At 67.1% G+C, this 42,814-nt stretch carries 41 protein-coding genes and 1 pseudogene; 12 read left to right on the forward strand and 30 right to left on the reverse strand.

Annotated features, from left to right (window positions below; translation table 11 throughout):
- Nucleotides 1–106 precede the first annotated feature (106 nt).
- From RMP06_RS08060 to RMP06_RS08110, 11 genes are all read right to left on the reverse strand, one after another.
- A complete protein-coding gene (locus RMP06_RS08060) occupies nucleotides 107–478 on the reverse strand; it encodes a type II toxin-antitoxin system VapC family toxin (RefSeq protein ID WP_310461254.1) in 372 nt (123 codons plus the stop codon).
- On the reverse strand, nucleotides 475–747 hold the full coding sequence (locus RMP06_RS08065; RefSeq protein ID WP_310461255.1) for a hypothetical protein: 273 nt from the start codon (nucleotides 745–747) through the stop codon (nucleotides 475–477). Before RMP06_RS08065 ends, RMP06_RS08060 begins: the two co-directional genes overlap by 4 nt.
- 31 nt (nucleotides 748–778) lie before the next feature.
- Nucleotides 779–2,047, reverse strand: coding sequence for a type III-B CRISPR module RAMP protein Cmr6 (gene cmr6, locus RMP06_RS08070; RefSeq protein WP_310461256.1), 1,269 nt, complete (start codon nucleotides 2,045–2,047; stop codon nucleotides 779–781).
- Between the two features lies 1 nt (nucleotide 2,048).
- Nucleotides 2,049–2,438, reverse strand: a complete 390-nt coding sequence (cmr5, locus tag RMP06_RS08075; protein WP_310461257.1) for a type III-B CRISPR module-associated protein Cmr5 — start codon at nucleotides 2,436–2,438, stop codon at nucleotides 2,049–2,051.
- Between the two features lie 4 nt (nucleotides 2,439–2,442).
- Nucleotides 2,443–3,339 carry a type III-B CRISPR module RAMP protein Cmr4 gene (gene cmr4, locus RMP06_RS08080; RefSeq protein ID WP_310461258.1) on the reverse strand — a complete coding sequence of 299 codons (897 nt, stop codon included), beginning with the start codon at nucleotides 3,337–3,339 and terminating at the stop codon, nucleotides 2,443–2,445.
- 28 nt (nucleotides 3,340–3,367) lie between these two features.
- Complete coding sequence (locus tag RMP06_RS08085; protein ID WP_310461259.1) at nucleotides 3,368–4,522, reverse strand: type III-B CRISPR module-associated protein Cmr3; 1,155 nt, start codon at nucleotides 4,520–4,522, stop codon at nucleotides 3,368–3,370.
- Nucleotides 4,523–4,527: 5 nt separating this feature from the next.
- Nucleotides 4,528–7,602 (reverse strand): type III-B CRISPR-associated protein Cas10/Cmr2, encoded by a 3,075-nt coding sequence (gene cas10, locus RMP06_RS08090; protein ID WP_310461260.1) that lies wholly within the window; start codon nucleotides 7,600–7,602, stop codon nucleotides 4,528–4,530.
- A gap of 21 nt (nucleotides 7,603–7,623) precedes the next feature.
- Entirely contained in the window at nucleotides 7,624–8,691 is a 1,068-nt protein-coding gene (locus RMP06_RS08095) for an RAMP superfamily CRISPR-associated protein (protein WP_310461261.1), read from the reverse strand.
- A gap of 30 nt (nucleotides 8,692–8,721) precedes the next feature.
- A complete protein-coding gene (gene csm6 / locus RMP06_RS08100) occupies nucleotides 8,722–9,933 on the reverse strand; it encodes a CRISPR-associated ring nuclease Csm6 (protein WP_310461262.1) in 1,212 nt (403 codons plus the stop codon).
- Nucleotides 9,934–10,080: 147 nt separating this feature from the next.
- Nucleotides 10,081–10,530 carry a class I SAM-dependent methyltransferase gene (locus tag RMP06_RS08105; protein WP_310461263.1) on the reverse strand — a complete coding sequence of 150 codons (450 nt, stop codon included), beginning with the start codon at nucleotides 10,528–10,530 and terminating at the stop codon, nucleotides 10,081–10,083.
- Nucleotides 10,531–10,541: 11 nt separating this feature from the next.
- Entirely contained in the window at nucleotides 10,542–10,853 is a 312-nt protein-coding gene (locus RMP06_RS08110; RefSeq protein ID WP_310461264.1) for an antibiotic biosynthesis monooxygenase family protein, read from the reverse strand.
- A 139-nt stretch (nucleotides 10,854–10,992) separates the two neighbouring features.
- Between RMP06_RS08110 and RMP06_RS08115 the strand changes: the two genes are divergently transcribed.
- The 3 genes from RMP06_RS08115 to RMP06_RS08125 are packed head-to-tail and all read left to right on the forward strand — an operon-like array spanning nucleotide 10,993 to nucleotide 12,437.
- A complete protein-coding gene (locus tag RMP06_RS08115) occupies nucleotides 10,993–11,277 on the forward strand; it encodes a hypothetical protein (protein ID WP_310461265.1) in 285 nt (94 codons plus the stop codon).
- Nucleotides 11,189–11,857 carry a hypothetical protein gene (locus RMP06_RS08120; RefSeq protein WP_310461266.1) on the forward strand — a complete coding sequence of 223 codons (669 nt, stop codon included), beginning with the start codon at nucleotides 11,189–11,191 and terminating at the stop codon, nucleotides 11,855–11,857. The genes RMP06_RS08115 and RMP06_RS08120 overlap by 89 nt, the downstream gene beginning before the upstream one ends.
- A gap of 28 nt (nucleotides 11,858–11,885) precedes the next feature.
- Nucleotides 11,886–12,437: a YaeQ family protein gene (locus RMP06_RS08125; RefSeq protein WP_310461267.1), complete on the forward strand. Its 552-nt coding sequence runs from the start codon at nucleotides 11,886–11,888 to the stop codon at nucleotides 12,435–12,437.
- A gap of 41 nt (nucleotides 12,438–12,478) precedes the next feature.
- On the opposite strand, the gene RMP06_RS08130 is transcribed toward RMP06_RS08125, so the two are convergent.
- Nucleotides 12,479–13,336 (reverse strand): tetratricopeptide repeat protein, encoded by an 858-nt coding sequence (locus RMP06_RS08130; RefSeq protein WP_310461268.1) that lies wholly within the window; start codon nucleotides 13,334–13,336, stop codon nucleotides 12,479–12,481.
- Nucleotides 13,333–15,948 carry an Ig-like domain-containing protein gene (locus tag RMP06_RS08135; RefSeq protein WP_310461269.1) on the reverse strand — a complete coding sequence of 872 codons (2,616 nt, stop codon included), beginning with the start codon at nucleotides 15,946–15,948 and terminating at the stop codon, nucleotides 13,333–13,335. The genes RMP06_RS08130 and RMP06_RS08135 overlap by 4 nt, the downstream gene beginning before the upstream one ends.
- A 235-nt stretch (nucleotides 15,949–16,183) precedes the next feature.
- On the opposite strand from RMP06_RS08135, the gene RMP06_RS08140 reads away from it, so the two are divergent.
- Together RMP06_RS08140 and RMP06_RS08145 are read left to right on the forward strand one after the other, a co-directional pair.
- Complete coding sequence (locus RMP06_RS08140) at nucleotides 16,184–17,797, forward strand: peptide chain release factor 3 (RefSeq protein WP_310461270.1); 1,614 nt, start codon at nucleotides 16,184–16,186, stop codon at nucleotides 17,795–17,797.
- A complete protein-coding gene (locus RMP06_RS08145) occupies nucleotides 17,794–21,288 on the forward strand; it encodes a DEAD/DEAH box helicase family protein (protein WP_310461271.1) in 3,495 nt (1,164 codons plus the stop codon). The genes RMP06_RS08140 and RMP06_RS08145 overlap by 4 nt, the downstream gene beginning before the upstream one ends.
- A 20-nt stretch (nucleotides 21,289–21,308) precedes the next feature.
- Here RMP06_RS08145 and RMP06_RS08150 read toward each other — a convergent pair whose 3' ends face one another.
- Together RMP06_RS08150 and RMP06_RS08155 are read right to left on the reverse strand one after the other, a co-directional pair.
- Nucleotides 21,309–21,734, reverse strand: coding sequence for a type II toxin-antitoxin system VapC family toxin (locus tag RMP06_RS08150; RefSeq protein WP_310461294.1), 426 nt, complete (start codon nucleotides 21,732–21,734; stop codon nucleotides 21,309–21,311).
- Nucleotides 21,731–22,000, reverse strand: a pseudogene (locus tag RMP06_RS08155) (type II toxin-antitoxin system prevent-host-death family antitoxin). Before RMP06_RS08155 ends, RMP06_RS08150 begins: the two are co-directional and overlap by 4 nt.
- A 138-nt stretch (nucleotides 22,001–22,138) precedes the next feature.
- On the opposite strand from RMP06_RS08155, the gene RMP06_RS08160 reads away from it, so the two are divergent.
- The 3 genes from RMP06_RS08160 (at nucleotide 22,139) to RMP06_RS08170 (ending at nucleotide 24,883) form a co-directional block, all read left to right on the forward strand.
- On the forward strand, nucleotides 22,139–22,426 hold the full coding sequence (locus tag RMP06_RS08160) for a type II toxin-antitoxin system TacA family antitoxin (RefSeq protein ID WP_310461272.1): 288 nt from the start codon (nucleotides 22,139–22,141) through the stop codon (nucleotides 22,424–22,426).
- Nucleotides 22,427–22,435: 9 nt separating this feature from the next.
- On the forward strand, nucleotides 22,436–22,960 hold the full coding sequence (locus RMP06_RS08165; protein ID WP_310461273.1) for a GNAT family N-acetyltransferase: 525 nt from the start codon (nucleotides 22,436–22,438) through the stop codon (nucleotides 22,958–22,960).
- 78 nt (nucleotides 22,961–23,038) lie between these two features.
- Nucleotides 23,039–24,883, forward strand: coding sequence for a type II toxin-antitoxin system HipA family toxin (locus RMP06_RS08170; RefSeq protein ID WP_310461274.1), 1,845 nt, complete (start codon nucleotides 23,039–23,041; stop codon nucleotides 24,881–24,883).
- Here RMP06_RS08170 and RMP06_RS08175 read toward each other — a convergent pair.
- Genes RMP06_RS08175 through RMP06_RS08195 form a run of 5 tightly spaced genes read right to left on the reverse strand, consistent with a single transcriptional unit; the run spans nucleotide 24,872 to nucleotide 28,382 of the window.
- On the reverse strand, nucleotides 24,872–25,576 hold the full coding sequence (locus RMP06_RS08175; protein WP_310461275.1) for a hypothetical protein: 705 nt from the start codon (nucleotides 25,574–25,576) through the stop codon (nucleotides 24,872–24,874). The genes RMP06_RS08170 and RMP06_RS08175 overlap by 12 nt on opposite strands.
- Nucleotides 25,576–26,457 (reverse strand): aldo/keto reductase, encoded by an 882-nt coding sequence (locus tag RMP06_RS08180; RefSeq protein ID WP_310461276.1) that lies wholly within the window; start codon nucleotides 26,455–26,457, stop codon nucleotides 25,576–25,578. The genes RMP06_RS08175 and RMP06_RS08180 overlap by 1 nt, the downstream gene beginning before the upstream one ends.
- A 22-nt stretch (nucleotides 26,458–26,479) precedes the next feature.
- Complete coding sequence (locus RMP06_RS08185) at nucleotides 26,480–27,220, reverse strand: anti-sigma factor (protein ID WP_310461277.1); 741 nt, start codon at nucleotides 27,218–27,220, stop codon at nucleotides 26,480–26,482.
- Entirely contained in the window at nucleotides 27,217–27,774 is a 558-nt protein-coding gene (locus RMP06_RS08190) for a sigma-70 family RNA polymerase sigma factor (protein ID WP_310461278.1), read from the reverse strand. The genes RMP06_RS08185 and RMP06_RS08190 overlap by 4 nt, the downstream gene beginning before the upstream one ends.
- 35 nt (nucleotides 27,775–27,809) lie before the next feature.
- Nucleotides 27,810–28,382: a DUF3455 domain-containing protein gene (locus tag RMP06_RS08195; protein WP_310461279.1), complete on the reverse strand. Its 573-nt coding sequence runs from the start codon at nucleotides 28,380–28,382 to the stop codon at nucleotides 27,810–27,812.
- A gap of 980 nt (nucleotides 28,383–29,362) precedes the next feature.
- Between RMP06_RS08195 and RMP06_RS08200 the strand changes: the two genes are divergently transcribed.
- The gene (locus RMP06_RS08200) at nucleotides 29,363–30,952 is read left to right on the forward strand and encodes a hypothetical protein (protein ID WP_310461280.1); all 1,590 of its coding nucleotides are present in this window, start codon (nucleotides 29,363–29,365) and stop codon (nucleotides 30,950–30,952) included.
- A gap of 49 nt (nucleotides 30,953–31,001) precedes the next feature.
- Here RMP06_RS08200 and ychF read toward each other — a convergent pair whose 3' ends face one another.
- Together ychF and RMP06_RS08210 are read right to left on the reverse strand one after the other, a co-directional pair.
- Nucleotides 31,002–32,093: a redox-regulated ATPase YchF gene (ychF, locus tag RMP06_RS08205; RefSeq protein WP_310461281.1), complete on the reverse strand. Its 1,092-nt coding sequence runs from the start codon at nucleotides 32,091–32,093 to the stop codon at nucleotides 31,002–31,004.
- Nucleotides 32,094–32,156: 63 nt separating this feature from the next.
- Nucleotides 32,157–33,053: an MOSC domain-containing protein gene (locus tag RMP06_RS08210; RefSeq protein ID WP_310461282.1), complete on the reverse strand. Its 897-nt coding sequence runs from the start codon at nucleotides 33,051–33,053 to the stop codon at nucleotides 32,157–32,159.
- A 142-nt stretch (nucleotides 33,054–33,195) separates the two neighbouring features.
- Here RMP06_RS08210 and RMP06_RS08215 point away from each other — a divergent pair, with 142 nt between their 5' ends.
- The 3 genes from RMP06_RS08215 (at nucleotide 33,196) to RMP06_RS08225 (ending at nucleotide 35,456) form a co-directional block, all read left to right on the forward strand.
- Entirely contained in the window at nucleotides 33,196–33,432 is a 237-nt protein-coding gene (locus RMP06_RS08215) for a phage tail protein (RefSeq protein WP_310461283.1), read from the forward strand.
- Nucleotides 33,433–33,539: 107 nt separating this feature from the next.
- On the forward strand, nucleotides 33,540–34,694 hold the full coding sequence (locus RMP06_RS08220) for an FAD-dependent monooxygenase (RefSeq protein ID WP_310461284.1): 1,155 nt from the start codon (nucleotides 33,540–33,542) through the stop codon (nucleotides 34,692–34,694).
- Nucleotides 34,695–34,730: 36 nt separating this feature from the next.
- A complete protein-coding gene (locus RMP06_RS08225; RefSeq protein WP_310461285.1) occupies nucleotides 34,731–35,456 on the forward strand; it encodes a DsbC family protein in 726 nt (241 codons plus the stop codon).
- Nucleotides 35,457–35,488: 32 nt separating this feature from the next.
- Here the strand turns inward: RMP06_RS08225 and RMP06_RS08230 are convergent, their stop codons facing one another.
- The 8 genes from RMP06_RS08230 to lysS form a co-directional block, all read right to left on the reverse strand.
- A complete protein-coding gene (locus tag RMP06_RS08230; protein ID WP_310461286.1) occupies nucleotides 35,489–36,031 on the reverse strand; it encodes a CAP domain-containing protein in 543 nt (180 codons plus the stop codon).
- 10 nt (nucleotides 36,032–36,041) lie between these two features.
- Nucleotides 36,042–36,839, reverse strand: a complete 798-nt coding sequence (locus RMP06_RS08235) for an enoyl-CoA hydratase (RefSeq protein WP_310461287.1) — start codon at nucleotides 36,837–36,839, stop codon at nucleotides 36,042–36,044.
- Between the two features lie 70 nt (nucleotides 36,840–36,909).
- Entirely contained in the window at nucleotides 36,910–38,085 is a 1,176-nt protein-coding gene (locus tag RMP06_RS08240; RefSeq protein ID WP_310461288.1) for a DUF3108 domain-containing protein, read from the reverse strand.
- Nucleotides 38,061–39,785, reverse strand: a complete 1,725-nt coding sequence (locus RMP06_RS08245; protein ID WP_310461289.1) for a M61 family metallopeptidase — start codon at nucleotides 39,783–39,785, stop codon at nucleotides 38,061–38,063. Before RMP06_RS08245 ends, RMP06_RS08240 begins: the two co-directional genes overlap by 25 nt.
- 25 nt (nucleotides 39,786–39,810) lie before the next feature.
- Nucleotides 39,811–40,269: a DUF3429 domain-containing protein gene (locus RMP06_RS08250; RefSeq protein ID WP_310461290.1), complete on the reverse strand. Its 459-nt coding sequence runs from the start codon at nucleotides 40,267–40,269 to the stop codon at nucleotides 39,811–39,813.
- An 85-nt stretch (nucleotides 40,270–40,354) separates the two neighbouring features.
- Nucleotides 40,355–40,933, reverse strand: coding sequence for a pyridoxamine 5'-phosphate oxidase family protein (locus tag RMP06_RS08255; protein ID WP_310461291.1), 579 nt, complete (start codon nucleotides 40,931–40,933; stop codon nucleotides 40,355–40,357).
- Nucleotides 40,930–41,802 carry an NAD(P)-dependent oxidoreductase gene (locus tag RMP06_RS08260; protein WP_310461292.1) on the reverse strand — a complete coding sequence of 291 codons (873 nt, stop codon included), beginning with the start codon at nucleotides 41,800–41,802 and terminating at the stop codon, nucleotides 40,930–40,932. Before RMP06_RS08260 ends, RMP06_RS08255 begins: the two co-directional genes overlap by 4 nt.
- A 7-nt stretch (nucleotides 41,803–41,809) precedes the next feature.
- Nucleotides 41,810–42,814, reverse strand: a 1,005-nt coding sequence (lysS, locus tag RMP06_RS08265; protein WP_310461293.1) for a lysine--tRNA ligase, incomplete at its 5' end; no start/stop codon positions are given.

Below are 42,814 nucleotides of genomic sequence, written 5' to 3' on the forward strand. Positions count from 1 at the left end.
ACGAACTGATCAATCAGCTCCTTCGGTATCGCCGGCATCGCCGCCACTGCGGCCAGCGCCGCCTTCGTCGTCTTCCTGCTTGGCATACATGCTCCTTCTTCTCATGCTATGCCTCGCACACAAAATCCCGGATAGGCTCCAGGGCGGCGGCCAGATGCAAGGCATCGGGGGTTTTCAGACCATGTTCGGCACGCAGATGGGTCGCCACATCAAAAACCGCCCGGTCCAACGCAGCCCACTGCAGGTCGGCGATCGCAAAAAAGCGCTCAAAGCGGTCAAGCAAGGGCGCATCGCGCTCACGCAGAGGCTTGATCCGGCATTCCAGACGGCACAGCTCCGACACCACCATCACAGGGGCCACGGCGGGCGCCGCCACCGCCATGCGCCGCAGCAAAACAGGGAAATACATCGGATGCTGCTCGACGAAGTAGATCGCCACACAGGCATCCAGATAGACCTTGGGGGCGGGATGACTCATGCCCCTGGCTCCCAAGCGTCGCGCTCGGCTTCGATCTGCCGGACGATGTCCTCCCGGCTGCGCTCGCTGGCCGGCTGTGTCTGCAACCAGGCCGCGAAATCGGCGACGGTGGCGAATCCCGACGACGACGCCTCGGTTGAAGGCGTCGCCAGGGTCGGCTCAGGATAGAGCACGATGACCTGCGCCGGCCCAGCCGGCACTTCGGGCGGCAGGTGCATCGTCAGGGTGTGCGACTCGGGAATGATCTGCTGGATCTGATAGGCACGCATGGTCATGGTCTCCGGACATTCAACTTCTCGATCATGCCGCCACCGTCCGCAGTGCGGCGATGGCAGCCTGCAATTCCTGCCAGCGATCCTTGTTGGAGGGACGACCCCAAGCTTTGGTCGCAGACTGCTCGATCAGGTCAGCAGTGGCCAACCGGCTGCGGGATTCGGTCCAGGCCAAGGCCAGCCGCAGGAAGGCCAGCCGCTCCTGGGCAAACGGACCACCAGGGTTGAACGCCACAGTACGCGCCTTGTCGAACGTCGTCTGGAACGCCGCCAACACCGGCTGCGCCTGTGCCCAAGCGCGGTCGTCCGGGTTCATGCGCTTTTCTGCCTCGCGCTGCGCCTCGATCTCCCGCTCGGCAGCGGCGCGGCGCCGGGCCGCTTCGCGTTGCGCACGGGCGGCGGGATCATCCGCCATCGCGCCATAGCCCACCGCCGTCTTGGCACCGAAGCCCAGCCACGCGAAGGCGTGCGCGAGCGCAGCGTTCAGCAGGACTTGCCAGCGCCGGTCCTGCGCCAGATCGGGAGCAATGCGCTGCAGAAACGGCACATCGCACTGCAGATGGAACACGAACCCCGACCGCGGCGGCACCGTCAGGAAGTTGATCGGGATGGGCGAGCCGGACTCGTGCGGGTTCTGGCCCTGCTGGTGGTAATGCGACTGGTGCGCCGTCATCACCTCGACCTGCAAGGCATCGCCGGCCAACTGCGGGATCACGTCCCAGCAGGTGAGCGCGCCGCGCTGCAGCCCATCCTCATCGTCGCAGACATGGCCAAACAGCGCATCAATGGCCGCGTCATCCCAGCCCTGCGCGTCGCCCCATGCGCCCGAGGCCAGCTCCCGCGCCGACTGCCGCAGCACGCCCTTGACGCCACTGCCCGCCAGATACGGCAGGCCATACGGGTTGAGGAACGCGAAGCCGTTTTCAAGCGGGTGCTCGTTGCCGAGGCCGGTCGTGAATGGCGCCACTGCCAGCGCCTCGGCGACCAGCAGGTTGCCTGCATCGATCAGCGGCAGCGCCAACGCGGACTGGCGTGTCTGCAGGGCGCGCATGGTGGCGACATCGGAGGGAGTGAGCTTGAGCGCCTGCCGAATCGCATCCACCTTGTTCTCGTGTGGCAGACGACGCTCGATTCGGTCCTGCCCACGGATCTCGTATTTGTAATCCTTGGTTTCCCAGACCAGTTCACCAGTGCGACGGTCCTCGCCCCACAGCGGCAGGTACATCCCGAAGCGCAGCCCCGGCGAGGCGGTCGAGAAATCACGGCCCAAGTAGTTCGGTACGGCAGCAATGGCCATCTCATGCCCCCTTCTGCGGGTTTTGCGTGGCGTGCGCCGCCGCGGCCATCTGCCGCGACCAGCGCAGCCAGGCGAAGGCTTCGGTGGTGATGTCCTGGAACACCTGCGGCTTGGCCTGCATCAGCTTTTCCATGAACGGCTTGAATTCGGCGCTCGAAAATTCCTTCGGAAACCGCTTCACCAGCCACTGGCGCAGGTGCAAGCCAAGGTCACGGCAATGGCGCTGCTTCTCCTTGGAACCCTTTTCCTCCAGGAAGGCCAGCACCTGCATCAACCCGCTGTTCATGATCAGCGCCGGCAGCCCCTTGGCGAGCTTCTGGTATTCGTCCCCGCAGTTCTGCGCACACTTCCATGCGTCGGCAGCGCGCAGTTGTTCGAGTGTCTGTGCCATGGTTTCAGCCCTCCACCACTTTGGCCATCACCAGCCCGCGACCCGTGGTGGCGTCCCCGCCGATCTGGATCAGGCGACCGTCGATCAGCGTCTTGAGCTTGAACATCACGTCCGCCGCCTCCAGCCGCTCGGCCTGCCCGCTGCGCGTGGCGCTGGCCATCAGCGGGGCCAGCAGCAGCGACTCGGGCGGCAGGTTCTCGGTGTAGAACAGCCCGCCGGACGAAGCTGTGCCCGTCTTCTCGTCGATGCGCACATGCGGCTCGACCAGCATCGCGTGCTCGCTGAAGTAGGCGAAATCGGTGTCGGACAGCACGACCAGGTCGTGCTTGAGCTTGTCGCGGAAGAAGGTGTAGGCGTCACCGGCCGGGATCGCCCTGGTCGCGATGTCAACCGACAGCTCAGGCAGCGACTTCGACATCTGGGCGGTGTACTCGAAGGCTTCGAGGTGGAGCTTGTCGCCGCCCGACAGCAGGTCCGGATTGGTCATCAGGCAATGCCCTTCAGCGACCACAGGAATCGTCCAGCGGGTCGGCACGCCGACCAGCGTCAGCAGCCGCTGCGCCCGTGCCAGCGCCTGCGGGCAGGTGGCGTACACGTAGCCACCACGCAGGCTACGCACCGGCAATGCAACGAGTTGCGCATCGCCGAAGCTCAGTGCCCCGGCGTGCAGATCACCGCTCTGCGACGGCGGGCCGAACAGGCGGTTGATCAGCGTCGGATCACCGCCGATCGCCTCGAAGCCATGACGCAACGCGCCCTTGATGCCCGAGCCGGCGAAGCTCGGGTGGCGGGTGTGGCGCTCGCGCTGGATCGGGTTGTCGATGACCCCGACCGCTGAGCCGGCGCCGACGTGGACGGGGCTGACGGCGTACAGAAAAACAGCAGCTTGTTGTTGAAACATGGTGGGTTGCTCTCTGAAAACGCGGCGCTCAATAGACCGCGCAGGTGAATCGGTTGAAGCCTTCGGCGCGACGTGCGGCATTGTCAAAGCCGCCGTGCCAAAGGCCGCGTTCGGCAAGCTTGCGAAGCGCCTCGGGTGTGGTGTCGAGTTCGTCGAGCCAGTAGACGCTGCCTGCCGGGGCGGCACGCTGGGCTGGCTTGGGTTGACGCCGCGCCAGATCCCAGCCGCTGATGGTCTCGGCACGCAGTACGGCAGCACAGACCAGCCTCGCCGTCAAACCGGGCAGTTCGACACGCTGCGTCACTTCGTCGAAACCAGGCAGCGCCCAGCCCTGCGCGAATAGCCCTGGCGTCGTCAGCACCAGCCGGCAGCGCCGCACCCGTGCCAGCGCCGCCCAGTCGGGCTGGCACGGCTGGTAGCCCTTGGCCGCGTCCAGCACCGCACCGCGCCCGTCGCCACCCAGCCGCAGCAACCCGGCCTCCGGCGGCTGTGCGCCGTGCACGCTAGCCAGGAAACCGACACCCGGCCGAAACGCCACTGCCTGCACGGTGAAGAGCTGCCCGTCAGCCGCCCGCCGAGTCTCGGCATCCAGCCCGACGCCGACACGCGGGTCGAGCCTCCACAGCGCATCGGTCTTGACGAACTGGTCCGCGCCCGGCGTCTTGCCCGAGAGATACGCCGCCCAGCCGGCTTGCGTCAGCCAGCGCCCGCCCACCGGCTTTGCGCGGTCGTCTTGCGGCAGCACCGGCCACTGCGCCAGCGGTGCGGAACTGAGCAACCCGGCCACAGGTGCCACAGGCTGGACTCGGCGCACGGTGAGGGTGTCCTGCGTGTTGCCCTCACCCAGCACGAGGTCGGCGGGCACCGGATGCAGCGTCTGCACCTTGCCTTCGGGCAGACGCTGTGCCACGTCGAACGCCGTCACCGCAAAATCGCCCGGCACCTGCGGGGTGCCCAACGTGGGATGCACGATCCGCCCTTCGGCAAACGCGGCCAGGTCGATCCCGGCATCGGCCAGCATCCGGGAGCGCAGCGCCCCGGCCGCCGTCGATGGCCAGGGCGGCACCAGGCTTTCGCCGTAGCTGCCCGGATCACCGAACAGCTTGTTGCCCCGCAGGAAGAGCACGTCCAGCGGCTCGATGAAACGGTGCGTCTCAGTCATCGTCATGTTCATGGCAGTCATCGGGTTCACGCTCCGCTGCGGGTGTCACGGGCCAGAAATTCGGCCACACCCATGAAGTTCGCCAGCCAGTCGAGGCGACTGCGCGAGACGGACTGCTTGTTGGCGTCCGGCTTGGATTTCGGTTTCGTCTCCGGGTGGGCTGCGTCATCGAAGGCCAGCGCGGCGAGCCGTCGGGCCAGACCAGGTACGTCGTGGGCTTCCTGGGCGGCCCGGTCGGACTGCCGATCAAGCTGGTAGGCCAGCAGCGAGGCCAGCATCTCGGGCCGGTCGTGCGGCAGATCCTTCAGCCAGTCCAGGCTGTTGTAGACCGCCCGGCGCGACACCCCCTCATGGCGCAGGAAGCCGCGCAGGTCGTGCAGCAGCGTCGCCGGTTCGCCCCATTTCGCCGTCACCGACAACGTGCCGCCGGAACGCTTGACCAGCGTCAGGCTGAAGGCGTCGCGCTCGCCCACTCCCTTGGCCCGCTGCTCGGCCGCCCGCAGCTCGCGCATCACGGCACCGAGCGGCGCCTGGTGGTGTGCGACCACGGCACCGCAACTGGCCGTGGCCTTGTCGCCCATCATGCGCAGCAGGCGCGGCCCCTGCCTGGTTTGCAGCAGCGCAAAGCCTTCGTGCAGCGTCAGCGCCTGCGAGCGATCACCCTGCTCGTGCTGCGGATCGTGTCCCGCGTAGGCCACGCGCAACCGCTGCATCGCCGGCAGCAGATCCGCCACCGGTAGCATCGCCAGCACGTCATCCCCGCCCGCGTAGATCAGCCGCCCCGGAAACTCCGTTTCGACCACATGCGGCACGACGTGCAGCGAGAAGTCGTTGAGTGCGCCGGAGATGGCGAGGTGGCGGTTCGGCGAGACGGCGCGTTTCTGCTCGACATACGCCTTGAGCAGCTTCTGGCTCTGTCGGCTCGCCTGCTGTTCGACGACCTTGCGCACCTGCGGGTGGAAGCTCTCGCCGTAGGTGATGGCGTACTCGTCGCCACCGGCCAGCCACGCGCCCATGCGGTCCCCGTCCATCAGCACGAGGCTGTAGTAGGTTTCCACGCGGTCATCGGCGCCGCTGCCCAGAGCGCCTTGCACCGCCTGGCGCAACGCCTTCGCCTGGGCCTCGTCATCGAGTTCAGCAGCCGCGTCGAGCAGTCCGGGCAGACGGCGCGCACGCTCCAGCGCCTGCGGCTGGCGGGCGTACTTGCGCATGATCTGACGCGGTAGCGCTACTGGACTGTCGCCGTGTTCGGCCAAGGCGCGGGTCAGTTCCGGCGTGGTCTTCGCGCCGTCGGCCAGCCAGCGGTCGATCTGGTGCGCCAGCGCCATCGTGTGCGTGGAGATGACGAAGCGGCGGGCGCTGTCGCAGTCACCCAGCACCTGCCCGACTTCCTCCGCGAAGATCGTAGGCCACAGGCGCTTGAGGGCGGGCAGCGCACCGAGGTGCTCGCCCTTGCGCGCCCAGGCGGGGCGACGGCGGGCGATCTCGGTCCAGAGGGTGCGCTGGGTCTTGCGCTGCGTGGCGGTCAGGTTGAGGTGCGCCGGGTCGGTGGTCAGCCACTCGGTTTCGCCGGTCAGCGAGCAGCGCCAGCCCGTCTGCTCGGTCTGCGCGAAGGGCCGCACCGACTTGGCCGCCGCCAGCACCCGCTCGGCCAGATCCTGCACCGCCGGGTAGAGCGCGCCGGGGTTCGGGGCAAAGAAGGTGGTGCGGTCGTCCCACTTCGTCTCCGCCTGCAGCACCTTCCAGACGGGGCTGTTCAGGAAACCCGCCGGCTGGCCGGGCTGCACGCCGAAGAACGGCGCCATCGCCTGCGAGAGTTGCGTAGTGTCGAGATCAGTCTGGCGCTCGGCATTGCGCGGCCGGATCAGCGAGAACGGCACCGCTGCCCAATGCACTTCGGGGAAGCCAGCCAGTTGCCCGCGCATCTGCTGGTGGCAGTGCTGGCGTTCGGCCTTATTCATGCCGGCCTCGACCAGCAGGCGGTCCACCACGGTGTCACCCAACTGCTTGAGCCAGCCGCGCACGGTGTCCTCGACCTGCCTGGCCAGCGCCGCAGCCTGGGCACGCGGCACCAGCGCGACGAAGCGGTTCGGCAGCGCGGCGGCGAACAGCGGGTTCGCGTCGGTGTTGTCCTCGGTCCAGGGCGCATCGGCGAACAGCTTGCCCGGCAGGCCGCACTCCTCGCGCAACCACACGTCCACCTGCGGCACACCACGCAGGCGCGGGAACAGGATCGCGTCCGGCCCGAGCGCCTCGCACACCGGCTTCATCGCCTCCCAGGCCAGCCGTGACAGCAGATGCGAGCCGGCCCACAGGTCCGAGGTCGTGCGCGCCGCCGCGATGAAGCTCTGCACCGGGCCAAGCGCCATCGTCAGCAGCGCCACCTCGCCGTCCGGATCACCCGCGAACGCGCCGGCAAACGCCGAGGTCAGATCAAGGTGGTCCCAGATGCTGTGGTCGGGCACGCGGGTGTCGGCGGGCAGCAGCGGCCAGAGCATGCCGAGCTTGCCGTTGTCCTCTTCCTCGCGCAGCTCCGGGCCGAAGCGCCAGTACGCCAGCAGCGTGCGTTGCCAGTCGGGCGTGCCGTCGCCCTGTCGCTGCACGAGGTCCGCAAAATGCTCGAAGCTGCGCGACTTCAGGTCGGTGAGGTCCGTATCGCCCAGGCCGCCGCTGCGCCCAAGGTCGAATTCCTTGGCCGTCAGCGGATGGATCAGCACCGGCTTGTTCGTCCAGCGCACCTGCGCGTGGTCGGCCACCTTGAGCGTGCGCTGCTCACCCTTGCGGGTGGTGATGGTGATCTCCTGCATCGGCCACTGCGGGCGGTCGGCGGCGGCGGCCCACCAGTCGGCGCGGCGCACGGTCTCGTAGATCGGCGCAGGGATGCCGTGGTGGAACAGCGCGGTGTGCAGCACATCGGCGTTGTCCGGGTCGAGGTTCGCCACGTCCAGCCGCTGGTAGCCCAGCAGGCGGTGCAGCGCACGGGAGGAGCCGCCTTCGTGGCCGGCAGGATCGCGCAGCAGCACCAGCGCCTTCTCGGCCGGGTCGTGGAGACGGGCGTGGAGCTTGGTCTGCCAGAAAGAGGTGTTGTCTTGGTCGGTCATGGGGCTCGATCAGGGTCGGAATCAGGCAGGGAGGCGCTTCAGGCGGGCCACGTCGTCGAGGTGGCTATGGACTTGTTCCCAGACGCGGGTGATGGCGACTGGCTGCGGCTGGAACTGCGCTGGCGGCAGGCAAGGCACATGAAAGACCACGCCCATCAATTTGCCATCCGGCGTGGCGCGGACCTTGAAGCGCAAGCTGTTGGGCAGGCGGGCGTTGTTGCCCCAGTCCCGCACGGCGTGGTTGGTGACGGGGTAGCTCAGCCAATGGCGGTCGTGGATGCGTCCGTCCGGTCGATCCTGCGGGAATTTGAATTGCGTGCGCAGGCCGATCTTGATTTCAGCCAGGCGGCGCATCACCGCCTTCCAGTCGGCCAGGACTTCGGTCTGCCAGATCAGCGGGCCTTTCGCATCAGCACCGATGGCGTGCGGCCAGTCCGTCTGCAGAGCATCGCGCCAGGGTAGCGTCAGGGCTTTGTCGAGACCCCCCTCGAAGGCCGGCGCACCGTCGCACGGCGTCAGGCCGAACGAACCCCAGCCGTTGCGGCTGCGGCCACCCAGGGTGCCGTAGTGCTGCAGGAGCCAGAAGGCGCGGTACAGGCGGTCCTTCTCTTCGGATGGGAAGGCGATGGACAGATCCGCTTTTTCGGCTGCCGCAATGGCGGCATTCACCTTCTCGCCAAACCGAGTCCCACCACGTCCGTCCAGTGGTCCGAAGCCAAGATAGGCGTGTGGTCCGACCTTGTACCCGGTTCTTTCGACCTCGCAGTGATGCACGGGAGGCTGTTCCAGGTTGTCCCACGACTTCAGCGTTCCAGCGGCCCAGGCACTCAGTCTGATCCGAACCAGGCTGCGGGTGGATTCCCCCTTGCCGTCAGCCGCTACGCCAAACAGTTGCCCTTCCGCCCGGCGCATGTCGGTCACATTGACGCCACGCGGCTGGTCAGCGGCATAAGCCACCCGCCACCACTGCCGGATCAACGCCTTGATCGGCGGCGTGCGCCACTGCCCCTGCTGCTCGGCGTTGCCGAGAAACGCAGGCGTGTTGAAGCTCAGCCGGTAGGCGAGCGTGGTGTGTCTGGTCGTCGTCATCGGACGATGTCTCCCGTGCAAAAAAGGTGGTCAGGCAGTGTCTGGGCGGCGCTGGCGCTGCCGAGGGTTTGGCAAGCTTGCCGGCGCGGCCCTGCGAATCTCGATGGCGCCAGGGCCGAGCGGGATGCGGTAACGCTTGTCGCGGTGGCGCCCGCCATCATCGAAGTACAGCCCGACCCGGCCGGCACCCAATGCCTGCGTCAATGCCTTGACCAACCGGGAGCGGTGCTGCGAGAAGTTGTCACCCGTACAGTCTTTGGACAACTGGGTCTCGACCGAATCCGGGACACCCGCCTGCCCGACCACGGCCGACAGGTCGCAGAGGAATTCCGCCGCCCACTCGGCGTCGTGCGATCCCTTGGTGGGCGCGGTCAGGGCGGCCTGCTGCGCGCGTGCGCGTTGACCCAGCACCGCCATCAGGGCGAATGACCACGGCGCCAGTTTCACGGTGACACCATCCGCCTCGATGCACCGCCGCTCCACATCCACCACCAGCCGCGCAGGCCCCAGCCGCGCATCGGCCGCCTGCACCACCGCCTGGAAGCCAGCCCGCTCCGCCAGCATCGCCGCCGGCAGCACCCCGCGCAGCCGCACGAACGGGATCTGCGCCAGACTGACCACCGCAGTGGCCGCATCCGCCAGCGAGCGCCCTCCCTCCACTTGAATCACCTTGGGGTATGGCGTCGGGTAATAGAACTCGAACGAGGACTCGAACGGCGCGCTCACCAGCACATGCGAGAGCCGGTCCTGGGCTCGGCCGAACAGCGACAGCGCATAGCCGGCGTAGTAGCCCATCGTCTTGCGTCCACCGGCGATCGAGACATGCAATGCACAGTCCGGATCGGCTGTGAGGTCACGCACCAGCGAGGTGATGGCATCGGCCATGCAGGCGTTGTCGTGGTCGCTTCGGATATCAGCCAGCGGTGTGCCTTGGGCATCGCATACCGCGTGAATCTGCGCTTCACCGAACAGCACGGGTGGCAAGGCGTAATCCCGGATCAGCTGGTGCAGCCCACCCGGCGATTCGGACAGGAGTGCCAGCTGGATGCGCCGCGCGCCTTCGCTGGTGGTCAGCGCGACGATTTCGGTCGGCAGGAATCTCTGCTCTGCCAGTTCGCCCACCGCCAGCGCGTACAGCGTCTCGGTGATGATCTGCGGGCTAAGCCCGGAGACCGTCAGCAGGACACGGCGCGGGTAGCAGGCCGGCCCAATGGCGCCGGCTACTTCACTGGTATCAGACATGTCTCCTCCCTGATGCAGCGCCGCGATTCACACAAGAATCGGGTCGCTTTAGGAGCGACAGCCTAGGGGAGACGCGGCCGTTGATCAGCTTCGGCAAGCTTGCGAAGCCGCCCTGCGGCGTGAACTATTCACGAGGACATTGCACGCTCACCGCCGCACCAGCCCGATCGCCAGCTCCCGCCATCCCCGTGGATGCGGCACCGCGGCATACGGCGGCGCCGGCCACTCGATGCACCCGACTGCCGCGCCGGGCCGCACCACCTGCATGGCCATCAGACACAGCCGCCCGCCCGGCCGCAGCCAGCGGTGCAACTGCGCGGCGTAGTCGGCCCAGTGGTCCGGGTGGATCGCGCACCAGCAGGTCTGCTCGAACACGGCGTCCAGCGGCTCGGACGGCTGCCATTGCAGGACATCCGCCTGCACCAGCGCCAGCACCTCGTGCCCGCTGCCACAGCCGGGCACCGCCGCGCGCTGGCCCACCGCGAGCGTGCCATCGGCCAGCCATGGCGCGATCTGCGGGCTGACGGCGCCGCGGTCCCAGGGAATGTCGTTCGCCTCGAACCGCTGCTGCCAGAAATCGACGCTCGGGCCGACCATGGTGGACGCCCTCAGCGCGGCTCGGCCGACTTGGCCAGCAGCGTGAAATGCTCGACCTGCGGCGGCTGCGCGAAGAACGGCCCGACGATGGCGCGCCACTCGGCGAAGGCCGGCGACTCGCGGAAGTCGATGGTGTGGTTCTCCAGCGTCTCCCACCAGATCATCAGCAGGTAGCGCTCGGGCGACTCCATGCCCTTGTTGACCTTGTAGCCAAAGAAGCCCTTGGCCTGGCTGATGACGGTCTCCACGCCGCGCTGGATGGCGGCGTCGAAATCGGCCTGGCGGCCGGGGTGGATGCGGATGTCGGCGAGTTCGAGGATCACGGTGCTGTCTCCGGAAAAGCGGTGCCTGCATCGTAGCCGGAGCCGGGGGGCCATGGCCTGCACGCCGGGGATGGGCACCGCGGCGGCAGCCTTCCACACTCGGGAGGAGACCACCCCGCCCACCGCCCGGAGCTGCCCGATGAACACCCTGCCCGACCTGTATGCCTACCTGTTGCTGGCCGCCCTGCCGATCGCGGCGATGGCAATGGCCTACGGGCTGTCGCGCCGCCTCGGTCGCCAGGCCCGCAGACCTGCGCCCTTCCACCCGATCCGGGGCCCGCTGACCGGCAGCCCCGGGATGGTGGCGCGGCGCGGCGGATTTCACACTGGCCGGCATGCACACGCCCCGCTTGCTCGCCGTCTGGTCCCTGCTGTGCCTGCTGGTCGGCGGGTCGGGCGTGGCCCGGGCTGCGTCGGCCGCTGACCAGCCGGACTGGACAACGGTCGCCGCCGAGCTGGTCCGGCGCCCTGAATTCGCGGCCCTGCCCCTGCAGATCGCAGCCGGCCCCGGCCGCACGCCCGCGGCGATGCAAGTCAGTGCCGGCCGCTGCGTGCTGCGCCTGCACACACACGGCAACCCGGTCGCCACGGTGCTGCAACGCCAGGCGGCACCCGAGGACGGCCAGCTGTGGATGCAGGCCATCCTCGTCCACGAGATCGCGCACTGCTGGCGCTGGCAGGGCCAGGACGCGGCGCTGCAGCAATTCGCCGCACTGATCGACACCGCCGGCCGCGACGCCCGCCGGCTTGGCGAGGTCCACCAACGCCTGCGCGACGAGGAAACCTTCGCCGACGTCGCCGCGCTGGCCTGGGTGGCGCAAATCGCGCCAGACCGGCTGGACGCCATGGTCGGCGCCTTCCAGCGCCTGCGTGGCAACGCCACGCTGTCGGCCGGCGCACACGACACCCGCCCCGCGCTGGACCGGGTGCAGCGCGAAGGGTTCGCGGCCGGCTTGTCGCCCTTCGACACCGCACGCGTGCTGCTGGCCGACACGGGCCGGTGACGCAGAGGGGCTCGCCTAGAATCCTTCGATGGCCATCCGCTCCACCGTCCACAAAGCCGAGCTGTCGATCGCCGACATCGACCGCTACTACTACGCCGACCACGCCCTCACGCTGGCCCGGCACCCTTCCGAAACCGAAGAACGTCTGATGGTGCGCATCGTCGCTTTCGCGATGCACGCGCACGAGCGGCTGTTGCCGGCGAGAGGACTCTCCACCGATGACGAACCGGATTTCTGGCGCTGCGACGACACCGGCTCCATCCAGCAGTGGATCGAGGTCGGCCTGCCCGACGAGCGGATGCTGCGCAAGGCCAGCGGGCGCTCGGACGAGGTGGTCCTGTTCACCTACGGCGGACGCAAGGCCGAGGTCTGGCGCACCGAGAATGCCGCGGCGCTGACCAAGCTGCGCAAGCTCACCATGTGGTTCATCACCGAGGCCGATTCCGAAGCGCTGCAGACGCTGGTCGAGCGGACGATGCGGCTGGGCGTGACGATCCAGGATGGGCACCTGCTGTTTGCCGGAGAGAAGGGCAGCGTCGAGGTGACGCCGGTGCTCTGGCAAGGCGACAAGGCGGCCTGATCGGGCGCGATCGGCGGCCCTGCCGCGCGACCGTCAGCTGCTCAGTTCGGTGAGGAAAACAGCTGCCGCTCTGCCTCGATCTGGGCGCGCAAGGTTGTCATGGCCGATGCCGTGCGCGGGGCTGGCGGCAGCAGGTCCAGCGCGGCGGAGGCTTCGGCCAGGGACGCCAGGGCCTGTGCAGGCAGGTCCGCCTGGCGCTCGATCTGGGCACGCCACAGCAGCAGGCCTTCCTTGCGCGGGCTGGATTGCAGCAGGGTGGCCAGACGGGCCAAGGCTTCGGGCCAGTGGCGCTGACCCTGTTCGATTTCCACCGCCCGCCGCTGCAGCACCACCAGCGGCCCCAGGCGCTGCATGCCTGCGTCCAGGGCACGCAGGCCCATGGCAACATCCCCCGCACGGGTGGCATCACCCGCCCAGTCGAGGTAATCGCCCACCTCCGCTGCGTCCAGGACCGCCAGCCGCGCGGCCTGCAGGGCAGCAGCCTCCGCGTATCGCCCCAGCGCGCTGAGCGCCTGTGCGCGCAGGCGCAGACCCACCGCATCGGATGCATCGGGCTGCGATGCGGCGTCCGATGCCGGGTCCAGCACGGCCAGCGCATCGGCGGGCCGCCCTTGGTCCAGCCGCAGGCGGGCCAGCGGCAGGCGCCAGGTCTTCGCATCGGGCGTCAGTTCGCGCACACGGGCCAAGTCACTTTCGGCTTCGGCCCACTGGTGGTGACTGCGGAACAGATCGGCGCGCCGCAGCCACCACGCGACCTTGTCCGGCTCGGCCGCGATGCGCTGGTTCAGCATGGCGATGCGCGCATGTGTGTCGCCATGCGCGTGCGCCCCGCTGGCGTGCAGCGCAACGGCGACCAGCCATGCACCAGACAGTCCGATCCCTGCTCCTGCACGTCTCATGGCTGGCCCAGCAGTTCGAGATCGAACCGGACATCGCTGGAGGTCGGGTTCGCCTGGTGCACTTCCACTGCGATCACGTTCGTGCCATTGAGCAGCAGGGTCGTCGGCAGGGTGTAGCTGTAATAGGTCGTCTCCGCTGCACCACTGAGCGCAAGGGACGCCCGGACGCTGGGGGTCACGGCACCTGTCGGCATGTTGCTGCGCGCGAGTTCCACCCCATTGAGGTACACCACGGCACCGTCATCGCGCAGCAGGTTCAGCAGCAGCTTCGTGAACCGGGTGCGGTCCGCCACCTGGAAGCTGCGGCGGAAGTAGCTGGTGATGTACTTGTTGGTGGCGCTGGGGCCATAGGGAATCACCGTGGCGATGTCGGCGGCTCCGTAGCCCAGCAGCGCGTTGCCCGCCGGCCAGGTGCTGTCGTTGACCGTCGGCAACGCCCAGCCGCTGGCCAGCCCCGTGCTGCCGGTGTAGTACTTCCAGCTGCTGCCCTTGGTCACCAGCGGCGTGGCGGACGTACCCGCCAGGACGCTGATGCCCACCGTGGCGCTGCTGGTGGCAGCACCCAGGTTGTCCACGGCGCGTGCGCCCAGCGTGTAGCTGCCCGCCGGGACGTTGCTCCAGGTCAGGGTGTAGGGCGAGGCCGTGCTGCTCCCCAGCAGGGTCGATCCGTTGTAGTACTCGACCCGGACCACGCTGCCATCGGCGTCTGCTGCACTGGCGCCGAGCGTGAGGGTGGCCGGCGCCGTGAACGTCGCGCCCGCTGTCGGCGAGGCCATGGTGACCGTGGGCGGCTGGTTGGTGGGAGTGGGGGTGCCGCTGCCCTTGATCATGGTGAAGCTGTCGCGCACGGCCCCGGTGTCCGACAGGAACGTGGCGTTCATCTGCGCGCCGTCGATGTCCAGCACCATCGAGCCAGCGACGGACAACGAGATGAACATCGCCGGGTGGTTGAGCGGACCGGTGTCCGCACCGCCCGAGCTGCCCACCACCGAGTACACCGCCCCCTGGTGCGGCACCGAGCCCAGCGGCTTGCGGTAGGCGCCGGTCTCGGCGGGGCGGCCACTGCCACCGTTCTTCTTCATCGCCGTGGTCAGCGTGGACGACAAGCCGTAGTGCGAATCGATCAGGTAGCTGCGCTCGTAGACATGGCTGTGGCCGGACAGCACGAGGTCGACGCCATAGGCCTCCAGGATCGGCAGCACATTGGTGCGCATCTCGATGAGGGGTGTGTCGATGTCCGAATCGGCCGGGCCCTTGCTGTAGGGCGGGTGGTGCCAGTAGGCGATGGTCCAGGCCTTGGTGTTGGCGGCCAGATCGGACTGCAGCCAGGTCAGCATCGCGCTGCCCGGCGCACGCGACGAGGTCATCGAGTCCAGGCAGATGAAATGGATGTTGCCGAAATCGAAGGCGTAGTAGCTCTTGGTCCCCGAAGCCACGCCGCCCGCCTGCCCCTGGGTGGGGAAGCTGAAGACGTTGAAGTACGGCAGGCTGGACGAGACCGTGGTCGCACCGGCGGTATCGTGGTTGCCGATGGTCGGCCAGGTCACGCTCTTGCGCAGCATCCCCTGGTAGACATCGAACATGCGGCTCTGGTATTCGGCGTCCGTTCCGGTTTCGTAGACGTTGTCACCCAGTTGCAGCCACAGGTCGGTGTGGCGCGTGCCGGTGTAGGCCTCGTAGGCATTGCGAACGGCGGTCTGGGCCGTGTTGCCGGTGCCCGCGTCGCCGATGACCCAGACGCGGGTGGAGCGGCCGGTGCCCGAGGGGGGCGATGTCATGAAGTACTGGGTATCACTGGCCGCGGCCAGCGTGGCGGCGCTCGTGCCCACGCTGTAGTAGTAGCGCGTGTTGGCGGCCAGCCCGCTGAGGTTGACCGCGTGTTCCATGGTGCCGGTCGTGGCTTCGACGGCCACGCTGGTGAGCGCCGTCAAGGCGGTGCCGTAGCGCACCACGCCGTCCGAGGCCGCATTGGTGCGCCAGCGGAGCTGCACGCCGCCGGGAGTGCCGATTTGCAGGTACGGCCCGCGCGTGATCGCCACCGAACCGGCGGCGGTGCCCTGCAGCTCCAGGTCGAAGCTCAAGTCGCTGCTGTCGCCGCCCACCTGGTGCACCTCGGCGGCCAGCACATTGGTGCCGGTGACCAGCGCGGCCGTGCTCAGCGTGGCGGTCTGCCAGGTGGCGCCATCGTCGTCGGCCGCACCGGACGCCAGCGTGCTGTAGAGCGGCGTGCCAGCAGGCATGTTGCTGCGCCACACCTCCACCCCGTTCAGGTACAGCACGATGCCGTCGTCCCGCTTGACACGCAGGGGCAAGGCACTGATTGCACCGGCGTTGGTCACCTGGAAGCTGCGCCGGAAATAGCTGGTGATGTACTTCGCCGTGCTGCTGGGGCCGTAGCCGATCACGGTGGTTTCGTCGCCGTCGCCGTAGCCGAGCTGGGCTGCGCCCGACTTCCACGCGCTGTCGTCGTAGGACGGCGCACGCCAGACCGTACCCTGGTCCGTGCCGTTGTCGAGGTATTTCCAGGACGACCCGGCAGGCACCAGCATCGTCTGTGCGTGGAGCGGCGCGACGAGCAGCCACAAGACAAGGAACAGCAATCGACCAAACATCAAGCGACTCCCCGCACAACAAGTGCAGAAAGTCTATCTTTTCGTGTGTATGTTGCGGTAAACCAAACCGAAATTTCGCCCCCCATGCACCGGGGGGATCAATTGCCGGAATTTCGTCTGCGAGATCCACGGGCCGTGGGCCCCAGCGTGGACCACCCACCCCACAGCCCCACAGGCGACAATGCCAGCTTCGCGCGTCACCCCCTGACGCCGCCGCTCTTGCCCACCGCCCACCATGTCCGACCTCTCCACCGAGATCCGCCGCCGCCGCACCTTCGCGATCATTTCCCACCCTGACGCCGGCAAGACCACGCTGACGGAAAAGCTGCTGCTGTTCTCCGGCGCGATCCAGATCGCCGGCTCCGTCAAGGCGCGCAAGGCCAGCCGCCACGCCACGTCCGACTGGATGGAGATCGAGAAGCAGCGCGGCATCTCGGTCGCCTCCTCCGTCATGCAGATGGAGTACCGCGACTGCGTCATCAACCTGCTCGACACCCCCGGCCACCAGGACTTCTCGGAAGACACCTACCGCGTGCTGACCGCCGTGGACGCCGCGCTGATGGTGATCGACGCGGCCAATGGCGTGGAGCCGCAGACGCGGCGCCTGCTGCAGGTCTGCCGCGCCCGCAACACGCCGATCCTGACGTTCATCAACAAGATGGACCGCGAGGTGAAAGACCCGCTCGCGCTGATGGACGAGATCGAGCAGGAGCTGGGCATGACCGTCGTGCCCTTCACCTGGCCGGTCGGCATGGCCAAGTTCTTCCACGGCGTGATGGACCTGCGCGAGGACCAGATGCGCCTGTTCGCGCCCGGCGAGGACCGGGCCGGCGGCGACGAGGAAGTGCTGCATGGGCTGGAGAACCCGGCGTACACCGAGCGTTTCGGCACCCCCTACGAGCAGGCGCTGGGCGAGGTCGAGCTGGTGCGCGAAGCGGCTCCGGCCTTCGACCACGCCGAATTCCTGGCCGGCCGGCAGACGCCGATGTTCTTCGGCTCTGCCATCAACAACTTCGGCGTGCGCGAGGTGCTGGATGCGCTGGTGGCCCTGGCACCACCCCCCGGCAACCGGCAGGCGATCGAGCGCACCGTCGAGCCGAACGAGCCGAAGTTCACCGGCGTCGTCTTCAAGGTGCAGGCCAACATGGACCCGGCGCACCGCGACCGCATCGCCTTCGTGCGCGTCTCGTCCGGCAAGTTCCTCCGCGGGATGCGGCTGAAGGTCGTGCGCAACGGCAAGGAAATGCGCCCGCAGACGGTGGTGAGTTTCCTGTCGCAGCGGCGCGAGCTGGTGGACGAGGCGGTGGCCGGCGACATCATCGGCATCCCGAACCACGGCGTGCTGCAGCTCGGCGACACGCTGACCGAGGGCGAGATGCTGCACTACACGGGGCTGCCCTTCTTCGCGCCGGAAAGCTTCCGCACGGTGGAAATCAAGGATCCGCTGCGGGGCAAGCAGTTGCGCCAGGGCCTGCAGCAGTTGGGCGAGGAAGGCGCGATCCAGGTGTTCAACCCGGTCGCGGGCGGCTCGCTGATGCTCGGCGCGATCGGGCAACTGCAGTTCGAGGTCGTGCTGCACCGCCTGAAGGGCGAGTACGGCGTGGATGCGCGGCTGGATCCGTGCCGCTTCTCGATCGCCCGCTGGATCACCAGTGCGGACGAGAACAAGCTGAAGCGCTTCATCGACTCGGAGCCGCTGCGCATCGCCCACGACGTGGTGGGGGCGCCGGCCTTCCTGGTGCAGTACAGCTCGGACCTCAGGGTCGCGCAGGAGCGGGCGCCGGACATCCAGTTCCACGCGATGCGGGAGCACTCGGGGCGGGTGTTCGGGGCGGCGCCGACGTTGTGAGCGATCGGGCCGGCGAGGGCGAGACCCAGCAGTATTACGACCGGCACGCAGCCGAGTTCTTCTCCGGTACGGTCGGGGTGGACATGGCGCCCTTGGTCAAGCGGTTCCTGGATCGATTGCCCGCAGGGGCCGCGATCCTGGATGCTGGCTGCGGATCGGGGCGCGATGCCCGGACCTTTGCTGAGCGGGGTTACCAGGTCAGCGCGTTCGATGCCTCGCCGACGTTGGCGACACTGGCTTCGCAGCACTGCGGTTTCGCGGTCGCCGTGCGCCGTTTCGAAGAACTGGACGATGTGGCCCGCCATGACGGCATCTGGTGCTGCGCCAGCCTGCTGCATGTGGCCGAGGCGGACATGGCCGACGTGCTGGCGCGGCTGTGGCGGGCGCTGCGGCCGGGTGGCACGCTCTATGTCAGTTTCAAGCACGGCCGCGGCGAGCGGCTGCACCACGGCCGCCGCTTCACCGACGCCGACGAGCCAACGCTGCGGGCCTGGCTGACCGCCTTGCCGCAATCGCTCGCGCCCGAAATCTGGCTGACGGAAGACCGCCGTCCGGATCGCACCGAGCACTGGACCAATGCACTGATCCAGCGTGCTCCGCAACACCGGCTGGTGACTGGCGGCGACCATGACCACCTGCTGATACAGCTCTCGGCCGCATGTGCCCGCGCCTCACAGGTGGATCTGGCGGTGGCCTTCGTGAAGACCAGCGGCCTGCGTTTGCTGTGGGCCGACCTGCAGGCGGTCGCCAATGACCCCGCACGCCGCCTGCGTCTGCTGACCAGCGACTACCTCGGCATCACCGACCCGGAGGCGCTCCGCTTGCTGCTCCTGCTGCAGGAACAGGGTGCCGAGGTCCGCGTGCATGCCACCCAGGGCGGCAGCTTTCACCTGAAGGCCTACCTCTTCGCCCGGCTGGCCCATGGCGAACTGCTAGATGGAACAGCCTTCGTCGGCTCCAGCAACATCAGCGGGCAGGCGCTGCGAGGTGGACTGGAATGGAACTACCGCATCGTTCATCCCGGAGACGCAGGCTTCCTGGAAGTGCGCCGACGCTTTGACGAGCTGTTCGTCCATCCCCGCAACGCACCGCTGACCGATGCCTGGATCGAGGACTACGAACAGCGCCGGACACCCCCTGCACCACGACTGACGCACCCCGGTCCCACCCCGGACGCAGAGGCCCCCGAAGCGCCACCCGAACCGACACCGGTGCAGCGTGAAGCCTTGGCGGCATTGGCGGCCACGCGCCAGCAAGGCTACCGGCGCGGCTTGGTGGTGCTGGCCACGGGTCTGGGCAAAACTTGGCTGGCGGCCTTCGACACCGTGCAACTGAACGCGCAGCGGATCTTGTTTGTCGCCCACCGCGAGGAAATCCTGACCCAGGCGGCGGCCACGTTTCTGCGCATCCGACCCCAGACGCGCATCGGTCACTACACCGGCCGCAGCCGGGACACCGACGTGGACGTGCTGTGTGCGTCGGTGCAGACCCTGGGCCGCCCTGAGCACCTGCACCGTTTTGCGCCGCAGCACTTCGATTACATCGTGGTCGATGAGTTTCACCATGCCGCGGCCAGCACCTACCGACGCCTGCTGACCCACTTTGCACCGACGTTTCTGCTCGGCCTGACCGCGACACCAGACCGCACCGACCAGTCCGACATCCTTTCACTGTGCGACGACAACCTCGTCCACACCTGTCCGCTGTTCGATGGCATTCGCGCTGGTCTGCTGGCACCGTTTCACTATTTCGGCATCTTTGACGAGTCGGTTGATTACCGCGAAATCCCGTGGCGCAACGGCCGCTTTGACCCGACACAACTCGACCACCAACTGGCCACGCTGGCCCGCGCCCGCCACGCCATGAAGGAGTGGCGGCAGCGCAGCCAGAAGCGCACGTTGGCGTTCTGCATCTCGCGCCGCCATGCCGAGTTCATGGCCGAGCAGTTTCGCCGCGAAGGTGTGGCCGCAGCCGCGGTGTACGCAGGCTCCGACCTCGGCCGCGCCGAGGCACTCGAACACCTGGGAGACAGCACGCTGCAGGTGCTGTTCAGCGTTGATCTGTTCAATGAAGGCGTGGATCTGCCGGGCATCGACACCGTGATGCTCCTGCGCCCGACCGAATCCAAGATCCTGTTTCTGCAGCAACTCGGCCGGGGGTTGCGCCGCCACGCGGACAAGACCCATCTGGTCGTGCTGGACTTCATCGGCAATCACCGCGCCTTTCTGCGCCAACCGCAAGCGTTGTGTGAAATCGGGGCGAGCCACCAGGCGCTGGCCTCTTTCGCTGTCCAGGTCGAGCAACAGACGCTCGACTTGCCACCCGGTTGTTTCATCCACTACGACCTGCGCATCATCGACTTCCTCAAGGCGCTCGACAGCCAGGGGCCACGCCACGAATACGAGGCATTGCGCGACCGTTTGGGGCACCGCCCTTCGCTGACCGAGTACCACCACTCGGGCGCCAGCGTGCAGGCCATGCGCAGGCAGGCGGGGCACTGGTTTGCGCTGGTGCGCAGCCAAGGAGATCTGAACGACGAGGAAGCCACAGCCGCCGACCGCTTCGGGGCGCTGCTGCGAGAGGTCGAAACCGCGCCGATGACCCGCAGTTTCAAGATGGTGCTGCTGGAAGCCTTTCTGGAGCTGGACGGCCTGCGTACACCCGTGCCACTGGCGGAACTGAATCGGCGCTCTCGCGAGGTGCTGGAGCGTCGGCGGCCACTGCTGGCGGACCTGACACCGGAAGCCCGAGCGGCAGCGGTCGATTCGCCTGCGTGGGCGGCTTACTGGCGAAAGAACCCAATCCAAGCCTGGACTGGCGGCAACAGACCCGCCGGCACTGCACGGTACTTCGGACTGGAAGGCGATCGGTTCAGCCTCCTGCAAGGGGTACCGGCATTGCTCGCCGAGCCACTGACCGGGCTCCTGCAGGAGCTGGTCGATTACTGCCTGGCGAGCTATGCGGTGCGGCGAACATCGACTGAAGACAGTGCGGAGAGCGGCCAAGTCATCCCGTTTCCGAACCAGCTTCGTGCCACAGGGGCAGGGATTGCATTGCCGTTTTTCCCCGATCTGAAGATGGCCTGCGGTCATTTCAAGACCGGCCGCACCGATGCAGAAACACTGCGGTGGCTACCCGCTCGCTATGGTCCGCTCGACCCAGCCCGCCATTTCATCGCACGGGCGGCGGGTCATTCGATGGACGGCGGCAAGCACCCGATCCGCGACGGCGACTACCTGCTGCTCGAACGCGTCAGTCCAAGCCGAGCGGGATCGATCACCGGCAGCGTCATGGCCATCAAGCGTCAGGACGAGAGTGGCGACAGCCAATACCTGCTGCGTGTGGTGACGAAGAAGGCCAGCGGGCAGTACGTCCTCCAGGCTCAGAACCCGGCCTTCGCCGATCTGCCCACCACCGATGACATGCGCACGCTTGCCCGCCTGCGGGCCGTGATCGATCCGCTGGACCTCACGGTTGATCAATCCTCCTGACGCTCTGAAATCGCAGTGACTCAGGTCGCCGACCAGGGGTTGAGCAACGCCACCCCGGTCGGCGCGAAGTCGGCGGTGTTGCGGGTCACCACCGTCATGCCATGCACCAGGGCCGTAGCGGCGATCAAGGCATCAGCCTCCGACCGAGGGTCTGGCACATGCAACCGGGCACAGCGCAGCGCCACAGCGGCATCGATGACCAGCACGCGGCCCGCGAAGGCCGGGATGACCTGATCATCCAGCCAGGTCCGGAGCACGCGCCCTTGCGCCGAGTCCCGGCGTTCGACCTGAAGAACCCCCAGTGCAAGCGCCTGCAGCGTGACAACCGACAGGAACAGGCTGGCGGGCGGCACCGACTGCGCCCAGGCCACCACGTTCGGGTCCGCACGTCCGGTGCGCGCCTTGCGCAACTCGGACACGACGTTGGTGTCGAGCAGCCACATCAGCCGAGGTCCGTCGGGCGGAGCTTGAGGTTCAGGCGCGGCGGATCGAAGTCAATGCTAGCCGTCTCGTCCGTCACCGGCATGGCCAGCATGTCCACGATGCTGCGCCCCCCAGCCTCACCACCGGTCAACCGGCGGTACTCCTCGATGCTCAGCAGCACATGCGCAGGCCGGCCGCGGTCGGTGATGAAGACCGGTCCCTTCAGGGCGGCTTTCTTGGCGCCGCTGGCGTCCTAGTTGAACGCGCGGCTGGAGAGAGTGGTGATCATGGGGATCTCCGGTCAGGAGGATTTATTGTAGACACGTTACTACATTGAATCCGGTGCGGCAAGCTGCATCCCCATGGCAAAAAATGGCAATCCAATTACCCGGCCAGTTGCCGTACAGTCGCACGAGGAGAATCGCCCATGCCCGCCTCTTCATCCCCAGCAACCGCCCGTCTCGAAGCCCGCATCAGCACCGACCTGCACGCGATGCTCAAGCGCGCCGCCGAACTCCAGGGACGCACCATGACGGACTTCGTGATCGCCGCGGTGCAGGACGCTGCCCAGCAGGCGATCGCCGAAGCCGAAGTGGTGCGGCTGTCGCTGGAGGACCAGCGGTGTTTTGCACAGGCGCTGCTGTCTCCACCCGAACCCACACCCGCCCTGGTGCGCGCCTTCGCCCGCCGCCGCCAGTTGCTGGGTGCGGACTGACGGCTGGCGATGACCACACCGCCACCGTTCCAGGTCCGCCCCCTCACCGCCGACCTCGACCGCACCACGTTCTGCAGCGGCTCTGCCCCACTGGACCGCTACCTGCGCGAGCAGATCACCCAGGATGTCCGGCGCCGGGTCGCTGCCTGCTTCGTGGCGCTGACCACCGAGGCCACGCCCCGTCTGGCCGGTTACTACACCCTCGCCTCGGCCAGTCTGCTGCTGGCCGACCTGCCCGCCGCCACGGCCCGCAAGCTGCCGCGCTATCCGAGTGTGCCGGCCGTGCGCATGGGGCGGCTGGCAGTCGATCAGGCGTTCAAGGGGCAGGGGCTGGGCGGCACGCTGGTCGCCGATGCGCTGGACCGGGCCATCCGCGCCGAGATTGCCGCCCATGCGCTGATGGTCGATGCCAAGGACGAGACCGCCGCCGCGTTCTACCGGCACCAGGGCTTCATCGCCTTGCCACAGTCGCCGCTGGTGCTGTTCCTGCCGCTGGGCACGGTGGCGGCGGCGCGGGGGCCGGCGGCGCACTGAGCCCGTCTAGGCATTCCTTGTGCTGCCTCGCCTGAGGTGCTAACTTTCCCGTATCTGAAATACGGACAAGTTCAAGAAATGCCCTTGCATCTGGTGGGTGAGACGCTCGACAAGACCCGCAGCCACGCCCTGGCGCAGGCCGGCAAGCTGGTGCAATTGATGCGGGGCATCTATGTCGATGCCGACGACGATGTGGACCAGACGGTGCTGGCACATGCCGTGCGCATCGGTCGCTACCTCTACCCGAAGGCGTACCTGTCCGCCGCCAGCGCGGTGGTGCTGGGGCCGACACGCGAGGGCCGCCTTTACCTGGCGGGGCCACGTGTGCAGCGCACCCGCCTCAGGGCGCTCGAAATCGTCCAGAACAAGGCCCCTGCGCAACCGGCACTGGCAACGGCGGTCGTGGCGGACAGCCTGGGCGAGTTTTCGGTGCAGGTGTCCTCGATCCGCCAGCGTTTTCTGGAAGCCTTTCGCCTGCGCAGCGAACATGCGGCATCCCTGGACGCCGCCACCCGCGAGGCCCTGGCCGCCCGGCTGATCGAAGAACATGGAAGCCCCCGCGCCGCCAGCGATGCCGTCTGGGCACTCGCCCGGGAGAATGACTGGTACCGCGAGGGCGAAGGCGCCGAGAAATTCCTGCTGCGCCCCCTCGGCCTCGTCCCTGCTCGCAATGTCGCCGCCTTCGATCTGACAGTGGCATGGCATGGCCGAGCGATGGGTCACCTCGCCCACGACGGTTTCGAATGGCAGTGGTCGCCGATCGACACCGGCGTGCCCATGCCGCCGCTCATCCGCCAGACGGTGCCGGGAACACTGCCACCGCTCATCGTTTCGTTGCTGCCCGAGGGCTGGCTGGGGGCGGTGCTCCGCGACCGCGACGAGCGGGCCACGCTGCGCACGGGTCGGCGCTACCTGTCCAACATCACGGTGGCACAGGATGCCGCCGAGCTGGCCGCACTGCCACTCGATGTGCTCACCACACGCCTGGCCGACCATGCCGTGGCGGGCGTGTTCACGGGCACATACGCCGGGCCTGGGCGCAGCACCATCGAGCAGGACTTCGAACACAACCTCGCCCTGGTCTGCGCCCACACCCACACACCGCGGCTGTCCGGCGTGCAGATCAAGGCGCCCATGACGCTGGGGCACGGGGGCACGCTGTCGCCCAGCATCGGCACACCGTTCACGCACATCCTGAAACCGGCGGGCACCAGCGGCTTCGAAGCCCTGCCTCTGGTCGAGTGGATCGGTCTGGCACTGGCGAAAAACGCCGGGTTCGACGTGCCGGCGACCGCCTTGGTCCCGATGCCTGATGGGCTGCCACCGGCACTCCTGGTGGAGCGGTTCGACATCCGCGCCGGTGTGGACGACCGCCGCCTGCTGGTCATGGAAGACCTGTGCGCACTGCTCGATCTGCCGCCCAGGGCCAAGTACGACGGCAGCATCGAACGGGTGGCGCGGGCCTTGCGCGCACTGTCCACGTCACCGGAGGCTGACCTGCTGAAGCTGGTGCAGCGCGCGTTGTTTGCATGGCTGATTGCCGACGGTGACATGCACCTCAAGAACATGGCCGTGCTGAAGGTGGCCGAGCCTGGCGAGCGGGTGTTCCGCAGCGTGCGGTTGGCACCGGTCTATGACACGCTGACGACACGCGCCTTTCCTCGGCTTGCGCATGACCGCATGGCGCTCATGCTCAACGGCAAAAACGAGCGGCTCAAACGGGCCGATTTTCTGGCGGCGGCCTCCACGATCGGACTGCGCGCAGCGGACACCCATGAAGCCATGGAGGACGTGTTGACCCGTCTGCGGGCAGCAGTCGAGTCGATCACGCTGCCCCAGATCCCGGGCGCCGGTCCGTCAGGTGAAGCGGCGGTGGCGCGAACGCTGGAGATCTGCCGCGGCCGGCTGGTGTCATTCGATTGACTTTGCCGAGGTGGACTGCAGCAACACCTTCGCCGCCTCGATCCGCAACCCCATCTCCACCTGCCCGTCGTTCATGACGTGCAGCAGGAACTGCCGCGGATCGGTGAATCCCTCTGCGCTCGCTGCTGCATCGGGTGTTGGCGCCTTCACCGGCAACGCCGCCCGGTACTCGGCAGCACGGATGCTCGACAGCCGCGACAGCAACTCCGCCTGCCCTTCCGAGCCGGGCCGGATGTCGAGCCACGGTGTCTCGGCGAACACCGGCGCGAGGTCGGGCGCGATGTAGGCCGACCAGACCTCGCCCTCCGGACTGTCGGTTTGCAGCGCGGGCATGACCGGCGCCTGCTGCACGCCATCGGCCGACGGCAGCAGCTCGACGCGGTGCGGCGGCACCTCGGCCAGAAAGCGGGTGCGCAGGTACTCCAGCAGCGCGTGTGCCTCGGCCGCCGGCACCGGATCGGCCAGCGAGAACCAGAGCTGGCAGGCGTCCGTGCCCGACACGGCGATGCCGGGCGCCGGCCAGCCGAGGTCGGTCTGCACACCCTGCCACATCCACCCGAGCACCGCCCAGTCCGCCGGCCGCGCCAGCGACAGCACCAGCGCACGCACCCGGCCATCGTCCTCGGTGCGGTAGAGCCGGTCGCGCTCGGCCTGCAGGCGCGGACTCGTCACCACGGCGGCGGTCACGCCCATCACGGCACCTCCGCGCCCTCGCCCGCGCTCCAGATGGCGTGCCAGGTCTCGGCGTCGAGCGTCAGCGCCTGGGCGGCGAGCGCCTCGTCCAGCGCATCGATGCGCTGGCTGCCGACGAGCGGGCGCGGCCGGCTCGGGTGGCGCAGCAGCCACGCATAGGCGACGGTGGCCGGCGTGACGCCGTGGCGGCGGGCGATGTCGTCCAGCGTCGCACGCACACGCTGCGCATCCGGCGCGGTGCCGGTGAACAAGCGCCCGCCCGCCAGCGGCGACCACACCATCGGCCGCAGTCCCAGCCCGACGAGCTGGTCGAGCGTGCCGTCGTGCAGCGGCGCGCGGTGCAGCGGGTGCAGCTCGATCTGGTTCGTCGCCAGCGGCACGGCAGCGTTCAACAGGGCGAACTGCGACGGCGTGAAGTTGGACACCCCGAAGGCCCGTACCTTGCCGGCCATCTGCAGCCGCGCCACCACTTCGGCGATCTCGGCCGGATGCATCAGCGGGTCCGGCCGGTGGATCAGCAGCAGGTCGAGCCGGTCGGTCTGCAGCGCGCGCAGGCTGTTGTCCACGCTGGCGATCAGGTGCGCGGCCGAGGTGTCGTAGGACTTGAGTCGGTGCGCCGGCCGACTCGGATGCACCAGCTTGATGCCGCACTTGCTGACGAGCTGCATCCGCTCGCGCAGGTGCGGCGCCAGCGCGAGCGCCTCGCCGAACAGCGCCTCAACCGCGTAGCCGCCGTAGATGTCGGCGTGGTCGAAGGTGGTGACGCCGCGGTCAAGGCACTGCTCGATCCAGCGCAGCCGCTCGCTCGGGGTCCAACCCCAGTCGGCCATGCGCCAGCAGCCGGCGATGACCGGGGACAGGGTGGGTGGGGCAATGGTCATGCGGACCTCTCTTTCAACTTCATCAACTGGTCAACTTGACGGCACGCCCGACGAACAGGATCGGCCCGGTCGGGCGCCCGATCGGCGAGCCACCCTCGGGCTCCAGCGTGATCTCGAACAACTGCTCGGGGCGCAGGTCCGGCAAGCGCGTGGTCGGCAGCTCGACGGTCGAACCCGCCTGCACCAGTCCGAGCGAGCTGGGGCCGGCCGCGCCCGGCGCCTTGGTCCAGAACTGCAGCGCCCGCCCCACCGGCACCGGCCCGGACGGCGCCACCGGCACCAGCCGCAAGCGCCCCTGTCCCGCCGCATCGACGCGCACCTCGACCACCCAGCCATTGCCGCCGCCCTGCGGCCCCTGCAGCACGGCGACGTAACGCTGGTCCTGCGCCGCGTCCGGGGCGCCGCGCAGCACGAGCGCACTGCCCAGCGCCACACACACCGCCACCGCCATCCCGCTGACGCCCTGCCACAGCCCCAGCCGCTGCCACCACGGCAACCGCAGCGGCGGCACCTCGGCACGGGCGCGTGTACCGGCCCAGGCCAGCCGGGCGTCGATGCGCGACCACAGCGACGGCGAGGGTTCGGCCGGCGGCGCGTGGCGGGTCAGGCTGAGCAGCCGGTCCTGCCACATCGCCACCTCGGCGCGCAGGCTGGCGTCATGGGCCATCGCCGCCTCGAACGCCTGTCGGGCGGTGTCGTCCAGCGTGCCCAGCACGAACTCGCCGGCCGCGACGCTGCGATCCTCGGCGGTGTCGAGCTTCATGCGAGGCACTCCTTCAACGCCAGCAGGCTGCGGCGGATCCACGACTTCACGGTGCCCAGCGGCGTGTTCAGCCGCTCGGCGATCTGTTCATGGGTGTAGCCATCGACGAAGGCATGCACCACGCAGGCCCGCCGCGGCGCGTCCAGCCGCTGCAGGCAACGCTCCAGGCTGTCGGGGTCGAGTCCTCGGTCGTCGTCCTCGTCGGACTGCGCCTGCTGCAGGTCGGACACGCCCGTGAGCGTCTCCGGGTCGAGCAGCACCGGCTCGGTCGCGCTGCCGCGCACGGCCCGCAGCGCCTGGTGCCGCACCACGGTGTAGATCCAGCCCCGCCCCGAACCCAGTGCCGGGTCAAACGTTTCGGCACGCTGCCAGATTTGCAGGAAAGCGTCCTGCAACACGTCCTCCGCCAGCACCGCGTCGCGCACGATGCGCCGCACGACACCCAGCAGCCAGCGTGCCTCCTGTTCGTAGAGCACGCGCAAGGCGAACCGCTCGCCCCGTGCGCAGGCGAGCAGGGCGGCATCATGGTCGAAGGTGGGCAAGGGCGTGGGCATCAGGCGACAGGAAGCCGCCCGATTCTAGGGGCGCCTCAGACCGGCTTCCAGAAGATGTAGTCGGCCTGGTACTGGACGATCTCGCGCTTGCCCGTGCTGCCCGCCGCGCAGGGCATGGCCGGCGCGACACCGCCGCGGGTCGCCACGCGCTGGATGTAGCTCACGCCGGTCAGTGCGCCGCTGCCCATCGCCGGGTTCGCCTTGACGAGTTGCAGCGGGATGCTGCCCGCCATCGCAGGAGCGACCGCGACCTGCGTCCCGGTGAGCGCGGAGCCGTCGTTGGCCGCCCAGGTGGCCGGCGGGCCGAAGTAGCGGCCGAGGGTCTCGCCGCCACGGCTCTTCAGCGCCGCCATCGGGCCGACGAACACCCACTCGAAGGCGTCCGCCATGTTGGCTTTGGCGCGGCATTCGTAGGTGATCTCGCCGACGCCGACGGTCTCCCAGGCCACGCGGTGACCGGCCGGCACCTTGACCGGGTCGGGCAGCATGTCCTGGCTGTAGGGGGTGGCCATGTGCGCCATCGGCATCGACGGCATGCCCGAGCAGGCGGCCAGCACGGCGGTCAGGGTGAGGGAGGAAGCAACGAGGGCGAAGCGTGTGCGGGTCATGGCGGACTCCTGGGGAGGGTGGGTGAGGAAGGTGAAGGTTTTGAGCCTTGCACTTCTCACTAGTCCGCCGAGGGCCGGATGGATGCAGTTCCGTGAAAAAATTTTTAACGCCATGCGAAAACATGGCACAGCAAGGTCAAAAATCGTGATTTTTTGGCACAATTTTCGATTTTGAACCAAACAACCAAACAACCAAACAACCAAACAACCAAACAACCAAACAACCAAACAACCAAACAACCAAATTATAATTTTTTGTTCAACATTACAGCAAAAATAACATGTTGAAACAATTGTTCTATTGCCTTCCACACCAGCCAACCACCATCAGGGACACCCCTTGAAAACAACGCACAAAGTAATTTGTGGCTACTTCGCCATAGGAATAATCTACGCCCTTTATTACTGGATCTGGGGTGACGCCGACCAGAGCAAAGGGTTTTTTGTCAACCTGATTGTGACCACGCTACTGTGGCCGGCAGTCATGTTCCCGGTAATTGGGAAAATAATTGGCGCCTTGGTAATTATGGGCATCGTGGCATCAGTGGTTTTTTCATAAAATGAACAAGTCTAACAAATTTAAATTTGCATTACTGATATCAGCAATTATATCAGGATGCGCAAATGAATACGATGACGAGGCCACCCAACTAATAAAATGTGGAATATCAGCCCAAATACTTGGGAAAGAAGAAATATTCATGCTAGAAGCTTCCAAATGGAGAGCCACTCAAATAAAACAAGTAGAGCTTGATGCGGGCCGACTTAAACACTACAAGAGAATTACCTCTGATGCAGCAAATAGCGACGGATCTCCAAACAAAGAGAAAGTACTTTCTTGGTATAGTTCTGACTACTGCAGAAAGCTGTCATCAGACTACGCAACCTACAAATCAAAACTTACATCCAACCCCTCATCAGAAAAATAATAATGGCATAATACTAAAAAATTTTCGGCCATCTTAGAAATATTCACTAAAATGAAATCAGAAATTTTAAGCTTACTTCAAGCGTTCAGAAGTGACGATTTTTATGTCGGTAGCCAAATACCAGACAAAAAAATGAACAATGCGATGGCGAACTATCCAATTCCTCGGAATGAAGAAATATTGGCACTCATTGATGCAACAGTTTTCGGCTCGGCCAAACAAGGAATGGCGATTGGATCATCAGGCATTTACTGGAACAATGACTGGGCAACTGAGTCGCACAAGAAATCCCTGAGCTGGGAAGATCTCGCTTCTGGTGCAGATTCTATTGCGGCAAAGGGGATGAATTTATACTTGGCGCCGGGCTGCTTATTCGGCATGTCAGGATCAAGTGTGAAGCCTGCAGTCCTTGCAGAGTTACTCAGGAAAGTGTGCCGCGCACTTGGAAGTGTTGACAAAGCTGACAAGCAACATGCGGTCAGTGCTCCTGCTGCCGCAAAGAGAACCAGCAGCAATGCAGTCGCCGTCAGCGAAAAAAGCACTCCAACTCAGGGCAAATATAATCCCAGGTATCTGGAAGTTTTGCGTAACGTCGCGAAGCGTCATAGGCTGTCCAGTCACGTTTATCTCGCGCCACAACCATCAAGACAGCGAGTGATGACCATCACAAGCATTTGCGATGACGGGATCGACCCTTATTCAATTCTTGTTATTGTAGACAACACCTTCCTTCAAACCGGGAAAGATTTCCTAATTGTCACCGACAAGGAAATAATCTCGAAAGCCATGATGAAGGAAGTAAAGCGATTTGATCTGTCAGACGTTCGACAGATAAGAAATGACGGCAAGAATTTTTACGTAAATAACTACGAATTTCAATTCTTTGATCAATTCTCAGAACCTGAAATTCTTGTGCTTATTGATTTCTTGTCAGATATAGTGCCGGCTCTAAAAAATGAACTCTCCGCGTCGGAAAATACAGCAAAAAACAGAGCGCTGCTATACGGCTTTGGCTCTTATGAAAAGTTATCCGCCGACAGGAAGAGCAAATTAGACTACTCTTTTTCATTAATCACCGCAGCAAAGGAGGCAACAATAAGTGATCTAGGTGACGAGACAGGGGCTCTTGACAAGATACTAACTGGTCACATCTCTATCATCACCAAGAATTTGCTAGCAAGCATTGACACCTGCAAATCGCTGGAGGATATACTAACAAAATCATTAGTATTATTCGTGCTATTATATTTTTACTCAACCTCTAAATTTCCTGAGGATGTAAAAGCAGAGCTTGGAGAAGCCTATGGAAGGATAGTATCCATTGGCATAGCGTATGGCCTTTCGCTAAAGGAAATCGTCGATGCTGAAGACTTGGGGTTTGAGGTCATGGATGAAGATGCACTTACCTTCATAGCGATCGCGTTCTCCGGAGCACATGCCACCGAGGAAACCGAGGAAATGGTCCGAAAAGCCATTAAAAACGCTGGGGCGTCGAACAAGGCCGAGTTCTTCGAACTCTTTCTGAACAAGTTCGGCGTGACAAGCGATGTATGTCAAGTCATGCTCAGCGAAGCAGAGGCGGTGCGCAATGCTTGGATGAACATGGTTGCCCAGATGGCGGAGCAAGACGAAGAAGATTGATCGCGACAGCGCCAAGCGGCTGACCGCTTGGCGCTTTGTCGAATCAGCCTTACGAACTGAACAGGAAGTTCAGCACATCGCCGTCCTTCACGACGTACTCCTTGCCTTCCGCCCGCATCTTCCCGGCGTCCTTCGCACACTGCTCGCCCTTGAAGGCGATGAAATCCACGAACGCGATCGTCTGGGCGCGGATGAAGCCCTTCTCGAAGTCGGTGTGGATCACGCCCGCCGCCTGCGGCGCGGTGTCGCCGACGTGGATGGTCCAGGCGCGCACTTCCTTCACCCCGGCGGTGAAGTAGGTCTGCAGCCCCAGCAGCTTGAACGCGGCGCGGATCAGGCGGTTCAGCCCCGGCTCGTCCTGGCCCATTTCCGCCAGGAACATGGCGCGGTCCTCTTCCTCCATCTCGGACAGCTCGGCCTCGGTCTTGGCGCAGATCGCCACGACGGGCGCGTTCTGCTTCGCGGCGAACTCGCGCAGGCGGTCGAGGAAGGGGTTGTTCTCGAACCCGGTCTCGTCCACGTTGCCGACGAACATCGCCGGCTTGGCGGTGATCTGGCACAGCGGCCGGAGGATGACCAGCTCTTCCTTGCTGAAATCGACCGAGCGCACCGGCAGGGCCTGGTCCAGCGCCGCCTGGCACTTCTCCAGCACCTTGACCAGCGCCGCGGCTTCCTTGTCGCCGGAACGGGCCGTCTTGTTCGTGCGGTGCAGCGTCTTCTCGACGGTGCTCATGTCGGCCAGACAGAGTTCGGTCTGGATCACCTCGATGTCGGCGAGCGGATCGATCTTGCCGGCGACGTGGATGACGTTGTCGTCCTCGAAGCAGCGCACGACATTGACGATGGCGTCGGTCTCGCGGATGTGCGAGAGGAACTTGTTGCCCAGCCCTTCGCCCGTGGACGCGCCCGCCACCAGCCCGGCAATGTCCACGAACTCGACGATGGCCGGCACGATCCGCTCCGGCTTGACGATCTCGGACAGCTTGCCCAGCCGCGCATCGGGCAGTTCGACCACGCCGACGTTCGGCTCGATGGTGCAGAACGGGTAGTTCTCGGCGGCGATGCCGGCCTTGGTCAGCGCATTGAAGAGGGTGGACTTGCCGACGTTGGGCAGGCCCACGATGCCGCACTTGAGGCTCATGGTGGTGTCTTGTTCAGGGGGAGATCCGGCGATTGTAGGCGCCCACCCCCGCCCGGAGAACGCTCAGAACCGCACCGTCCCCTGCCCGCCCTGCCCCACCACCAGCCACCGTCCGACGCCCTCGACGATCACCGCATTCATCCCGAACGTGATCGCACCACCGACCCGCGCATCGGCGCGGTAGCGGGCCAGCGTGTCGCCCGGCTCATGGCCAGCTTCCGCGGTGTCAGGGTCGATGTTGGGGATCGGGCAACGCGGACACGGCTTGACCAGCCGCAGCGTGACCGGACCGTCCGGCGTATCGAAGTGCAGCTCGTCGAGTCCGTCCTCGCCATGCGGGCCGAGGCCGTCGAGCACGAGGTTCGGGCGGAAACGCGCCATCGTCACCGGTGCATGCCGGCCGAGCGCGAGGCGGCGGTTCAGCTCGTCCAGCGCCGCCACCGTGGTGACGAGGATCGGGTAGCCATCGGAGAAACCGTTTTCCGCTTCGAGCGCACCGGTCCAGCGCGCACTCGACAGCCGCCGCTGCCCCGGCGCGAACTGCACGAGCCGGACTGGCGCGCCGAGGAAGGCGCTGAACCAGCGGTCTGCCGCCGCGCTGGCGGCCCGTGCATCGACCGCGTCGTCCCAGACGCGCACACGCAGCGCCTCGCCAGCGGCCACCACCGGCAGCACCAGCGGCGCGCAGCCAGGTGCGCTCACCGTCAGCGCGCCATCGTCGCCGAGCGACGGGCGGATCAGCGCCATGCGGGCGTGCTCGCGCTGGCTGAGGAACTCGTGCTGGTCGTCGATCAGCATCCACTGGCGGTCGTGCGCGAAGCCGGTGGCGCTCAGCGCGACCTGCGGCAGCGCAAGGCCGGCGCAGGACTTGAGCGGGTAGACGTGCAGGCTGGCGATGGTGACGGGGCTGCTGCCGTCGTCTGGCGCAGAGGAAACAGGCTGAAGCAAAGCGTCGGTCATGGGACTGTCCACCGTGATGAATTTGCGTGATTTTTTACTGGCGTGATCTGGAAAAAATGCGCAGACTGGCCACGACGATACCGCGTCCACCCACGGTACCGTTTGCCCCCATCCCTGTGCCCACACACCCCAAGGAACTGTCATGGATGCCTATCTCGGAATGATCTGCCTGTTCGGTTACAACTTCCAAATACGTGACTGGATGAAATGCGACGGCCAGCTTTTGCCGATCCAGCAGTACAACGCCCTGTTTGCATTGCTGGGCACCCACTACGGCGGCGACGGCCGTACCACCTTCGGTCTGCCCAAGATGGCCGCTCCGACGGACGGCATGAGCTACCAGATCTGCATCCAGGGCATCTTCCCCTCCCGCGACTGATCCGCCACAGCCTCACACCCTGTCTGACAAGGCGCCCCAGCGGGCGCCTTGTGCGTTTCTGTCCCTGCACGGCGCAGGCACGGCACAGGGTTCCTACAATCGGGCGGATGAACACCCTGCCTTCCGCGTTCACCGCCGCCTCCCCTGCCCCGACACTGGATGTCCTGATCCGCGGCAGCGGCCCGGTCGGCATGGGGCTGGCGCTGGCGCTGGCGCGGGATGGGCTGCGCGTCGGCCTGCTGGGCGCAGTGCCGAACAAGAACGCGGCGCCCGACGTGCGCGCCTACGCGCTCAACGCTGGCTCGGTCACGCTGCTACGCGAGCTGCGCGTGTGGGACGCGCTGCCCGAAGACGGGCGCACCGCCGTGCAGGACATGCGCATCCACGGCGACGACGGCGGCGCGATCGAGTTCAGCGCCTGGCAGCAGGGCCTCGGCGAACTGGCGTGGATCGTGGACGCCGCAGCGCTGGAGCAGGCACTCGGCGAGGCCGTGCGCTACGCGCCGCATGTGCAGCGGCTGACGCAACCCGTCGCCGCGGCCCTCACCGCCATCTGCGAAGGCAAGGATTCCGCGACACGCGAAGCGCTGGGCGCCGGCTTCGAGTCCTTCTCCTATGGCCACCACGGCGTGGCAGCGCGGCTCGTCAGCGACACGCCGCACCACGGCACCGCCTGGCAGTGGTTCCGCCACCCGGACGTGCTCGCGCTGCTGCCCTTCGACCGGCCGCAGATCGACCACGGCTTCGGCCTCGTCTGGTCGCAGCCGCAGGCCGAGGCCGAACGGTTGATGGCGCTGTCGGACACGGCATTCGAAGCGGAACTGAACGCCGCCACGGGCAACGCGGCCGGCACGCTGCGGCTGGGTTCGCCCCGGGCCGCGTGGCCGCTGCGGGTCGGCCATGCGCAACGCTGGTGCGGACCGGGCTGGGTGCTGCTGGGCGATGCCGCGCACGCGGTGCATCCGCTGGCCGGGCAGGGGCTGAACCTGGGGCTGGCGGATGTGCGGGCGCTGGCGCGGGTGCTGGTCGATGCCCGACGCACCATGCCCTGGAAATCGCTCGGCGACGAACGCACGCTGCGCCGCTACGCCCGAGAACGCAGCGCCCCAACCCGGGCCATGAGCGGATTGACCGACGGACTTCTGCACCTTTTTGCACAGCCTTCAGCGCCACTGAAGGAACTGCGCAACCATGGCATGACTCTGGTACACCATCTCGGCCCGCTCAAACGCTGGCTGACCGCACGGGCGCTCGATGCCTGAACCACGCACGGAACCCCGCTCCAAGGACACCGCACCATGATTCCCCGTCTCGCCCCCTTCGCCGCTGCCGCACTCGCTGCCCTGACCCTGCTGGCGGGGCCTGCCCGCGCCGACGAAACCGAGATCCGCAAGACGCTGACCGAGCGTTTCGCGAATCTGCCCAAGATCGACGAGATCCGGCAGACACCCATGCCCGGCATCTGGGAGGTGCGCATCGGCACCGACATCATGTACTCCGACGCCAAGGGCACCTACTTGCTGCAAGGCTCGATGATCGACACGGCCACGCGCCGGAACCTGACCGAAGAGCGCGTGGACAAGCTCTCCGCGATCGACTTCGCCAGCCTGCCGCTCAAGGACGCGATCGTCTGGAAGAACGGCAACGGCAAACGCAAGATCGCTGTCTTCGCCGACCCGAATTGCGGCTACTGCAAGCGGCTGGAGAAGGATCTGGTCAACGTGAAGGACGTGACGGTCTACACCTTCGTGATCCCGATCCTGGGCGGCGATTCACCCGAGAAGTCGAAATCGATCTGGTGCGCCAAGGACAACACCAAGGTCTGGCGCGACTGGATGATCGATGGCGCGGCACCAGCCCGGTTGATGGGTCAATGCGATGCATCGGCGATCGAGCGCAACTCGGCGCTGGCGAAGAAGCACAAGGTCACGGGCACCCCCGCCATCGTGTTCGAGGACGGCACGCGGGCGCCGGGTGCAATTCCGGCGGTGGAGATCGAGAAGAGGCTGGCTGCGAAGTCCTGAGCCGGTCAGGGGCGTCAAACCGCCGTGCGGCATCAATACGGCCGCATCCCGAAGACATTCCCCGCCGGCTGGTACTGGCACACCCACACCTGGTCCTTCGCACTGCACACCCGCAGCGCGCAGCCGACCTCGCGGGTGGTGCGCCAGACGATCTGGGTGTAGTGGCCGCAGGCACGACCCGGGAGACAGGAATTGGCGTCGAACTGGAAATCGGCCGACTCGCGGCCCCAGACATCGACGACAAACGCCGGTCGGACCTCCTGCACCGTGGTGAGGCCGGTGCTCCAGCGGATGGGGCTGGCCCAGTAAAGGTTCTCGCCCAGGTCGGGGACATCGCTGTGCTCCATGCGGCATTGCCCGCCCTGGTCGAGCTGTGCCGCCCAGCGGGCCGAGGACTGCGCCAGCGCCTCTGACCAGACCAGCGGCGGCACGCCGACCCGCGCACGCCAGCGGTTGTGGGCCGCGAGTGCCTCGCGGCCCTGCTCCGTGTCCAGTGCGGCGGCACCCGCCAGCCCCATCCACCCGGCCAGCAAAAGCGCCGTCCAGCGCAGCCGTGGTGGACCGAGGCGAGGCATCCCCGCGCCTTCAGCGGTGCGTGAACTGCGGTGCGCGCTTCTCCAGGAAGGCGCCCATGCCTTCCTTCTGGTCGCTGCTGGAGAACAGCGCGTGGAACAGCCGGCGCTCGAACAGCAGGCCTTCCGTCAGCGGCGCCTCAAACGCCCGGTTCACGCACTCCTTGGTCGCCATCAGCGCCAGCAGCGAGTAGCCGCACATGGCCTGCGCCGCCTTGTCGGCTTCGGCATGCAGATTGGCCAGTGGCACGACGCGCGACACCAGCCCCGAGCGCTCGGCCTCGACCGCGTCCATCATCCGGCCGGTCAGCGCGAGGTCCATCGCCTTGCTTTTTCCCACCGCACGCGGCAGGCGCTGCGTGCCGCCCGCGCCGGGGATGATGCCGAGCTTGATCTCGGGCTGGCCGAACCGGGCGTTGTCGGCCGCGAGGATGAGGTCGCAGGCCATCGCCACTTCGCAGCCACCGCCGAGCGCAAAGCCCGACACCGCCGCGATGACCGGCTTGCGGACCTGCCGGACCGTGTCCCAGTTGCGCGAGATCAGACCCTTGCGGTAGGCGTTCGGGAAATCGAAGGGCTGCATCATGGAAATGTCCGCGCCCGCCGCGAAGGCTTTCTCGCTGCCGGTCACGACGATGCAGGCGATGCCGTCGTCGGCGTCAAAGGCCAGCAGCGCGGCGCCGAGTTCGTCCATCAGCATGTCGTTCAGCGCGTTCAAGGCCTTGGGGCGATTCAGCGTGATCCAGCCGTAGCGCAGCGCCTGCTCGGTGGCGCCGGGGCGGGTTTCGACGAGGATGGTTTCGTGGGTCATCGGGGTCTCCGTTGTTCGGGATCACAGGGGTCACAGGGTGCGCGGCCACTATATCGCCCCAACCCGCGGATCACGGTCCCGACTGCTTCGGCGGCTCGGACAGGCGCAGGTCGATCCAGGTCTCGGCGTCCTGCTCGATGCGGATGCGCACGGGCAGCATCTGCAGCGTGGGCGCATACCAGACCTGCGCGCTGAGGATGCTGCCGCCGGAGCGGGCCGCCTCGCCCGGTGTCTCGGCCACGCTGTCACGGGCCGGCACCGGGCGGACGTGGAAGGTCTGCAGCTCGCCCAGCGGTGTCATGGTCGGCAACGTGTCGCCCACCTCGTAAGCCCAGCGCCGCACCCGGTGCGGCAGCGCCAGATCGAACTCGACACGCCCGCCCTTCTCGCGCAGCGCCGGCCGCACGGAGAACAGGTAGACCATCTGGATGAACTGGCTGGCGGTGTCCTGCACGTCGGCACGGGTGCTGGCGAGCCGCCCGTCCTGCAGCTGCACGCTGCGCTCGTCCGGGAAGAGCATCTGCACCAGCCGATTGCGGCCGATGATCTGGCGCGTGGCCTGCTCGTAACGCTGCGGGCGCAGGCCATCCGGCGTGATGCGGCCCTCGCTGCTCATGCGGCGGGCGACCAGCGGCGCCAGACGCGGGCCGATGCTGACGTCGAGGTGGACCTGGTAGCGGTCGCCATCGCGCAGCCACTCGACCTGCGCATCGCCACGGACCTCCCCCTGGTACCAGCCGTCCAGCACATAGGTCAGCCGCGTCGAGACCGGCCAGGTGAACGCCGGTCCGGAGGCAGCACTGGCGGGCGTGGGCAGCGCTGCAGAGGCCACTGCGGCCACCTGGGGGACCGAGGCCGCCGGGAGTGCTGCGGCCACCGAGCCGGGTGCGGCATTCGGGTCCGCACCGGGGCTGGATGCCGCTGAGTCCGGGTCGGACAGGGCGATCTCGACAGGTGCCTCGGCACCGCTCGCGGGCGTGGCGGCGGGCTTGACCACAGCCGGGCGCGCCCGCCGGGGCGGTGGTGCGACCTGCGGGCCGGCAGGGGCCGCGGACTGCGCCACGGTGCGGGTGTAGGTGGCCTCGATGCGGTGGATCGACGGTGCGGGAGGCTCGCCCTGCGCCAGCGTGCCGCTGAGTCCGTCCAGCACCAGCCCGTGCAGCAGCACGACCAGCAGCGCCAGCCCCCACCACAGCCGGGACCGGAGCCACAGGGTGCGCATCAGGCCCCGGGCGCGCCCAGCCATGCTGCACGCAGGCGCCGCGCACGCGCAGCGGGCTTGGCCTGCCAGCTCAGCGCCACGGCGCCTTCGGCAGTGGATGCGGGCAGCGTCAGCCGCAGCAGGCGCCGGTCACGGCTGACCAGCAGCGGCTGAGGCTGCTCGAACGCGCCGTAGAGCGCCAGATCCTCCGGCTTGACCACGCGCCAGTCGCCCAGCGCCAGCAGCTCATCCCCGGCCGACAATCCGGCCAGATCCGCCGCACCGCCGTGCTGGACGGACTGCACCTTCAAGCCCTGCGGCGACTCGCTCACCCGCGCACCCAGCCGCTGCGCGAACAGCGGCCGGTCGCGCTGCCAGTCGGCGCCGTGGGCAGCGAGCAGGGTCTGCGTCGGCAGGTCGTCCGTGCCGTGGACCCAGGCCGCCAGTTCCGCCGCGAACGAGCGCCCGCCGACCTCGGCCAGCACGGCGGCGACGTCGTCCTCGCCGATCGGGCCGCCGCCGCTGCGCTGCCAGAGGCCGCGCATCACGTCGTCGAGCGTGCCCTTGCCCTCCTGGCGCAGCGTCAGGTCGAGCGCCTGCGCGACCAGCGCGCCCTTGGTGTAGTAGCTGACGGTGGCGTTGGCGCTGTTCTCGTCTGGCCGGTAGTACTTGACCCAGGCGTCGAAGCTCGACTGCGCGACGCTCTGCACCTGGCGGCCGGGTGTGCCAAGCACCTGATTGATGGTCTTGTTGACCAGCCGCAGGTAGCGCGTCTGGTCGATCAACCCGGTGCGCACGAGGAACAGGTCGTCGTAGTAGCTGGTGAACCCCTCGAAGAACCAGAGCAGCGCCGTGTAGTTCTCGCCGCGCAGGTCATAGGGGGCGAAGTCGCGCGGCTTCAGGCGCTTGACGTTCCAGGTGTGGAAATACTCGTGGCTGATCAGGCCGAGCAGCGTGACGTAGCCGTCGTTCAACCCCGCTTCGCCGCGTCGGGGCAAGTCGCGGCGGTTGCAGATCAGCGCGGTGCTGTTGCGGTGCTCCAGCCCGCCGTAGCCGTCATCGACCATGTTGAGCAGAAAGACGTAGCGGTCGAACGGTGCGGGTGCGCCCCCATGCCAGAACCGGATCTGGGCTTCGCAGATGCGGCGCGTGTCGGCCAGCAGCCGTTCGCCGTCGAAGCTCGGCAGCGCGCCGGCAACGACGAACGCGTGCTCGACGCCGCAGGCGGTGAAGGTGCCGCGCCAGAAGGTGCCCAGCTCGACGGGGTGGTCGATCAGCGCGTCGTAGTCGGGCGCGGCGTATTCGCGGGGAGCGACCTCGGGCAGGCCGGTGGCGATGTCCCAGCCAGCGGGCAGAGGACCGAAGGTGACGCGGTGCTCGTCCGCCTCGCGCCCCTCGGCGCAGAGGAACATGCCGGTGCCGTTGAAGAAGCCGCGCTGCGTGTCCAGCCAGGCGCAGCGCACCGAGTTGTCGAAGGCGTAGACACGCCAGCTCACCGTCAACGCGCCTCGACCGGTGCAGGCGGCTTCCCAGCTCTGCTTGTCACATTGCGCCAGCGCCACCGTGCGGCGGCCTTGGCGCGCCTCGACCGCCGAGACGTGGCGGGCGAACTCGCGCACGAGGTAGCTGCCGGGAATCCAGACGGGCAGCGACAGCCTTTGCCGTGGCGCCGGGGTCGGCAGGGTCAGGGTGACGCGGTAGTGGTGGCGGTGGAGGTCGTCGATCTCGACGTGGTAGCGGATCATGCGGGGGTTTCCGTGGCTGGCGTGGTCAGGCGCTGGCAGCGGCGGCCGCCATGAAACAGCTCATCGACGCCACCAGCGTCAGCCTGAAGCGCAGCGTCAGCCACTTCGACAGCCCGTAGGCCGGATAGACGCGCCGATCCACCAGGTAGCACACGATCAGCAACAGCGCCTGGATCACCAGCCCCGCGTGCGGCGGCATCACCACCGACACCCAGCCGAACAGCGACGGCGTGACCGCCCAGAGCAGGCGGCGCGGCGCGGCATCGCGGGCCACCATCAGGATGCCCCAGTGGATGCCGCCCAGGAATGACACGATCAGCCCCGCATACACCGACAGCGACAGCACCACATACGGCAGCACATCGGCCCGCACCAGCAGCGCCAGCAAGGCCCCCAGCACGAACGGCACCAGGCCCGCGTGGCCCAGCCGCACCGCCAGCCGATCGGGCACGGACAAAGGAGCGGCGGCAGTCGAAAGAGGCATTGCGGACACGGTGGTTCGTTTCGTCAGTGGAGGCGCCGGTGATTGTCACCGCTGCACCCGCCACGCGCACAGCCTGAACTGAACTTCACGGTACCAACCAGCGGACCTGTGGTGCGGCGCCACGGTAATCGAACACGGCGCGGCGGTGTCCCGACGGGTCGAGCGCGAGCCAATCCATCTCCAGCACCCGCACCCGCAGCACGGCAAAGGCACCGCGCTGCTCACCCGCCGCCGCCGCAGCCGCGTCCCCGCTGGTCGGCAGCACACTGCCTGGCGCCTGTGGCGAGAGATAGTCCTGCGCGGCGCGGGTGTGGCGCAGCGTCGCCCAGCGGGAGGTCACGTCCAGCCCTTCGGACTCGCAGCCGATCTCGCAGCTCAACCGCAACTGCCAGCCCAGCGCGGGCGACCAGCAGACGAGCTGGGCGCGCGGATCGGCGTCGAGCTGCGCCACCTTGGGCGCACGGAGGTCGGTGTAAAGCAGCAGCGTGCGGTTGGCGGGATCGACCTCGCGCAGCACCACAGTGCGCGCCTGTGCACCGCGCGTGGCGCAGGTGGTGGCCAGCACGGGCTGGCGCCAGGGGTGACCGCGGGTCGCCGCCGCCCGGACCAGTTCTGTCCACAGCACCGCGTCCTCAGGTGCCGATGCCTCGGTCAAGGCCCTCATGCAGGCGGTGCCGCGCGCCGCACCACGTCCAGCACCACCGCGTCATCCCGCTCCGCCCAGCCAGCGTCACACGCCGCGCGGAACACCGCCAGCGCCGCCTCGCCAAACGGCGAGGATTCGCCAGCAGCCTGCAGCATTTGCAGCGCGAGGGTCAGATCCTTGGTGAGGATGTGGGCATGGGCACGCGGGGCATAGTCGCCAGCCAGTGCGCGAGGCAGGCGGTCGTCGGTGATCCACGACTGGCCGGAACTGGCCGCGATGACCTGCTGCAGCGTGGCAAGGTCCAGCCCCATGCGCTCGCCCGCCGCCAGGGCCGACGCACCGGCCACGAGGTTCACCGCGGCCAGCAGGTTGTTGAGCAGCTTCACGCGCGCGGCATCTCCCGCTCGCTCGCTGATCGGGAAAACATGGGCGGCCATGTCGGCCAGCACCTTTGCGTGGCGCAGGCGGGCCGCCTCGGGCGCCGCGAGCATCAGGCTCATCGTGCCGGCCCGGGCCTTCACCGGGCCGCCGGAGATCGGCGCGTCCAGCAACGTGCCGCCATGGGCCGCCACCGCGTCGGCGAACCGGGCGGTGTCTTCCGGGGCGATCGTGCTGCAGAGCAGCACGTCCGTCGGTGCGGCGGCGAGCAAGCCGTCCGGGCCGTGCAGCACCTCGTCGATCTGCGCTGCGCTCACGACCACCACGACCACCAGATCCGCCGCTGCAGCGACCGACCGTGGCGTCGGCAGCACACGTGCGCCGGCCGCCGCGGCGATCTGCTCCAGGTCCGGGCGCAGGTCGCGCACGGCCACCCGGTGACCGCGTTCCAGCAGCCTCAGCGCAATGCCGAGGCCCATGTTGCCGATGCCGATGACACCGACCCGCATGGCGTGTTCAGCCTTCGCGGCGCAGCGCCGGGAACAGGATCACGTCGCGGATGCTGGGCGAGTCGGTGATCAGCATCATCAGCCGGTCGATGCCGATGCCGCAGCCGCCCGTCGGGGGCATGCCGTATTCCAGCGCGCGGATGAAGTCGGCGTCGAAGAACATCGCCTCGTCGTCGCCGGCTTCCTTGTTCGCCACCTGCGACTGGAAACGCGCCGCCTGGTCCTCGGCGTCGTTCAGCTCGCTGAAACCGTTGCCAAATTCGCGGCCGGTGATGAACAGCTCGAAGCGTTCGGTGATGGCCGGATTGGCGTCGGACGCGCGGGCCAGCGGCGAGACTTCCACCGGGTAGTCGATGATGAAGGTCGGCTGCCAGAGCTTGTCTTCCACCGCTGCCTCGAACAGGCCGAACTGCAGTTGCGCCAGCTTCCAGTGCTTCGGCGGCTCTTCGCCGAGCGACTTCAGCTTGGCGTGGACCGCGTGCGCGTCGTCCGCCTCGGCTTCGGTCAGACCGGCATGGGCCACCAGCGAATCGCGCACCGACAGGCGGGCGAACGGCTCGTCCAGATGCACCGGCTTGCCGGCGTAGCTCAGGCGGGCCGAACCCGTCGCCGACACGGCCGCGTGGCGCAGCACCTGCTCGGTGAAGTCCATCAGGTCGTGGTGGTTCCAGTAGGCCGCGTAGAACTCCATCATCGTGAATTCGGGGTTGTGCCGAACCGAGATGCCTTCGTTGCGGAAGTTGCGGTTGATCTCGAACACGCGCTCGAAGCCGCCCACCACCAGCCGCTTCAGGTACAGCTCCGGCGCGATGCGCAGGAACATCTCCTGGTCGAGCGCGTTGTGGTGCGTCGTGAACGGGCGGGCGTTGGCGCCGCCGGGGATGGGATGCAGCATCGGCGTCTCGACTTCGAGGAAGTCGTGCTCGATCATGAACTGGCGGATGCTGGACACCGCGTTGCTGCGGGCGCGGAAACGGGTGCGCGCCGCCTCGTCGGTGATCAGGTCGACGTA

It is taken from the genome of Sphaerotilus sp., from assembly GCF_031429695.1.
GTDB lineage: Bacteria > Pseudomonadota > Gammaproteobacteria > Burkholderiales > Burkholderiaceae_C > Sphaerotilus.

What these genes read in the sequence shown, in the direction of transcription:
- RMP06_RS08135 (WP_310461269.1), bottom strand. Translation starts at nt 15,948, where the DNA reads ATGTTTGGTCGATTGCTGTTCCTTGTCTTGTGGCTGCTCGTCGCGCCG.
- RMP06_RS08085 (WP_310461259.1), bottom strand. Translation starts at nt 4,522, where the DNA reads ATGACTGCCATGAACATGACGATGACTGAGACGCACCGTTTCATCGAG.
- RMP06_RS08215 (WP_310461283.1), top strand. Translation starts at nt 33,196, where the DNA reads ATGGATGCCTATCTCGGAATGATCTGCCTGTTCGGTTACAACTTCCAA.
- RMP06_RS08130 (WP_310461268.1), bottom strand. Translation starts at nt 13,336, where the DNA reads ATGAGACGTGCAGGAGCAGGGATCGGACTGTCTGGTGCATGGCTGGTC.
- RMP06_RS08065 (WP_310461255.1), bottom strand. Translation starts at nt 747, where the DNA reads ATGCGTGCCTATCAGATCCAGCAGATCATTCCCGAGTCGCACACCCTG.
- RMP06_RS08250 (WP_310461290.1), bottom strand. Translation starts at nt 40,269, where the DNA reads ATGCCTCTTTCGACTGCCGCCGCTCCTTTGTCCGTGCCCGATCGGCTG.
- cmr4 (WP_310461258.1), bottom strand. Translation starts at nt 3,339, where the DNA reads ATGTTTCAACAACAAGCTGCTGTTTTTCTGTACGCCGTCAGCCCCGTC.
- cmr6 (WP_310461256.1), bottom strand. Translation starts at nt 2,047, where the DNA reads ATGGCCATTGCTGCCGTACCGAACTACTTGGGCCGTGATTTCTCGACC.
- RMP06_RS08195 (WP_310461279.1), bottom strand. Translation starts at nt 28,382, where the DNA reads ATGACCCGCACACGCTTCGCCCTCGTTGCTTCCTCCCTCACCCTGACC.
- ychF (WP_310461281.1), bottom strand. Translation starts at nt 32,093, where the DNA reads ATGAGCCTCAAGTGCGGCATCGTGGGCCTGCCCAACGTCGGCAAGTCC.
- RMP06_RS08120 (WP_310461266.1), top strand. Translation starts at nt 11,189, where the DNA reads ATGCACACGCCCCGCTTGCTCGCCGTCTGGTCCCTGCTGTGCCTGCTG.
- csm6 (WP_310461262.1), bottom strand. Translation starts at nt 9,933, where the DNA reads ATGTCTGATACCAGTGAAGTAGCCGGCGCCATTGGGCCGGCCTGCTAC.
- RMP06_RS08160 (WP_310461272.1), top strand. Translation starts at nt 22,139, where the DNA reads ATGCCCGCCTCTTCATCCCCAGCAACCGCCCGTCTCGAAGCCCGCATC.
- RMP06_RS08200 (WP_310461280.1), top strand. Translation starts at nt 29,363, where the DNA reads ATGAAATCAGAAATTTTAAGCTTACTTCAAGCGTTCAGAAGTGACGAT.
- RMP06_RS08095 (WP_310461261.1), bottom strand. Translation starts at nt 8,691, where the DNA reads ATGACGACGACCAGACACACCACGCTCGCCTACCGGCTGAGCTTCAAC.
- RMP06_RS08240 (WP_310461288.1), bottom strand. Translation starts at nt 38,085, where the DNA reads ATGGCTGGGCGCGCCCGGGGCCTGATGCGCACCCTGTGGCTCCGGTCC.
- RMP06_RS08230 (WP_310461286.1), bottom strand. Translation starts at nt 36,031, where the DNA reads ATGCCTCGCCTCGGTCCACCACGGCTGCGCTGGACGGCGCTTTTGCTG.
- RMP06_RS08235 (WP_310461287.1), bottom strand. Translation starts at nt 36,839, where the DNA reads ATGACCCACGAAACCATCCTCGTCGAAACCCGCCCCGGCGCCACCGAG.
- RMP06_RS08220 (WP_310461284.1), top strand. Translation starts at nt 33,540, where the DNA reads ATGAACACCCTGCCTTCCGCGTTCACCGCCGCCTCCCCTGCCCCGACA.
- RMP06_RS08185 (WP_310461277.1), bottom strand. Translation starts at nt 27,220, where the DNA reads ATGAAGCTCGACACCGCCGAGGATCGCAGCGTCGCGGCCGGCGAGTTC.
- RMP06_RS08140 (WP_310461270.1), top strand. Translation starts at nt 16,184, where the DNA reads ATGTCCGACCTCTCCACCGAGATCCGCCGCCGCCGCACCTTCGCGATC.
- RMP06_RS08190 (WP_310461278.1), bottom strand. Translation starts at nt 27,774, where the DNA reads ATGCCCACGCCCTTGCCCACCTTCGACCATGATGCCGCCCTGCTCGCC.
- RMP06_RS08175 (WP_310461275.1), bottom strand. Translation starts at nt 25,576, where the DNA reads ATGGGCGTGACCGCCGCCGTGGTGACGAGTCCGCGCCTGCAGGCCGAG.
- RMP06_RS08225 (WP_310461285.1), top strand. Translation starts at nt 34,731, where the DNA reads ATGATTCCCCGTCTCGCCCCCTTCGCCGCTGCCGCACTCGCTGCCCTG.
- cmr5 (WP_310461257.1), bottom strand. Translation starts at nt 2,438, where the DNA reads ATGGCACAGACACTCGAACAACTGCGCGCTGCCGACGCATGGAAGTGT.
- RMP06_RS08125 (WP_310461267.1), top strand. Translation starts at nt 11,886, where the DNA reads ATGGCCATCCGCTCCACCGTCCACAAAGCCGAGCTGTCGATCGCCGAC.
- RMP06_RS08165 (WP_310461273.1), top strand. Translation starts at nt 22,436, where the DNA reads ATGACCACACCGCCACCGTTCCAGGTCCGCCCCCTCACCGCCGACCTC.
- RMP06_RS08060 (WP_310461254.1), bottom strand. Translation starts at nt 478, where the DNA reads ATGAGTCATCCCGCCCCCAAGGTCTATCTGGATGCCTGTGTGGCGATC.
- RMP06_RS08115 (WP_310461265.1), top strand. Translation starts at nt 10,993, where the DNA reads ATGAACACCCTGCCCGACCTGTATGCCTACCTGTTGCTGGCCGCCCTG.
- RMP06_RS08210 (WP_310461282.1), bottom strand. Translation starts at nt 33,053, where the DNA reads ATGACCGACGCTTTGCTTCAGCCTGTTTCCTCTGCGCCAGACGACGGC.
- RMP06_RS08105 (WP_310461263.1), bottom strand. Translation starts at nt 10,530, where the DNA reads ATGGTCGGCCCGAGCGTCGATTTCTGGCAGCAGCGGTTCGAGGCGAAC.
- RMP06_RS08255 (WP_310461291.1), bottom strand. Translation starts at nt 40,933, where the DNA reads ATGAGGGCCTTGACCGAGGCATCGGCACCTGAGGACGCGGTGCTGTGG.
- RMP06_RS08170 (WP_310461274.1), top strand. Translation starts at nt 23,039, where the DNA reads ATGCCCTTGCATCTGGTGGGTGAGACGCTCGACAAGACCCGCAGCCAC.
- cas10 (WP_310461260.1), bottom strand. Translation starts at nt 7,602, where the DNA reads ATGACCGACCAAGACAACACCTCTTTCTGGCAGACCAAGCTCCACGCC.
- RMP06_RS08245 (WP_310461289.1), bottom strand. Translation starts at nt 39,785, where the DNA reads ATGATCCGCTACCACGTCGAGATCGACGACCTCCACCGCCACCACTAC.
- RMP06_RS08260 (WP_310461292.1), bottom strand. Translation starts at nt 41,802, where the DNA reads ATGCGGGTCGGTGTCATCGGCATCGGCAACATGGGCCTCGGCATTGCG.
- RMP06_RS08180 (WP_310461276.1), bottom strand. Translation starts at nt 26,457, where the DNA reads ATGACCATTGCCCCACCCACCCTGTCCCCGGTCATCGCCGGCTGCTGG.